This is a genomic window from Roseateles chitinivorans (assembly GCF_002761755.1).
Taxonomy (GTDB): Bacteria; Pseudomonadota; Gammaproteobacteria; order Burkholderiales; family Burkholderiaceae_C; genus Roseateles; species Roseateles chitinivorans.
The window spans coordinates 1-41,974 of record NZ_PEOG01000051.1; the positions used below are offsets into that span (position 1 = coordinate 1).

37 protein-coding genes, 1 tRNA gene and 1 pseudogene are annotated in these 41,974 nt (G+C 69.7%); 25 read left to right on the forward strand and 14 right to left on the reverse strand.

Translation table 11 applies throughout. From position 1 onward, the window contains the following. From CS062_RS17655 to CS062_RS17665, 3 genes are all read left to right on the forward strand, one after another. The coding region (locus CS062_RS17655; protein WP_143742401.1) for a redoxin domain-containing protein at positions 1-1,009 on the forward strand (1,009 nt) is incomplete at its 5' end. 162 nt (positions 1,010-1,171) lie between these two features. Then, positions 1,172-1,792, forward strand: coding sequence for a response regulator transcription factor (locus CS062_RS17660; RefSeq protein WP_233218119.1), 621 nt, complete (start codon positions 1,172-1,174; stop codon positions 1,790-1,792). Continuing rightward, complete coding sequence (locus tag CS062_RS17665; protein ID WP_099862901.1) at positions 1,792-2,190, forward strand: response regulator transcription factor; 399 nt, start codon at positions 1,792-1,794, stop codon at positions 2,188-2,190. Before CS062_RS17660 ends, CS062_RS17665 begins: the two co-directional genes overlap by 1 nt. On the opposite strand, the gene CS062_RS17670 is transcribed toward CS062_RS17665, so the two are convergent. The 5 genes from CS062_RS17670 to CS062_RS17690 all read right to left on the reverse strand — a co-directional run bounded on the left by CS062_RS17670 (position 2,120) and on the right by CS062_RS17690 (position 8,561). Next, complete coding sequence (locus CS062_RS17670) at positions 2,120-3,607, reverse strand: sodium:solute symporter family protein (RefSeq protein WP_099862902.1); 1,488 nt, start codon at positions 3,605-3,607, stop codon at positions 2,120-2,122. The genes CS062_RS17665 and CS062_RS17670 overlap by 71 nt on opposite strands. After that, complete coding sequence (locus CS062_RS17675) at positions 3,604-3,870, reverse strand: DUF3311 domain-containing protein (protein ID WP_099862903.1); 267 nt, start codon at positions 3,868-3,870, stop codon at positions 3,604-3,606. The genes CS062_RS17670 and CS062_RS17675 overlap by 4 nt, the downstream gene beginning before the upstream one ends. A 97-nt stretch (positions 3,871-3,967) precedes the next feature. Beyond that, positions 3,968-6,787: a molybdopterin-dependent oxidoreductase gene (locus CS062_RS17680; RefSeq protein WP_099862904.1), complete on the reverse strand. Its 2,820-nt coding sequence runs from the start codon at positions 6,785-6,787 to the stop codon at positions 3,968-3,970. Next, complete coding sequence (locus tag CS062_RS17685; RefSeq protein WP_099862905.1) at positions 6,771-7,628, reverse strand: FAD binding domain-containing protein; 858 nt, start codon at positions 7,626-7,628, stop codon at positions 6,771-6,773. Before CS062_RS17685 ends, CS062_RS17680 begins: the two co-directional genes overlap by 17 nt. 246 nt (positions 7,629-7,874) lie before the next feature. Continuing rightward, positions 7,875-8,561 carry a TetR/AcrR family transcriptional regulator gene (locus CS062_RS17690; RefSeq protein ID WP_099862906.1) on the reverse strand — a complete coding sequence of 229 codons (687 nt, stop codon included), beginning with the start codon at positions 8,559-8,561 and terminating at the stop codon, positions 7,875-7,877. Between the two features lie 231 nt (positions 8,562-8,792). Between CS062_RS17690 and CS062_RS17695 the strand changes: the two genes are divergently transcribed. The 3 genes from CS062_RS17695 (at position 8,793) to CS062_RS17705 (ending at position 11,158) form a co-directional block, all read left to right on the forward strand. Next, the gene (locus tag CS062_RS17695) at positions 8,793-9,623 is read left to right on the forward strand and encodes an alpha/beta fold hydrolase (protein WP_099862907.1); all 831 of its coding nucleotides are present in this window, start codon (positions 8,793-8,795) and stop codon (positions 9,621-9,623) included. 20 nt (positions 9,624-9,643) lie between these two features. Beyond that, on the forward strand, positions 9,644-10,669 hold the full coding sequence (locus CS062_RS17700; RefSeq protein ID WP_099862908.1) for an alpha/beta fold hydrolase: 1,026 nt from the start codon (positions 9,644-9,646) through the stop codon (positions 10,667-10,669). A 66-nt stretch (positions 10,670-10,735) separates the two neighbouring features. Next, on the forward strand, positions 10,736-11,158 hold the full coding sequence (locus CS062_RS17705) for an organic hydroperoxide resistance protein (protein WP_099862909.1): 423 nt from the start codon (positions 10,736-10,738) through the stop codon (positions 11,156-11,158). A 43-nt stretch (positions 11,159-11,201) separates the two neighbouring features. Here CS062_RS17705 and CS062_RS17710 read toward each other — a convergent pair whose 3' ends face one another. Further along, the gene (locus CS062_RS17710) at positions 11,202-11,843 is read right to left on the reverse strand and encodes a response regulator (protein ID WP_438270484.1); all 642 of its coding nucleotides are present in this window, start codon (positions 11,841-11,843) and stop codon (positions 11,202-11,204) included. Between the two features lie 205 nt (positions 11,844-12,048). On the opposite strand from CS062_RS17710, the gene CS062_RS17715 reads away from it, so the two are divergent. Further along, positions 12,049-15,153 (forward strand): sensor histidine kinase, encoded by a 3,105-nt coding sequence (locus CS062_RS17715; protein ID WP_158238820.1) that lies wholly within the window; start codon positions 12,049-12,051, stop codon positions 15,151-15,153. A gap of 65 nt (positions 15,154-15,218) precedes the next feature. On the opposite strand, the gene CS062_RS17720 is transcribed toward CS062_RS17715, so the two are convergent. Beyond that, positions 15,219-16,223 (reverse strand): winged helix-turn-helix domain-containing protein, encoded by a 1,005-nt coding sequence (locus tag CS062_RS17720; RefSeq protein ID WP_158238821.1) that lies wholly within the window; start codon positions 16,221-16,223, stop codon positions 15,219-15,221. 185 nt (positions 16,224-16,408) lie between these two features. Here CS062_RS17720 and CS062_RS17725 point away from each other — a divergent pair, with 185 nt between their 5' ends. The 3 genes from CS062_RS17725 (at position 16,409) to CS062_RS17735 (ending at position 20,272) form a co-directional block, all read left to right on the forward strand. Continuing rightward, the gene (locus tag CS062_RS17725) at positions 16,409-17,230 is read left to right on the forward strand and encodes a hypothetical protein (protein WP_158238822.1); all 822 of its coding nucleotides are present in this window, start codon (positions 16,409-16,411) and stop codon (positions 17,228-17,230) included. A gap of 301 nt (positions 17,231-17,531) precedes the next feature. Continuing rightward, positions 17,532-19,382: a GDSL-type esterase/lipase family protein gene (locus tag CS062_RS17730; protein ID WP_158238823.1), complete on the forward strand. Its 1,851-nt coding sequence runs from the start codon at positions 17,532-17,534 to the stop codon at positions 19,380-19,382. 143 nt (positions 19,383-19,525) lie between these two features. After that, complete coding sequence (locus CS062_RS17735; protein ID WP_233218118.1) at positions 19,526-20,272, forward strand: hypothetical protein; 747 nt, start codon at positions 19,526-19,528, stop codon at positions 20,270-20,272. Positions 20,273-20,398: 126 nt separating this feature from the next. Here CS062_RS17735 and CS062_RS17740 read toward each other — a convergent pair whose 3' ends face one another. Next, positions 20,399-21,313 carry a LysR family transcriptional regulator gene (locus CS062_RS17740; protein WP_099862916.1) on the reverse strand — a complete coding sequence of 305 codons (915 nt, stop codon included), beginning with the start codon at positions 21,311-21,313 and terminating at the stop codon, positions 20,399-20,401. Between the two features lie 190 nt (positions 21,314-21,503). Here CS062_RS17740 and CS062_RS17745 point away from each other — a divergent pair, with 190 nt between their 5' ends. The 4 genes from CS062_RS17745 to CS062_RS17760 all read left to right on the forward strand — a co-directional run bounded on the left by CS062_RS17745 (position 21,504) and on the right by CS062_RS17760 (position 26,194). Continuing rightward, positions 21,504-22,427, forward strand: coding sequence for a dihydrodipicolinate synthase family protein (locus CS062_RS17745; protein ID WP_099862917.1), 924 nt, complete (start codon positions 21,504-21,506; stop codon positions 22,425-22,427). 166 nt (positions 22,428-22,593) lie between these two features. After that, a complete protein-coding gene (locus CS062_RS17750) occupies positions 22,594-23,697 on the forward strand; it encodes a porin (RefSeq protein WP_099862918.1) in 1,104 nt (367 codons plus the stop codon). Between the two features lie 23 nt (positions 23,698-23,720). Beyond that, positions 23,721-25,181, forward strand: coding sequence for an MFS transporter (locus tag CS062_RS17755; protein ID WP_099862919.1), 1,461 nt, complete (start codon positions 23,721-23,723; stop codon positions 25,179-25,181). A 41-nt stretch (positions 25,182-25,222) separates the two neighbouring features. Further along, a complete protein-coding gene (locus CS062_RS17760) occupies positions 25,223-26,194 on the forward strand; it encodes a Bug family tripartite tricarboxylate transporter substrate binding protein (protein ID WP_438270485.1) in 972 nt (323 codons plus the stop codon). Positions 26,195-26,413: 219 nt separating this feature from the next. On the opposite strand, the pseudogene CS062_RS27390 reads toward CS062_RS17760, so the two are convergent. Next, positions 26,414-26,557: pseudogene (locus CS062_RS27390) on the reverse strand (DNA mismatch repair protein MutT); the annotation flags it as partial. 15 nt (positions 26,558-26,572) lie between these two features. Here CS062_RS27390 and ybiA point away from each other — a divergent pair. From ybiA to CS062_RS17780, 4 genes are all read left to right on the forward strand, one after another. Further along, complete coding sequence (gene ybiA, locus CS062_RS26985) at positions 26,573-26,827, forward strand: riboflavin biosynthesis intermediates N-glycosidase (RefSeq protein ID WP_438270486.1); 255 nt, start codon at positions 26,573-26,575, stop codon at positions 26,825-26,827. 140 nt (positions 26,828-26,967) lie between these two features. Next, positions 26,968-27,318: a GntR family transcriptional regulator gene (locus CS062_RS17770; protein ID WP_099862933.1), complete on the forward strand. Its 351-nt coding sequence runs from the start codon at positions 26,968-26,970 to the stop codon at positions 27,316-27,318. Then, entirely contained in the window at positions 27,315-28,196 is an 882-nt protein-coding gene (locus CS062_RS17775) for an ABC transporter ATP-binding protein (protein ID WP_158238824.1), read from the forward strand. Before CS062_RS17770 ends, CS062_RS17775 begins: the two co-directional genes overlap by 4 nt. Positions 28,197-28,224: 28 nt before the next feature. Next, positions 28,225-29,124, forward strand: a complete 900-nt coding sequence (locus CS062_RS17780; RefSeq protein WP_099862923.1) for a hypothetical protein — start codon at positions 28,225-28,227, stop codon at positions 29,122-29,124. Positions 29,125-29,176: 52 nt separating this feature from the next. Here CS062_RS17780 and CS062_RS17785 read toward each other — a convergent pair whose 3' ends face one another. From CS062_RS17785 to CS062_RS17795, 4 genes are all read right to left on the reverse strand, one after another. Further along, entirely contained in the window at positions 29,177-29,755 is a 579-nt protein-coding gene (locus CS062_RS17785; protein ID WP_099862924.1) for an NnrU family protein, read from the reverse strand. Positions 29,756-29,822: 67 nt separating this feature from the next. Next, positions 29,823-30,056, reverse strand: coding sequence for a hypothetical protein (locus CS062_RS17790; protein ID WP_199174274.1), 234 nt, complete (start codon positions 30,054-30,056; stop codon positions 29,823-29,825). Positions 30,057-30,087: 31 nt separating this feature from the next. Continuing rightward, positions 30,088-30,222: a hypothetical protein gene (locus CS062_RS27205; RefSeq protein ID WP_259373114.1), complete on the reverse strand. Its 135-nt coding sequence runs from the start codon at positions 30,220-30,222 to the stop codon at positions 30,088-30,090. Positions 30,223-30,409: 187 nt separating this feature from the next. Then, on the reverse strand, positions 30,410-30,892 hold the full coding sequence (locus tag CS062_RS17795; protein WP_099862925.1) for an Lrp/AsnC family transcriptional regulator: 483 nt from the start codon (positions 30,890-30,892) through the stop codon (positions 30,410-30,412). Positions 30,893-31,077: 185 nt separating this feature from the next. On the opposite strand from CS062_RS17795, the gene CS062_RS17800 reads away from it, so the two are divergent. The 6 genes from CS062_RS17800 (at position 31,078) to CS062_RS17825 (ending at position 37,581) form a co-directional block, all read left to right on the forward strand. Next, entirely contained in the window at positions 31,078-32,172 is a 1,095-nt protein-coding gene (locus CS062_RS17800; RefSeq protein ID WP_099862926.1) for a saccharopine dehydrogenase family protein, read from the forward strand. Positions 32,173-32,186: 14 nt separating this feature from the next. Beyond that, entirely contained in the window at positions 32,187-33,692 is a 1,506-nt protein-coding gene (gene amaB / locus CS062_RS17805; protein WP_099862927.1) for an L-piperidine-6-carboxylate dehydrogenase, read from the forward strand. Beyond that, positions 33,685-34,788, forward strand: a complete 1,104-nt coding sequence (locus CS062_RS17810) for a 2-oxoadipate dioxygenase/decarboxylase family protein (protein ID WP_099862928.1) — start codon at positions 33,685-33,687, stop codon at positions 34,786-34,788. Before amaB ends, CS062_RS17810 begins: the two co-directional genes overlap by 8 nt. Then, a complete protein-coding gene (locus CS062_RS17815) occupies positions 34,782-36,236 on the forward strand; it encodes an FAD-binding oxidoreductase (RefSeq protein ID WP_143742403.1) in 1,455 nt (484 codons plus the stop codon). The genes CS062_RS17810 and CS062_RS17815 overlap by 7 nt, the downstream gene beginning before the upstream one ends. A 79-nt stretch (positions 36,237-36,315) precedes the next feature. Continuing rightward, positions 36,316-36,400, forward strand: a tRNA-Leu gene (locus CS062_RS17820). A 113-nt stretch (positions 36,401-36,513) separates the two neighbouring features. After that, on the forward strand, positions 36,514-37,581 hold the full coding sequence (locus CS062_RS17825) for a LacI family DNA-binding transcriptional regulator (RefSeq protein WP_099862930.1): 1,068 nt from the start codon (positions 36,514-36,516) through the stop codon (positions 37,579-37,581). Between the two features lie 25 nt (positions 37,582-37,606). Here the strand turns inward: CS062_RS17825 and CS062_RS17830 are convergent, their stop codons facing one another. Beyond that, positions 37,607-39,160, reverse strand: coding sequence for a tryptophan halogenase family protein (locus tag CS062_RS17830; protein ID WP_099862931.1), 1,554 nt, complete (start codon positions 39,158-39,160; stop codon positions 37,607-37,609). Positions 39,161-39,388: 228 nt separating this feature from the next. Here CS062_RS17830 and CS062_RS17835 point away from each other — a divergent pair, with 228 nt between their 5' ends. Then, positions 39,389-41,833 (forward strand): TonB-dependent receptor, encoded by a 2,445-nt coding sequence (locus tag CS062_RS17835; protein WP_099862932.1) that lies wholly within the window; start codon positions 39,389-39,391, stop codon positions 41,831-41,833. The last annotated feature ends 141 nt before the right edge of the window (positions 41,834-41,974 follow it).

Genomic DNA, 41,974 nt, shown 5'->3' on the forward strand with positions numbered 1-41,974 from the left:
CGTCGAGGGCGTCGCCCCCGGCTTCACCGGCGCGACCGGCTGGCTCAACTCGCCGCCGCTGGCGCTCGAGGCATTGCGCGGCAAGGTGGTCGTCGTCAGCTTCTGGACCTACTCCTGCATCAACTGCCTGCGCACGCTGCCCCATGTCCGCGCCTGGGCGCAGCGCTATGCCGGGCAGGGGGTGGTGGTGGTCGGCGTGCATTCGCCGGAATTCGCCTTCGAGAAGGACCCGGCCAACGTGGCACGCGCGGCCAAGGACCTGAAGCTCGACTACCCGATCGCGCTGGACGACGGCTACAAGATCTGGCGCGCCTATCGCAACCGCTTCTGGCCGGCGATCTACCTGGTCGATGCGCAAGGGCGCCTGCGCCATCACCAGTTCGGCGAGGAAGGCGCGGAGACCACCGAGCAGGTGATCCAGGCGCTGCTGCGCGAGGCCAAGGGCGCCGCGCCGATGCCGCCCCGGGCGGCCGCGCCCGTCGCGACCGACTTGAGCGGCGTCGGCATGCCGGCGGACCTCGACAACCTGCGCTCGCCGGAGAGCTACCTCGGTTATGCGCAGGCCAATGCGATGGCCTCGCCGGAGCCGCTGCTGCGCGACCAGCCGCGGCGCTACTCGGCGGGCCGCCTCGGCCTGAACGAATGGGCGCTGTCGGGGCTGTGGACCGTCGGACCGGAGTTCGCGCAACTCGGCGGCATGACGGCCGGCACCGATGGGGGCGGCGCCGGCGGGACGGGCGGCGCGGGGGCGATCGCCATCCGTTTCCATGCGCGGGACCTGCACCTGGTGATGGCCGGGCCGCCCGATGGCGCGCGCTTCGTGCTGACGATCGACGGACAGGCGCCTGGCGAGGAGCACGGCCTGGACGTGGACGCGCAGGGGCGCGGGCGTGTCGACGCCAGTCGGCTCTACCAGCTGGTGCGCCAGCGCGGAACGGTGCGCGACCGGCGAATCGAGATCCGTTTCCTGGACCCCGGCGTGCGCGCCTATGCCTTCACCTTCGGCTGATCGCCCGCTCATACATGCGTATAGGGACGCCCTCGCGGGCGTCCCTTGCGCCTTGGCTTCTGCTACCTTGCGCGCCAGCGCATCGAGGTGTCCGTCATGCAGTCCCTGATCCCATCGTCCGTCCGACCCGGCCTTCCCGCCGCGGCGCCCGCGGACGCGGCCATGCGCCGCACCGTCTACATCGTCGACGACGAGGACCTGATCCGCAGCTCGCTGGCCAGCCTGCTGCGCTCGATGGACCTGGAGGTGCGGGACTTCCCGACGACCGCCGCCTTCCTCGCCGCGCCCAAGGGGCCCGGGCCGGGCTGCCTGGTGCTGGACGTGCGGCTGCGCGGCGAGAGCGGGCTGGCCTTCCAGCAGTCGATGGCGAGCCGCGGACTCGGGCCGATGCCGGTGATCTTCATGACCGGGCATGGCGACGTGTCGATGACGGTCCGGGCGATGAAGGCCGGCGCGCGCGACTTCCTGGAGAAGCCATTCCGCGACCAGGACATGATCGACGCGGTTGTCGCCGCGCTGGACGCGGACGCGCGCCGGCTGGCCGTCGAGCGCGCGCTCGACGATGTGCGCGGCTGCTGGGCCTCGCTGACGCCGCGGGAGCGGGAGGTGCTGGGCCATGTCGCGGCCGGCCGCATGAACAAGCAGATCGCCGGCGAGATGGGCATCGCGGAGATCACCGCCAAGATCCATCGCGGGCAGGCGATGCGCAAGATGCGCTCGCGCTCGGTGGCGGAGCTGGTGCGCAAGATGCAGGCCATCGGCGTGATCCGCGAGGCCGCCTGATGCCTGGCATCGGCCACCCGACGGCGCCGCCGCGCGCGCTCGTGGCCATCGTCGACGACGATCCCTTCGTCCGCGCGGCCACCAGCAGCCTGGTCCGCGCGGTCGGTTGGGAGGCGCGCAGCTACGCGTCGGCGATCGAGTTCCTGGAGGACGGCGTGGCGCCGCGGGTCGACTGCCTGGTCTGCGACATCCACATGACCCGCCTGGACGGCATCGGCCTGCTGGCGCGGTTGCAGCGCGATGGCCTGGCCGTGCCCACCGTGTTCATCACCGCGCTGACCTCGGCGGCGGTGCGCGAGCGCGCGATGGGACAGGGCGCGCTGTGCGTCATCGAGAAGCCGGTCGACGCAGGGGAGCTCGAGGACTGGGTGCGCCGCGCGCTGGCACCAGCCGGCTGACCCCCAGCATCACCGCGAGGTTGAGCGCCAGCCCGACGATGCCGATGTTGAGGTCATGCACCCAGGCCGGCGCGGCGGGCAGCAGCGTGCGTGTCGTCGCGCCGGTGACGACGGTGAACGCGACGAAGCCCACGCCGACCAGCACGCCCGCGATCGCGCCATGCCGGCTGGCGAGCCGCGGCGCGACCAGTGCCGCCAGCAGCGCAGGGGCCAGCTGCGTGACGATGCCGAAGCCCATCAGCAGCAGCGCGACGATGCTGGCGCCGCCGCCCAGCGTCAGCAGCACCGCGATCACGGTCAGCAGCGGCGCCGCGAGCCGCGAGACCGCGGCCAGCCGCGCGTCGTCGCTGCGTGGGAACAGCGGCCGGTAGAGGTTGCGCGCCAGCAGCGTCGAGGCCGAGATCAGCATGATCGAGCCCGGCACCAGCGCGGTCAGCATGCCGGCCGCGCCGATGACGCCGACGAACCAGGGGTCGAAGGTCTTCAGCGACAGCTTCAGCAGGGCCAGGTCGATCTGGCCGCCGCTCAGCCCCGGCACCTCCAGCACCGCCGCGAAGCCGGCGAACATCGAGAACAGCATCACCAGCGCGTACAGCGGCATGACGACCGCATTCTTGCGGAAGCTGCGCTCGGACTTTGCGGTGAACACGGCGCTGAACGCATGCGGCCAGAGGTACATGCCCAGCGTCGAGAGCGCCACCGTCGACAGGAACCAGACCGGGTTGCGGCCCTCGGCGGGCAGCGCGAGGAAGCCGGGCCGGGCTGCCTCGATGCGCTCGAACATCGGGCCCAGGCCGCCATGGTGGTGATACGGCAGATAGAGCCCCAGGAACACGCAGACCAGCAGCACCAGCACGTCCTTCACCACCGCGGTCAGTGCCGAGCCGTGGATGCCGGACAGCATCACATAGACCGTCATGACGCTGGCGCCGATCCAGACGGCGGCCGCCGGCGACAGCGCGCCGTACGAGGTCAGCTCGACGATCAGGCCCAGGCCCTTCATCTGCACGACCAGGTAGGGCACCAGCGCCAGCAGCGCGACCACGGCGACCAGCAGGCCCAGCGCCGGGCTGTCGTAGAGCCGCGCGAAGACCTCGGGCTGCGTCATCGCGCCATGCCGCTTGGCGAAGCGCCAGATCGGCGGCAGCAGCCAGTACGACATCACGAAGGCCAGGCAGGTGTAGACCAGGATGTAGAGCGCGGCGCCGCCGTGGCCATAGGCGTAGCCGCTGGCGCCGAGGAAGGTGAAGGTGGTGTAGAGCTCGCCGGCCATCAGCACGAACACGAGCAGCGCGGAGAAGCCCCGCCCGCCCACGCTCCACTGGGCCAGGTCCATGGTGACGCCGCGCCGCGCGCGCAGGCCGGTCCAGAGCGCGAAGGCCAGCGCCGCCAGCAAGACGATGGTGGCGGCGTTCATGCGTCGGTCCTCGGGTCGGGGCCGTCGTCGGCGCCGTTTTCCGTGTCGCCGCGGTTGGCCGGGTCGAGGCGGTAGATCGCCGCCATCACCAGCGCGGCCAGCAGCACGCCCGCGATCGTCCAGGCCATGAAGAACGGCAGCCCGAGCACGAAGGGCTGGACGCGGTTGGCGAGGACCACGCCGGCCAGCGCGTGCAGCACCGGCAGCAGGGCCAGCCAGCGGTGGCGCCGCGACGGCGGCACGTGGGAGGCAGCGGGCGTCATCGGATCATTCCTTCGTGGAGGACGGCTTGGCCAAGGGGCACCCCAGGGCCAGGGAGGATCGACCGGCGGCTCAGCATGCGGCGGATCGCGGCGCACATCAGGACGCACCCGGTGCGCGGACCAGGCCGCGGCCGGCGGCGGCCAGCGCGCGCAGCACGACATCCGGCGTGGCCGGCGCCTCGCGGACCCGCGCGCCGGTGGCGTGGTGGATCGCGTTCAGGATCGCGGCGGCCGTCGGCACCAGCGCCGGCTCGCCGATCCCCTTGGCGCCGTAGGGGCCGATCGGCGTCGGCGCCTCGACGAACAGCACCTCGACCTCGGGCACGTCATGCACCGTCGGGATCAGGTAGTCATGCAGGTTGTTGTTGCGGCCGGGCAGGTACTGCTCCATCAGCGCCAGGCCGACGCCCTGGGCCACGGCGCCTTCGATCTGGCCCTCCAGCAGCGTCGGGTTGACGCGCCGGCCGACGTCATGCGCGGCGACGACGCGGCGCACCCGCACCCGCCCGGTCTCGAGGTCGACTTCCACCTCCGCCATCTGCGCGCCGAAGGCGTAGGTCGCGTAGGGCCGGCCCTGGCCGGCGGCGTCCAGCGATCGCGTCGGCGGATCGAAGCGCTCCTCGGCGCACAGCGCATAGCCCTGCGCATCCAGCGGCAACTCGCGCAGCGACAGGCGCGCGTCGCCCGCGCCGACCCAGCCGTCGCCGAAGTGGATCGACGCCTCCTCGGCCGCGCCGAGCAGCGCACGGATGCGCCGCCGCAGCGCCGTGCCGGCCAGGAAGGCCGCCCGCCCGGTCACGAAGGTCTGGCGCGAGGCCGAGGTGCGACCGCAGTCGGGCGTCAGGTGGGTGTCGGGCCCGACGATCTGGAGCCGGCCCACCGGTACGCCGAGCGCGTCGGCCACGATCTGCGGGATCACCGTGTTCGAGCCCTGGCCGGCGTCGACCGCGCCCTGGTGCAGCACCAGCGTCCCGTCGGGCCGCACGCCGATGCGCACCGTCGACGGATTGGGCGTGCCGGTGTTGCCGCAGCCATAGAAGAACGCGGCCAGACCGACGCCGTGCCGCAGCTGTGGCGGCGCCTCGGCATTGCGCGCGGCGAGCCGCGCCCGCGCCTCGGTCCACCGCGGCCGCAGCGCATCGAGGCACTCGATCAGGCCGACGCTCTCGTCCAGCAACTGACCGGTCGGCAGCATGTCGCCGGGCCGCAGCGCGTTGAGCGCGCGGAACTCCAGCGGATCCCAGCCGGCCTTCAGTGCCAGCTCGTCGATCAGCTGCTCCTGCGACATCGTCGTCTGCGGCACGCCGAAGCCCCGGAAGGCGCCGGCCGGCGTCACATGCGTGTGGATGGCGCGGGCCCGCGCCGCGTAATGCGGCAGCCGGTAGGGACCGCACGCATGGACCGGCACGCGGTTGGCGACGGCCGTTCCCCAGGAGGCGAAGGCGCCGGTGTTGTAGTCGCCCTCGAACTCGACGGCCCGCAGCCGGCCATCGCTGCCGGCCGCCATCGTCGAGACGATGCGGGCCGGATGGCGCTTGGTCGACGAGGCCATCGACTCCTCGCGGGTGAAGACGATCGCGACCGGCCGGTCCAGGTGCCAGGCGGCGACCGCGAGCAGCGGTTGCACCGTCATGTCCAGCTTGCCGCCGAAGCCGCCACCAACGGCGGTCGGCACGACGCGCACGCGCTGCTCCGGCACGCCCAGCACGCGGGCCAGGTCCTCGCGGTGCGGATGCGGCGCCTGCGTCGGCGAATGCAGCTCGATCGTGTCGCCGACGCGGCGCGCCCAGCCGGCTTCCGGCTCGAGGTAGGCATGCTCGACGAAGCTCGACGCGAAACGGCCGGTGACCACATGCGCGGCGTCGCGCAGCGCGGACGCGGCGTCTCCGCGCAGTACGCGGCCCTCGACCAGCAGGTTGCCGGCGCGGCTCGCATGCAGCAGCGGGGCGCCTTGGCGGGCGGCCTCGTCGACGGTGAAGACCGCCGGCAGCGGCTCCCAATCGATCGGGAAGCCGGTGAGGTCCAGTCCGGCGACGGCCTCGCGCTCGCCGACGATCAGTGCGACCGCTTCGAGGTGATGGCGGGCCTCGCCGGCGGGCAGCACCGGCTGGTCGGCATAGGCCGGCGCGATGCCATGCAGGTTGCGGCCCGGTACGTCGGCATGCGTCAGCACGCGGTGCAGGCCGGGGTGGGCGCGCAGGTAGGCGTCGAGGTCGCCGAGCACGAAGCGCGCGCGTGGAAAGGGGCAGCGCACCGCGCGCAGGTAGAGGCTGTCGGCGGGGATGCCGTCGGCGCCGAATCCTTGGCTGCCGTCGACCTTCTCGGCGCCGTCCAGCCGCGTCAGCGGGCGGCCGACCGCCGGGCCCTCGCCGGCGCCGGGCGGTGGCGTGAGCGGGCGGGGCGCAGCACCGGTGCCGACCTCGGTTACCGCGTCGACGATCTTGCGATAGCCGGTGCAGCGGCACAGCACGCCGTCGATCGCGGCGCGGGCGCCGGCGCGATCCCGCACCTCGCCGGCGTCGATCGCCGCCGAGGCCGCCATCAGCATGCCGGGGATGCAGAAGCCGCACTGCACCGCCTGGTGGGCCAGAAAGGCCTGCTGCAGCCGGGCGCCGCACCGACTGGCAGCGGCGAGGCCCTCGACCGTCGTCACGCGGCAGCCGTCGAGCTGCGCGACCGGCGTCACGCAGGCGTAGCGCGGCTGGCCGTCGACGACGATCGTGCAGCTGCCGCAATCGCCCTGGCCGCACCCGACCTTGGTGCCGCGCAGTCGCAGGTCCTCGCGCAGGAAGTCGACCGCGGTGCGGGCCAGATCGGCCGGCAGCGCCTGTCGCAGGCCGTTGACCTCGACCCATCCCGACTCGGTCGGGGCGTTCGTCGCGGCGCGAGCGTGGATCGGATCAAGCGGACGCGCCATCGCCGGCCTCCTTCATGCAGCGCGCGCAGGCGCGTTCGACGGCAATGCGTGCCAGGTGACGACGCAGGCCGGCGGAGCCGCGCACATCGTCGATCGGCGCCAGTTCGGGCAGGGGGCTCTCGCGGATCAGACGCGACAGGGCGTCCGGCCGGGCGCCTTCCAGGCCTTGCTCGAGCGCGCGAAGGCGCACCGGCACCTCGGACGCGGCGCCGACCGCCACCGCGGCCTGCGACACGACGCCGCTCTCGGACCAGCGCAGGCGGACGGCGGCCGAGACCACCGCCAGCGCGGTGCCGTCGCGGTTGGCGCACTTCAGGAAGGCGGTGCGGCCGGCCGTGGCGCTCGCGGGAAGGAGGACGGCGGTGAGCAGCTCATCGGCGGCGAGCGCCGTGCGGCGGCGGCCGAGCAGGAACTCATCAAGCCGCAGCCGGCGCATGCCGCGCAGGCTGGTCAGCTCGACCTGGGCGTCCAGCGTCAGCAGCGGCGGCACGCCGTCCGCCGCCGGCGCGGCATGGCAGAGGTTGCCGCCCAGGCTGCCCGCGACGCGGACCTGCCGCGAACCCACCTGATGCGCGGCTTCGCGCAGCGAGGCCGGCAGCAGCGCGCAGCGCTCGATCGCGTCCCAGGTCGTGGCAGCGCCGATGCGCAGGTCGCCGTCGCGCGGGGCGATGCCGTGCAGCGCGTCCAGGCGGCTGATGTCGAGCCAGCCGCCGCTGGGCGGCCGTGCGCCCGGGTCGGCATAGGCATCGGTACCGCCGCAGAGGACGCGACGCGGCGCGGGCCGCGGCTCGGCCAGCACGGCAAGCGCGTCCTCGAGCGAGGTGGGGCGGAAGTAGGTCATCGGGGCAGTCGGCCGGGGCCCGTCGCGAGGCGCGGGACACGCGCCTGGGTGGGTGAGGGGCGGTGTGCCGGGCCGGATGAATTCATCCTACAAGTCGCGGCGGACATCACGGATGGCCGATGGCCGCGATGTCCACGGGGCTGGCGACGCGCTACCTCGAACGGGGTACCGGTTCCGGGAAAACGCGGCTCCTGGCCATGCCGATGGCGCAGTGCGCTGAACCCGCGGCGCGATCGCGCCGCCGGCTCAGGCCGTGACCGGGAGCGGCGCCGCATCGGCCCGCACGACGCGCAGCACGCTGTCGGTGACGAAGCGCTCCCAGGCGGCGACCGCCTCCGGCGTCTCCAGCGATTCGCCCAGGAAGGCGGACAGCGTGTGGCGGTTGGAGGTGAAGAAGTAGGCCGTCGACACGATCAGCAGATAGACATCGCGCGGGCGCAGGTCGGCGCGGAACAGGCCCTGTGCGACGCCGGCGTCCAGGATGTCGCGGATCAGGTCGACCGCGGTGGACGAGTACTCCACCGCCTTCTCCGACTTCGCCACATGCTTGCCCTTGTGCAGGTTCTCGGTGTTGAGCAGAGTGACGAACTCCGGGTGGCGGCGGTAGTAGTCGATCTTGAAGCGGATCACCGTCTTGAGCGCCGCGACCGGGTCGGCGGTGTCCGGCGCGCAGGTGGCTTCCGCCCGGTCCATGCGGTGGTAGATGCCCTCGAGCACCGCGATGAACAGGCCCTCCTTGCTGCCGAAGTAGTAATAGATCATCCGGTCGTGCGTCTTCGCCGAACTGGAGATCTTCTCGATGCTGCCGCCGTCGTAGCCGTAGCGCGCGAACACCTTGGTCGCTGCCTTGAGGATGCTGTCGCGGGTGGCCTGCGCCGCGGCCTCGCGCACACCGGTGCCGCGCACCGCCTTGGTCTGCTTCGTCTGAGCCATGAATGTCCTGAATGCGATTTCATGTAGCGAGCACTACATGAATCGCCTCATGATACGCAGCGCCGGGGCCACCGGCAACCGGGTTGTCCTCGGGCCCCCGGGACCATACGCAGGTATGGGCCGGCGCGCCCGCAGGTTCAATTTGCCGCGCGCGGCGGCGCTGCTCTGATGGCGGACAGCGGCGGGACAGGGGTTCCGCCGACATCCACCCCGATCCAGCAGAGGCCCGCCATGTCTTCACCTTCGCCCCGTTCCTTCCTCCCGGCCGCCCTGGGCGCCGTCGCCGCGCTCGGCGTCGCGGCCGTGCTGTCGGCCGCCGGCCCGGCGCTCGCCAAGGATGCGCCCGTCGCCGCCGCCAAGCCCACCATCGTGCTGGTCCACGGCGCCTTCGCCGACGCCTCCAGCTGGAACGGCGTGGCCGGCGAGCTGCGTGGCAAGGGCTATCCCGTCGTCGCGGTCGCCAATCCGCTGCGCAGCGTCTCCGGCGACGCGCGCTACACCGCCAGCCTGCTCGACAAGATCGCCGGTCCGGTGGTGCTGGTCGGCCATTCGTACGGCGGCTCGGTGATCAGCAATGCCGCCACCGGCAATGCCCGCGTGAAGGCGCTGGTGTATGTCTCGGCCTTCGCGCCGGAGCAGGGCGAGTCGGTCGTCGAGCTGGCCGGCAAGTTCCCCGGCAGCACCCTGGGCGACGCGCTGGCCGCGCCGGTGCCGCTGCCCGAGGGCGGCGTGGACCTGTACATCGACCAGGACAAGTTCCGCAACCAGTTCGCCGCCGACGTGAAGCCGGACGCCGCGCGCCTGATGGCCGTCGGCCAGCGTCCGGTGGCCGAGGCGGCGCTGAAGGAACCCAGCCAGGGCACCGCGTGGAAGGACCACCCGGTGTACTTCGTCTACGGCGCCGCGGACAAGAACATCCCGCCGGCCGCGATGGCCTGGATGGCCGAGCGCGCGCATGCGCGCCGGACCGTCGTGATCCCCAATGCCTCGCACGTGCCGATGGTCAGCCACGCCCATGAGGTCGCCGCGCTGATCGAGACCGCCGCGAAGTCCGCCGAGTGAGTCGGCAACAGGAGACCGCCATGACCGCAGACACCCACCGCCGCGACTTCCTGTCGCTCGCCGCCGCGACCGGCGCCGGCCTGGCCCTGAGCGGGCTGACCGGCCGGGCGACCGCCGCCACCTCCGCCCCGGCCGCCGTCGGCCGCGCCGCCTTCGGCCCGGTGCGGCAGATCGACGCCGGCCCGCTGAACGTCGGCTACATCGACATCGGTCCGCGCAACGGCACGCCGGTGATGCTGTTCCACGGCTGGCCCTACGACATCCATGGCTACGAGGAGGTCGCGCCGATGCTGGCGTCGCAGGGCTTCCGCGTGATCGTGCCGCACCTGCGCGGCTACGGCACGACGCGCTTCCTCTCGGACGCCACGATGCGGTCGGCGCAGCAGACCGCGCTGGCGGCCGACGGCATCGCGCTGATGGATGCGCTGGGCATCCGCAAGGCCATCTTCGGCGGCTGCGACTGGGGCGCGCGCAACGCCTGCGTCATGGCCGCGCTGTGGCCCGAGCGCTGCCAGGCGCTGGTGTCGGTGAGCGGTTTCCTGGTGCTGGATCGGACCACCGCGCTGACGCCCCTGTCTCCGGCCGACGAGTTCACGTGGTGGTACCAGTACTACTTCGCCACCGAGCGCGGCCGCATCGGCTACGAGAAGAACCTGAAGGCCTTCGCCCGCTTCATCTGGCACCAGGCCTCGCCGAAGTGGAACTTCGACGACGCGACCTTCGATCGCAGCGCCGCGAACCTGGTGAACCCGGACCACGTCGCGCTGGTGGTGCACAACTACCGCTCGCGCATCGGCGCGGCCGAGACCGACCCGCAGTACGAGCCGCTCGAGACCCGGCTGGCGCAGGTGAAGACGGTGGCGATGCCCACGATCACGCTCGAGGGCGACGCCAACGGCGCACCGCACCCACCGGCGGCCGCTTACCGCTCGCGCTTCACCGGCAAGTACGAGCACCGCGCGCTGACCGGCGGCATCGGCCACAACCTGCCGCAGGAAGCGCCGGCCGACTTCGCCAAGGCCGTCATCGACGTCGCGCAGTGGTGAGCCTGGCGTCCGCCGCTTGCGCCTCCCCGCTTCCCGTTCCACTTTCCGACTTCGAGGGATTTCTCCATGACCCGCACGATCGACAAGGTTCTCTATACCGGTTCCACGCTGACCACCGGCGGCCGCGACGGCACCGGCAAGTCCAGCGATGGCGCGCTCGACGTCCGGCTGAGCCTGCCGGGCTCCGGCGGGCCGGGCACCAACCCCGAGCAGCTGCTGGCGGTCGGCTGGTCGGCCTGCTTCATGGGCGCGATGCGCCGCGTGAAGACCGCCGAGCCGATCCGCGTGCCCGACGACGCGTCCATCCAGGCCGACATCTCGCTCGGCACGACCACCGACGGCGGCTTCGCGCTGGCGGCGAAGCTGCACGTGGTGCTGCCCGGCCTGACCGAGGCGCAGAAGTGGGCGCTGGTGGACGGCGCGCACCAGATCTGCCCGTACTCGCTGGCGACGCGCGGGAACATTGAAGTGAGCTTCACCGTCGGCTGAGCGTTCCGGCCCCGCCACGACGGTCACGTCGAGCGGCCGAGGCTCAGAGCTCGATGATCCCGCGCTTGAGCGCGATCGTGACCGCGTGGGTGCGGTCCTTGGCGGAGAGCTTGCCGAGGATGGTCCGCATGTGGACCTTCACCGTCTCTTCGGTCAGCGACAGGCTTTCCGCCACTTCCTTGTTGGCGTGGCCCAGCGCCACCAGGCGCAGCACCTGTGTCTCGCGCAGCGAGAGCGTGCGGCTGCCGGCGTGCTCGGCGATGGCCGCCTCGATTACCGCCGGCACCATCAGCTGTCCGGCATGCACGCCGCGGATCGTCTCGATCAGCTCGGTGCGCATCAGGCCCTTGAGCAGGTAGCCGCAGGCGCCGGCCTTCATCGCGCGCACCGCCTGGAAGTCGCCCGGGAAGGTGGTCAGGATCACGATCCGCGCCTGCGGGAACTCGCGGCGGATCGCGGTCATCGCCTCGATGCCGTCCATGTCCCGCATGCGCAGGTCCATCAGCGTGACATCCGGCTGGTGCTGCCGGAAGCGCGCCACCGCCTCGAGCCCGGTCGAGGCCTCGGCGACGAGGCGCATGTCGGGCTCGGCATCGATGACGGACGCGATGCCGCTGCGCATCAGCGCATGGTCATCGACGGCCATCACGGTGATGGGCGGAGAGGTCGGGGCGGGATCGATCACGCGGACTCGGGTCGGAAGCGACAGGGCCGAAGCGTAGCCGCACCGGCCCGCGTCGGGCCTCCGCAAGTCCCCGCAGCCTCCCTCGAAAGAGTTAGCGCCGGCGGTCGGTCCGTCGGCGCGCGCGCTGATCGCCCGGCCGGCCGCGAGCGGGTGCTTCGTCGCCAAGTTCTGATAGCGTTCCGGCCCGATGACGCTTCCCCGCCCGATGCCCGTTCCGACCCGCCGTGCCGTGCGTCCGGCGCGCGCCGTGCCGGCATCGATCGCCTGGCTGCTGTCGGCGCTGCTGGCGGCGTGGTTGCTGGCCGGTGTGCGGCCGGCCTGGGCGCTGGATCGCACCCTGCACCTGCAGCAGTTCCATCACCATGCCTGGACTGCTGCCGACGGCGTGCCGATGGAGACCTGGGCGATGGCCCAGACCGCGGACGGCCTGCTCTGGATGGGCGGTCCGAACGGGCTGACCGCCTTCGATGGCGTGCGCTTCGAGCGCTTCCGGCCGAACCCGCCCGAGCTGTTCCCGTCCGCGGCGGTGGGTCGGCTGGTGGCGATGTCCAACGGCGACCTCTGGGCCGCGTTCTTCCCGCGCGGCCTGGTGCGGATCCGCGGCGGTCAGGTGTGGCGCGTCCCGGAGCAGGAAGCCGTCGCCGGAGCGCGCATCCGTTTCATCGCGGAAGGCGCGGACGGCACGGTCTGGGCGGGCAGTCCGACCGGGCTGTTCCGTTTCGACGGAACGACATGGACGCACATCGGCCCCGAGCACGGCGTGCCGACGCGCGCGATCGATGGCGTGGTGGCCGATGGCCGCGGCACGGTCTGGGTGTGCGACGACGAGCGGCTGCTGGCCCTGCCGCAGGGCGAGGCGCGCTTCCGCCCGGTCGGCGATTGCACCGGCGCACTCAGCATTCAGGTGATCCGCGGCGAGGCGTGGTTCGTCCATCCGAAGGAGATGCGCAAGGCCCCCGCCGTGTCGCAGGCGCCGCTCGCTCGCGATCCTTTGCTCGCGACGCGCCGCGGGTCGTCGACGGTGGCCGATCGGGAAGGCAACCTATGGACCGTGTACTGCCCGGCCGGGTTGTGCCGCCGTCGTCTGCCGTGGCCGCTGGAGGGGGACCGTGTGCCGCTGAGCGGCGAGCCCGAGCGCATGGCCGCGCCGCAGGGGCTGTCGGGCGACTTCGGGATGATGATCCTGGAGGATGCCGAGGGCAGTCTCTGGGTGGCGACCAAGAGCGGCCTCGACCGCTTCCGCCGATCGCCGCTGGTGCCTGCGCCGATGCCGCGCGCGACGAGCAACTACGCCTTGTCGGCCGAGGCGGACGGCGCGGTGATGGTGTCGGCGTACTCGCCGGTGGCGTCGTCGCTGTGGCGGATGTCCGGCCCGGCTGGCGACGGCCGGCGGCAGGCCGGACCGGACGGGCAGATCACCGCGATGGGACGCGACGGCGCCGGACGGCTCTGGATGGGCGGGCCAGGAGGGCTGTGGCGCCGCGAGGGCGAGCGCTGGACGGAGGTGCCGCGGCCGCCAGCGCTCGGCGAGCGCTGGATCAACGGCATCGTGCCGAACGGGGACGGCGTGCTGGTGGCCTTCCAGCGGGCGGGCGTGCAGCGCTGGCAGGGCGGCCGGTGGACGCCGCTGACGCTGCCGGGCGTGAGCGGGCCCCTCGAGGCCGCCGTCGCCGCATCGGCCGACGGGACGCTCTGGCTGGGTCTGCAGGACAACCAGGTGTGGCGCTGGCGCGAGGGCGAGGCCAGGCGCTTCGGTCCGCACGAGGGCGTCGACGTCGGGGATGTGCGGCACGTCTACGCGGGGCGCACGCGGCTGCTGATTGCCGGCGACCTCGGCGTGAGCCTGCTGCGCGGTGATCGTTTCGTGCCGCTGATCGCCGAGGGCCAGGAGACCCTGGCCGGGGTGTCGGGCATCGTCGAGACCGGGAACGGCGACCTGTGGTTCAACGCGCGCAAGGGCGCGGTGCATGTGCGCCGCGAGGCGCTGGAGCGCTTCCTCGCGGATCCGCGTCAGCCAGTGCAACTGGAGGTGCTGGACGCGCTGGACGGCTATCCCGGCAGCGCGACCTCGTTCTGGCCTCAGCCGAGCGTGGTCGAGGCCAAGGACGGCCGGTTGTGGTTCGCGGGGACGACAGGCGTCGCCTGGCTGGACCCGCTGCAGCCGCGGCGCAACACGGTGGCGCCGGTGGTGCGGATCACCGGACTGCGCGCGGGCGGCGCGGAGGTGCCGGTGGGCGCGCCGATCGTGCTGCCGCGCCGCACCGACATGATGGAGCTGCGCTTCTCGGCGGCGAGCCTGGCGGTGCCGGAGCGGGTGCGCTTCCGCTACCGGCTCGAGGGCGTGGACGCGCACTGGCGGGAATCGGGTGGGCGTCGCGAGACGGTCTACACCAGCCTGAGCCCGGGGCGTTACCGGTTCCGCGTGCTGGCGATCAACAACGACGGCCTGGCCGCTCGCGAGGAGGCGGTGCAGGAGATCGAGATCCCGGCCGCCTTCCATCAGACCCTGTGGTTCCGCGCACTCTGCGTGGCGGCCGTGGCCGCGCTCGCCTGGGCGCTGCACCGGCTGCGGCTGCGGCAGGCCGCGCGGCGCGCCCGCGAGCAGATGCGCACCCGCATGGCCGAGCGCGAGCGCATCGCCCGCGAGCTGCACGACACGCTGCTGCAAGGCGTGCAAGGGCTGATCCTGCGCGTCGAGGCCCACTCGGCGCAACTGCCCACGGCCCATCCGGTGAGAGCGGCCATCGATGCGGACCTGGTGATGGCCGACGAGGTGCTCGACGAGAGCCGTCGCCGCGTGATGGCGCTGCGCGGTGCCGGTGCGGCCGGAGGCAGCCTGACGCGTGAGCTGGAGGACATCGCCGCGCAGCTGGCGCGGGACTACGACGGCGAGTTCCATCTGGTGACGACGGGTCGGGAACGACCGCTGCGACCGGAGGTGCGGGACGAGCTGCGGCTGATCCTCGGCGAGGCGCTGCTGAACGCGTTCCGGCATGCCCATGCGGACCGGATCACGATGAGCTGGCGCTTCGGCGGATGGTGGCTGCGGGTGACGCTGCGCGACGACGGCGCAGGCATGCCGCCGGCACTGGCGGCGCAAGGGCGGCCGGGACACCTGGGACTGGCTTCGATGCGGGAGCGGGCGAAGGGCCTGGGCGCGCGGCTGCGGATCACGAGCGCGCCCGGCCGCGGCACGGTGGTCGCGCTGGCGCTGCGGGCGTCGAAGGCCTACGCGATCGAGGCGATGCCGATGCCGATGCCGGCGTCACCGGCCGACGAGGCCGAACAGGCGGGCTCCGGTCCAGGTTGAGGAGCGCGCTCGCCATTCGCCCGGCCCAAGCGGCTGGGCGGCGGCGCTCGGCGCTCGCCCGGCCCTTACCCGTGCTGCCGGCACCTCAGCGTGCCGATCAGGAAGCTCTCCTGGCTGTCGTCGACCAGGATCGTCTTCTTCGTGGTCGCAATGAAGGTGGCGCCGCGCGAGGGCGTGATGACTTCCTCGTTGGTGCTTTCCTCGCGCGAGCGGAGCACCACGTCGTCCTGCTGCCAGAAGACGTCGGCCTGCCCCGCGGGGAAGAAGTCGTAGTCGGACTTGCCCAGGAGGTCTTCGCGTGCATGACCGATGAAGCGGCAGAACGCCCGGTTGAGGAACACCCACCGGTGCGCTTGATCCTTGATGAAGATCGGATCGGGCGATTGATCGAGGGCGTGGTACAGGAAATGGCGGTCGTTGCGCGCCTCCCAGGGCGGTGCCTCGGCGGCCGTCAGTCGCATCACCTCGTTGAGATGCAGCTTGGCCAGGCATGCGGCGCCCTGACGCGCATGAAGGCGAGCCAGCACGCGATGCGCCGCGGCTTCCATCGGCACGAGCCCCGCTGCATGGGCCTGTTCCAGCAGCCGGGTGGCGAGCGTCAGTGCAGCGGCGTCGTCGGAGCGGGCCAGGGACTCCAGCCATCCCATGAGCGACCTGTCGACGGGTGGTGCGGCCTGCAAAGGCCGATTGGCGAGAAGCAGCGGGGTCGACCGGTCCGAGGTGGCGCCCGGGTCGGCGCTTTCCCGGACCTGATGCTCGTCCGGCTCGCCGATGAAGCGATAGCCTCTCCGCGGCACGGTGGCGAGCAGCCTCGGTGGTCTGCCGCTGTCGCCGATCGCGAGCCGCGCCTTCTGGATCGCCACCGAGATCACAGCCTCGCCGAGGTGCCGGTTGCGCCACACGTCGTCGAGCAGACGGGCCTTCGTGACGACCTGATGGCGATGGCGAATCAGGTAGACCAGCAGGTCGAATGGCAAGGGTTCGAGGGGCTGGAGACGGCCCTCGAGCAGGACTTGCCGCTGCGCGACGCGCACCTCGCAGCGTCCGAAGACGAAGATCTCACCGCTCACGGACGTGGCCGGATGTTGGGATGCGCGATTGTCGAACGGATCTTGTCGCGGCCCGCATGTTCTCGCCGCAGTGGACGGCCTCGTCATGAAGCGGTGAGGAATGGGTTGGGCGCCGGTGATGACGCGGTGGTCCAAGCTTTGGAGTTCCTTTCGAACACGCTGGCGGCGCTTGCGCAAACTGGGCGATGTCATCAGACATTCCTCGGTGCGGTCCATCAGAAGCCGTACCCGCGCACGTTCAACGAAACACGCCCGCCATGCACCTTGCTCGCCCCCACGCCCCGACAACCAAGCACCTTTTCCTCACGACCGTCCTTTGCGCCATCCTGGCCGCCTGCGGTGGCGGTGGCGGTGACGACGACGGCACGCCGGCAACGCCGCCTGTGCCGGCCGCGCCGGCCGGACCCACCTTGGCGGCGTGCTTCAACCTGACGCCTGGCACGGCGTACACCATGACGGACCCCGATGGGGGCAGCACGTCGGGCAAGGTCCTCGTCGTGAATGAAAGCTTCGACGGCGCCGCCCGCAACGGGAGCGTGGAATTCGCCGGAGCCACGGACATCCGGAGTGCCGCGACCTACTGGTCACCGGAGTCGGCCGGCATCCGCTTCTGGGGATTCGTCGAGTACGACGCCGCTGGCACGGCGCAGTCGAAGACTGTCCATTCCGCAGCCTTCCTGCTGCCGCTGACCCTTCAGGCCGGGCAGTCGACGGTCTTGAAGTACACCGACACCATCCAGCAGCTGACCGGTGCCCAGGCCGGGCAGACCGACACCGAAGCGATGGAGGAAACCTGGACCTTCGAGGGCTTCGAAACCCTGACGCTGGGCGGCAAGACCTTCACCGACACCTGCCGGATCAAGACCCTGCCCGCCGCGGCGGGCCAAGACGGTCCTTCGACCTTGTGGTTCGCGAAGGGCTTCGGCGTGATCCGGGTTCGGCACACCAACAGCGCCGGCCAGGTCGTCGAGGAATCGTCGCTGAACGCGGTCACCGCTCAGCCCTGATCTCGTCACCGGGGTGGCACGCGGCCCGGGAGGCTTCGACGAGCGCCGCCCGGGCGCTGCTCCGCAGTCCCGCCGGGCAGTGGCTGCAGTGTCGGTTTGGTCTGACCAAGTCGACAGTTTGGCCGCCTCTCAGGGAAATCCTGCCTCGAATACTTGCAATTGGTGATGAATTGGTCAGACCGAATTGATGAAATTTGCTGCGCGCCTTGCTAGTCTGGCCCGCAGCCGACGCCGCCATCAGAGCGCGCGGCCCTCCAGGGAGCGATTCCCAAGCCCCGGGCATTCATCAGAAAGCGGAGACATGACCCATCACCCTCATTTCGCCAGGGCGTCACTCCCTCGGCGTCTTCTTCGTCTCGCCGGCATCGGCGCGCTCGCCTGGAGCGCCGCGGCGCTGGCCGGCACCGGCAACGGCGACCTGTCCGACAGCAACATCAGCTACGTCGGGCGTTGGGACAAGAGCAACGGCGCCACCTTCCGCAGTTACTGGAACGGCTCCTACCTGTCCACCAAGTTCACCGGCACCACGGTGAAGGTGAAGCTGGCCGCGCCGACACGCTTCAAGGCCATCATCGACGGGGTCGCCTCCGACTACTGGGATGCGAGCGGCACGATCAACCTCACGCCGACGGCGCTTGCCAACGGCACGCACACGCTGAAGATCGTCGCCAAGTACGAGTACACCGAGCTGCCGTTCCAGGGCCTGGTCCTGGATGCGGGCGCCGCCACCGTCAAGCCCGACGCGTTGCCGCTGGTGGAGTTCATTGGCGACTCCATCACCTCGGGGGTGGTGACCAGCGACATGGTCTTCACCGACTATGCCTGGCTCACCGGCGAGCGGTTGGGCGCCGACCACACCCAGATCTCCTATCCCGGCATCAGCCTGGTCGACCCCACATGGGAGAAGCCCAATGTCCCGACGGGCATGGAGTCGCTCTACTTCAAGCTCCAGCAGGCCACCCATTGCTCGGACGTGGCCTGCACCGGCAACCCGGCGTGGGACTTCGCCAACTACGCGGCCAAGCTGGTCGTGGTCAACCTGGGTTCCAACGACGTCAGCAAGTCGGTGCCCGGTGCCACCTTCCAGAGCCGCTACACCACCTTCCTGCAGAACATTCGCGCCAAGTACCCCAATGCCGACATCTTTGCGCTGCGCACCTTCAACGGCTTCTATCAGGCCGAGACGCAGGCGGCGGTGAATGCGCGAGCGAGCGCGGGCGATGCCAAGGTGCATTACATCGACACCAGCGGCTGGATCGATGCCGGTGATCTGCCTGACTCGCTGCATCCCAACGATGCCGGCCACGTCAAGATCACCTACCGCCTGCTGCCCATCCTGCTGCCCTACCTGGGCGTGGTGACGCGCAACGACACCAGCTTCAGCTACGACAACACTGCCAATTGGCTCAGCGGCGCTCAGAACGGTGCCTATCTGAACGACAACCACTGGTCGAGCGTCACCAACGCTTCCTATCAACTGCCGTTCGCCGGCACCCAGGTCAAGCTGTATGGCGGGCAGGCGCCGGCCCACGGCATCGCGGCGGTGTCCGTCGATGGCGGCGCCGAGACCTTCGTCGATGCCTACTCGGCGACCCGAAAGGACGATGTGCTGCTGTGGACCAGCCCGGTGCTCTCGGCGGGCACCCACACCCTGAAGGTGCGGAACACCGGCGCCAGGAACGCCAACGCGACGGGCAACTTCGTCGTGGGCGATCGGGTCGACGTCATCGATGGCGGCTTGAACCTGCTGAGCAACGCCGGCTTCGAGAACGGGCTGGGCGGCTGGAACACAGGCGCCAATGGAGGCACGGTCTCCACCGCCACCACGCGGCCCAACTCGGGTGCCAGCCATCTGGTGCACAGCGGCACGGCACCTTACTGGGCCTACTCCGCCCAGACCCTCACCGGGCTAAGCAGCGGGCAGTACACCGTGAAGGCCTGGGTGCGAGGCACGGCCGGCCACCAGCTGTATGTGAAGAACTTCGGCGGCAGTCCCGTGTCGGTCACCTCCGTGGCTTCCGACGGCTACACGCAGCTGACCATCAGCAACATCAACGTCACCAGCGGCAGCGCCGAGATCGGCTTCTGGACCAGCGTCGGCTCCGGCACCGGCTGGCTCCACGTTGACGACGTCACCTTCTACAAGCAATAAGGTCGAAGGCGCCCGGCACTGATCGCCACCGGCCTTTGCGGTCAATGCACCTGACGCGTATCGCTTCAGGTGCATTTCACCTTTGGAGGCCGCATTCCACGAAGAGCGCAATCGGCTCGTTGACGGTTCTTCACGCCCGCTTGATGGGTCGTCGACTCGGGCTTCATCACTTCGGATTTCTTTACCCGCAGGCGACCGCATGCGCCCGCATTCCTGTCCGCCGGGCCACTGCAGAGCCCGTTGACTGGCCGTGGGGCAATCGGCCTCTCCTCTCAATGATTCGGAAAGGAATGATCGATATGAAACTCAATGCTCGACTGCTGGCGGTCTCGGCGCTGATGGCGGTGTGCACCGCGAGCTTCGCGCAGTCCACGGCCACGACCGTGCAGCGCGACGTCAACCAGCAGCGCCGGATCGAAGATGGCCTGAAGAGCGGCGAGCTGACCGTGCAGGAAGCCGGCAAGCTCGAACGCGAGGAAAGCCACATCGACAAGCTGCAATCGCGGGAGCTGAAGGATGGGCATCTGTCGGACGCTGAGCGCGCCCGCCTGCGAGCGGCGCAGAACCGGGCCAGGGCCGACATCACCCGGCTCGAGAACAACGGCCAGGTGTCCTCGCCCAACTCCCGGTCGGCCAAGCGGATGGAGGCCGACGTGCAGCACAACATCAACCAGCAACGACGGATCGAGGCGGGGCTGCAGGACGGCTCCCTGTCCCGCCGCGAGGTGGGCCAGCTCGAGCGCGGGCAAGCGGCGGTCAATCACAAGGAAGCGGTCGCGGCGCACAACGGGCATATCGCGCGTGGCGAGCAGATCGCAGTGAATCGGGCGGAGAGGCGTCAGAGCGCCCGGATCCACCACGAGCGCACGGATGGAGGCGGCGCGAACTGAGCGCGCCGACTCGACGCGGCGCGTTTCAGCCGGTTGTCGTCGTTGACCGCTGGAACGATCAAGCGCCGATCCTTCAGCAGCCCGCTGGCCGCTTCGCGTCGCGGCTGCTGAACGCGTTCCGGAAGCTCAAGGCTCCGAGAGCTGGTTCCCCCACGACTTCACAAGCGCCTGAATCGTCTGCGCCGCGACCTTGCAGGCGGGCGTCAACTTGCCGTGCCGAGGCGTCGCCAGTGTCACGTGGCGCATCAGGTCCGGTCTCACGAGTTTCGTCGCCTGCACCTTCCCGGCACGCAGATCCTCCGCGAAGGCGTAGGGCCCGAGGATGGAGTACAGCCCAGGCTGATTGGCCACCAGCGTGCGCTGCACCGTGAGCGAGTCGGCCTCGGCCACGGACTGCAGTTGGAAGCCGAGGCCTCGCGCCGCTTCATCGAGCGCGTTGCGCCAATGGCTGGGCCGTCGGGGGAGCACCAGGCGAAGTCCCTTCAGCCGAGAGAACGGAAGGGTCGGCTTCTGGGTGAGTGCGTCGCCCGGCGCGCTGACCAGGTAGGTGCTGACGCTCGACAGCAGCTTCTCATCGCGGCCGGAGGGCTTGCTGAAGCGGAACAGCACGGCAAGGTCCAGCGAACGACTGTCCAGGAGCGCATCGAGCTCGGTCCCTTGCGCCTCCACGAGGTCCAGTGAGATGCCGGGATGCTCCTTCTGCAGCCGCTCGAACAGGCGAGTGGTGAGCGGGTGCGCCGCCGTGGGAATGATGCCGAGGGTCACGCGGCCAACGATGCGGCCGGCATCGGACTTCAGTTCGAGCTCCATCTGCTCGGTCTCTTGAAGCCAGGGACGCAGCCTGGCGGCAACCCTGGCACCAAGCTCGGTGACGACAACCCCGCGCCCCGTCCGCCGGAACAGCGGCCCGCCATAGCCTGATTCGAAGTCGGTGATCTGGCGGCTGATGTGCGACTGGGCCGTCTGCCGATGCGCGGCCACTTTGCTCAGGCTGCCAGCCTCGACGACCTCGAGGAACAGGCGTACTGCCCCGATGTTCATGCGCGTCTCCGTGAGATATGCCAATTCTGGCATGGCTGATTCATCTGAAGTGTGGCTATGCGGATGGTCGACGGATTTCTACATTCACTCCAACCGACCCGTTTCCCGCAACCGGCACGACGCCGGCGACAGAGAGAAAGACGGCCAGGTTAGTCACCCACCCTCGGCACTGCGATATCAGGAGACATCCATGCAAGCCCCCGACCTCCGCGGCCTCGTGCCCGCGCCCGTCACTCCCTTCACCCGCGACGGCGGCGTCGACTACGCGGCCATCCACCGCCTCGGCAGCTGGCTGGGTAGCTTCGAAGGCGTCAAGGGTCTGACCGTCCTCGGTCATGCCGGCGAAGGCACGTTCCTGGAGCGCGACGAGCAGCTGCGCGTCATCGAAGCGTTCCGCGAATCCGTGGGCGACCGTCTGCCCATCATTGCCGGCATCACGCTGGAAGGCACGCAAGTCGCGGCCGAAGAGGCCAAGCGAGCGGTCAAGGCCGGCGCCTCGGCAGGGCTGGTCTACCCGTCACACGGCTGGCTGCGTTTCGGCTACCAGGACGGCGCGCCGCAAGACCGCTACAAGGCCATCTACGAAGCCAGCGGCCTGCCACTCATCCTGTTCCAGTACCCGGACGCGACCAAGGCCACCTACAACCTGAAGACACAGCTGGAGATCGCCGCGCTGCCCGGCGTCTTCGCGATGAAGAACGGCGTGCGCAACATGAAGCGCTGGGACACCGAGATTCCCGTCATCCGCAAGGAGCGCCCGGACCTCCAGATCCTGACCTGCCACGACGAGTACCTGCTGCACACCATGTTCGACGTGGACGGTGCACTGGTCGGCTACGGTGGCCTGACGCCTGAACCGCTGATCGAGCTGATTGCCGCCGGCAAGGCCAAGGACTACGCCAAGGCGCGTGCCATTCACGACCGCCTGCTGCCGGTGACCAAGAACGTGTACCACCGCGGCAGCCACATGGAAGGCACTGTCGCGCTGAAGCACGGCCTGGTCGCTCGCGGCATCCTGGAACACGCCACGGTCCGCAGCCCGCTGCTGCCGCTGGCGGAGGGCGCTGGCGAGGAGATCGCCGCGGCCCTGCGCTCCGCTGGCCTGACCAAGTAAGCGAGACGCTCAAGCACTGCGGGAGTGGCCCCGCCAACTCCCGCAGTGCCGTCGGCGGCTCACGACCGACACCCTGGCGCGCCGGCGCTCCGTGGCACGAAGAAGACTTCGGTCACCCGGCATCCCCTACACGTCCGGCGAGCAACGCCGGCAGAGGAGACAAGACATGGTCCGATTCCCCGTTGCCGCACTCGCGGCCGTGGCTGGGATGGTCGGCGGGCTGTGCCACGCGCAGACTTCGGTCGCGCTGTCCGGCACAGTGGACGTCGGCGTCCGCCACGTAAAGAATGGCCGGCTGGGCAGCATCGACTCCGAGGTGAGCGGCGCCAACACCACCAGCAAGCTCGTCGTCCAGGTGCGCGAGTCGCTCGGCAACGGCCTGAGCGCCGGCGTGTATCTCGACAGCACGCTCCTCGGCGACACCGGTGCGGTGAACACCCCGTTCTGGGACCGACGAGCGACCGTCAGCCTCTCGCACGACCGTTTCGGCGAGATTCGCCTGGGCCGCGACTGGGCGCCGACTCACCTCCTGTGGTCCGAGCTCGACCCATTCATCACCTTGGGCATCGCAGGCGCCAACAGCTTCCGCTCCGTCTTCGCATCGCAGGCGCTCGGCCAGGCCTTTGGTGTGAGCACCGATGCCAACCAGCTCAACCCGACGCTTCGCATCGCCAACACCGCGCAGTACTTCCTGCCGACCGGACTCGGTGGCGTGCACGGCTCGCTGCTGGTGAGTGCAGGAGAGGGGGGCTCCGCTGGCGCCGGCGCCGCGAAGACCGACGGTGGCCGTCTCGCCTGGCGGGGCGAGCGGCTGATGGTCGGCGTCGCGCAGGTCACGACGCGCAACGCCAATGCGGGCCGCGACTTCACCGACCGCGTGTGGGGGGCCTCCTATGAGTTCAAGGTCGTGAAGGTGAGCGTGGGCCAGCGCCAGTGGCGCTACGGCATGGACAAGACCACGAACACGCTCGTCGCCGCCTTGGTTCCCCTGGGCTTCGGTGACCTGAAGTTCACGCTCGTCCGAGCGGACCAGCAGGGGGCGACCGCCGCACTGAGCGCCAACGATGCGACCTTGATCGGTGCCGGCTACGTGCACCATCTGTCCAAGCGCACGGCGCTCTATGCGCATGCCTCACGCATCGCCAACAAGGGCGGAGCGTCGTTCTCCGTCGCCGGCGGTCCAGCGGTGAGCCGCGTGGCCACGGCGGTCAACTACTTCGGAGGGCAGAGGTCGACGGCCTTCGAAAGCGGCATCCGACATAACTTCTGAGGTCCGTCCCGATGGAAGAAGCGATGAATCCCCGCTCCGGCGGCGCAAGGTATGCGAGCGAAGCGGCACGCACGCCGGCGCCAACCGTCCCCGACGAGGCGCCGTCCCCCATGGCGCTCCAGGCCGCGAAGCTGCTGTTCCGCATCGAGAACGTGCCGTTCTGCCGATGGCACACGAAGACGCGTGTCGTCATGGGGACCGCCACCTTCCTCGATGCCTTCGACGCGCTCAGCCTGGCGTTCGTCCTCCCGGTGCTGGTCGGTCTCTGGCATCTCAGCCCCGGCCAAGTGGGCCTGCTCATCGCAGCCGGCTACATCGGTCAGGTCATCGGCGCCTTGCTGTTCGGTTGGCTCGGCGAGAAGTGGGGTCGCGTGCCCGCCGTCTCCACAGCGGTCGCGGTGATGTCCGCCATGAGCATCGCCTGCGCCTTCGCCGGCAGCGTGCAGATGCTGTTCCTGCTGCGCTTCCTGCAGGGCATCGGCGTGGGCGGAGAGGTGCCGGTCGCTGCCACGTACATCAACGAGATGTCGCAGTCCAAAGGCCGCGGTCGCTTCTTCGTGCTCTACGAGCTCATCTTCCCGCTGGGCCTGATGGCCGCGGCGCAGGTGGGGGCGTTCGTGGTTCCGCACTACGGCTGGGAGGTCCTGTTCATGGTGGGAGGTCTCCCCGGCCTGCTGATCCTGATGTTCATGGCCCGTCTGCCCGAGTCGCCCCGCTGGCTCGCGTCCAAGGGACGCTGGGAAGAGGCGGAACGGGTCATCCGCTCGCTCGAGGCGGCCACGCCGCGCCGGCAGATCGACGTTCACCGTGAGCAGGACAAGGTTCGAGCGCGGGAGCTCAGTCTGGCGGCCGGTCTGAAGTCCACGAGGAAGGCCAGCTGGAAGGAGCTCTTCTCGCCGCTCTACCGCCCTCGCACGCTCATCGTGTGGGTGTTGTGGGCCTCCTCCTACTTTGTCGCCAACGGCATCAACAACTGGCTTCCCACGCTCTACAAGACCGTGTACCACCTGCCGCTGCAAGACGCGCTGCGACTTGCCTCGGTCACGAACGTACTGAGCGTCTGCGCCGTCTTCGCATGCGCCATGCTGGTCGACAAGGTCGGGCGTCGTCGCTGGGCCACCGGCAGCTTCATCGCTGCCGGAACGCTGCTGCTGGGTCTGGTCGCCACTGGCGCGCAAAGCGTCTGGGCGGTCGCCCTCTTCGCTTCCGCGGCCTATGCCGTGATGGGCACCACCACCGTGCTGCTGTACCTCTACACGCCGGAGATCTATCCGACTCGCATGCGGGCCATCGGCACAGGACTGGCGACATCCTGGCTGCGGGCGGCTTCCGCTGCGGCACCCGCGATGGTCGGGATGATGCTCACCGCCCAAGGCGTGGCCAGCGTCTTCCTCATGTTCGCCGGGGCGACCGTCGTGGGCCTCTTCGCATCGAGGAAGATGATTGAGACGACCGACAAGGCGCTCGAAGAGATCTCGCCCTGAGCGGTGGCGAGTCCAGATCAGAGAAGAACATGGAGACCTCAATGAAGCTCGTCAAAGTGCTGGTCGCGCTGATGTCCAGCGCCGTGATTCCCCTGGCAGTCCATGCCCAGACTTTCCCTGAGAAGGGCAGCACGCTGCGCATCATCGTGCCGTTCGCAGCGGGTGGCGGTGTGGACAACGCGGCACGGCTGTTGGCCGAGCAGCTCCGCAAACAGCTCGGCACGCCGGTCGTCGTGGAGAACAAGGCCGGTGCCAGCGGCACGCTGGGTGGCAAGGCGGTCCAGACGGCTCCGGCTGACGGCTACACCCTGCTCTTCTCCGCGGCCACGCATGTGCTGGCCAAGCAGGTGTTGGCGACACCGCCATACGATCCGCAAACGGACTTCGTGCCTGTGGCGCGGGTCGGCGAGGCGCCGCTCATGCTGGTCATCGCTCCGGCGCTCGAGCCCCGGACGCTCGGTCAGATGATTGGCGCCGCGAAGTCCAAGCCTGATGAGTGGATGGCGGCCATCCCTGCAGCCGGCGCCCCGAGTCATCTGGCGACGCTTCTCTTCGCCAAGCAGGCCGGGCTGAAGCTCACCTACGTCCCATACAAGGGAACGCAGCCTGCCCTGGTGGATGTCGGTGGCAACCACGTGAGCCTCCTGCTCGACTCCATGGTGTCGCTCCTGCCGCTCGCGAAGTCCGGGAAAGTGCGTCCGCTGGCCATCACTGCAGAGAAGCGCAGTCCCCTGGCTCCGGAAGTGCCGACGATGCAGGAAGGCGGTCTCAAGGCTTTCAGGTACGCATCCTGGTACGGCGTGTGGGTCCCCAGGGGAACGCCGGCAGACCGTGTTGCCAAGTTGAGCGCGGCGGTCACGCAAGCGTCGTCGGAGCTGGGGCGCAACGGTGCCTATGCGGCCATCGGCATCGATGCGCTCTCGGAAGGGAGCGAGCAGTTCAAGAAGTTCATTGCAGCCGATGTCGCTCAGGGCTCCGAACTGCTGAGGAGCGCAGGTTTCAAGCCTGAATGAGGAGGCGACGAGACGCTGGCGTCCGGGTCAGGACTCCGCTCCATGCTGGTTGGGGTCATTGCAATGGAAGCTGCTGAGCGGTGACGGCATAGTGGTCGGCGGCAGCAGGTTCGAGGCAGCTCAATAGCTGCGACTGGAACTTCAGCGCTCCAAGATCGAAAAGCGGCGCCAGTGTCGGTTTGCGCCGAGCACTGGAAATCGCATTCCATGTTTATTTCCTCAGCCCCGAGGGCTGAAGGTCCTGGGAAACACGACGGGCGCACTGCGATCCGCCAGCCGATAGCCCATGGCTGGTCGGTTCGAGGTGCCCTCCACGTACCCTGCCTCGACAAGGAACTGCGCGGCCAGCATTCGCGTTCGGAAGAGGCACGTTTTGACATCGTCGTCCGCGCCAACGAAGCCAAGTTCTCGCAGAACCGGGCATTGCGGGATTACCTGCTCACCACGGGTGGCCGGGTGCTCGTCGAGGCGAGCCCCGTTGATCGCATCTGTGGGATTGGCCTTGCAGCGAACGACGAACGAGCGTTTGATCCACGCGCGTGGCGCGGCCTGAACCTGCTGGGTTTTGCTCTGATGGAAGTGCGTGCGCGATTGGCGTCCAGCTCTTGCCCCGGCACTGCCGCGCGAGACTGAGCAGGTAGCTGCGGATCGGCATCCGGTTCCCCGCTTCATCCCCCCGTTTCTGCAGTCTGTCGTCCCCCGCTGGGGCGGACCGGACTCGGTTGATATGGTGTGCTACATCAGCAACACACCGGCGCCCCGCGCCTCGCGTCATGCATAGCTGGAACGATCAAGCGCCGATCTATCAGCAGCTCGCCGACCGCCTCGCGTCGCAGCTGCTGGACGGCGATCCCCCCGAGGGCGAGGCGCTGCCGTCCGTGCGCGCGCTCGCCAGCCAGTACCTCATCAACCCCTTGACCGTCAGTCGCGCGCTGCAGTCGCTGGTGGACGAGGGCCTGGTCGAGAGCCGCCGCGGCATGGGCATGTACGTCCGTGACGGCGCCCGCATCCGGCTGCTGCGCAGCGAGCGGGAGCATTTCCTCCAGGAGGAATGGCCCCGCCTGCGGGAGAAACTTCGCCGCCTGGGCCTTCGCCCCCAGGACCTGAATTGGGAGGACGCATGAAGACGCTTATCGAGGCCAGCCACCTGAGCCTCCACTACGGTCGCAAGGCGGCCCTGCAGGACCTGACCTTCTCCATCCCCGCCGGCCGCGTTGTCGGCCTGCTGGGCCACAACGGCGCCGGCAAGACCACGCTGATGAAGACGCTGGTCGGCCTGAAGCAGCCCACCGGCCAGCTCCGCGTGCTCGGCCTGGATCCGCATGCCGACCGCGCGCAGCTGCTGACCTCGCTCTGCTACATCCCCGACGTGGCCGTGCTGCCCAGCTGGGCGCGGGTGTCGGAGCTGATCCGCCTGATGGCGGGCCTGCAGCCCCGCTTCTCGACCGAGCGCGCCCGGCAGCTGCTGCGGCGCACCTCCGTGGGCGAGAACGACAAGGTCAAGCACCTGTCCAAGGGCATGGTCACCCAGCTGCACCTCGCGTTGGTGGCAGCCATCGACGCCAAGCTCATGATCCTGGACGAGCCGACGCTCGGCCTGGACGTGATGTCGCGCAAGAGCTTCTACGAGATGCTCATCGACGAGTGGTGCGACGGCGAACGGTCGGTGCTGATCTCCACCCATCAGGTCGAGGAGGTGGAGACGCTGCTGTCGGACGTGATCATGCTGGACGAAGGGCGGCTGGTGCTGGACATCTCGCTGGCGGAAATGGACGAGCGCTTCGTCGCGCTGTCGCACGATCCGGACGCCGCCGAAGCCGTCGCGGCCAACCACCCGCTGCTGCGCTATCGGGTGCAGGGCCGACCGGCCGCGCTGTTCGACGGCGTCGCCCCGGACACGGTCGCCCACCTGGGGCAGCGCGTGCGCCCCAGCCTGGTGGACCTGTTCATGGCCCTGACCCGCAAGCCCGAGATCCAGGCGCGCACGCCGGAATCGGCCTGATCCGCGAACCCTCCTCAAGGACATCTCCATGACGCTCTTCAACACGCTGCTGCTGCGTGAGTGGCTGCAATACAAGCGCGCCTGGCTGGGCCTGGTGCTGGTGCCGATCCTGGTGCTGCTGGCGCTGGTGCCGTTCAGCCAGGTCGACGACGTCGACGTGCCCAGTCCGGAGCCGGTCGCGCTGATCGCCGGTCTGCTGACGGTCGGGCTGGTCATGACCCTCGCCATGGCCGTCTCCGGCTACCAGTTGCTCGGCCTGGCCCGGCGCGATCAGCAGGACCGCTCGATCGAGTTCTGGTCCTCGCTCCCGGGCAGCCATGCTGCGAGCCTGGGCGCGCCGATCGTCGCGCATGGCGTGCTGATGCCGGCCGTCGCGGTGCTGCTCGGCGTCGCCGGGGGCGTGGTGGTCGGCTCGGCGATGGCCTTCAAGGAATTCGGCCTGTCCGCGCTGCACCAGACGCAGTGGGCGGCGCTGTTCCAGGCCACGCTCTGGCTGAGCCTGCGGCTGGTCGTCGGCGTGGTGCTGGCGGCACTGTGGATCGCGCCTATCGCGCTGGCGCTGATGGCCGCGTCGGCCTGGCTCCGGCGCTGGGGCGCTCCGCTGCTGGTGATCGGCGTCGGCGCCTTCCTCAAGATCTACAAGGACGAGCCCGTCGCCGCAGCGCTGAAGCGACTGCTCAAGACGCAGATGGAAGGCGTCGCCAGCGCCTGGGTGCAGAGCGGCACCCGGCTGATCGTCGAGTCGAACGGCGATGGGCGGCTCGACATGCAGGACTTCTTCGACATGCTGTTCCGCTTCCCCGACTTCGCCCGGGACGGCCTGCCGCAGGTCCTGCATGCGGCGCTGCATCCGCAGTTCTTCGGCGGGTTGGCGCTGGCCGGCGCATGCTTCTGGTTGCTGGTGCTGCAGCGCAAGCGCAGCCTGTGATCCGGCGCGCCGCGCGCACTCGAGGGGCCCCGCCAGCGAGCGGGGCCTCTTTTCATCCGACGGTCGGGAACGGGCTGACGCCGATGAGGGCGCGGTGCAACCCCGCCGCGAACACGACCCAGGCCACGACGCCGACCGCCACCGCGATCGCGGTGCCCCGCGCGGTGCCCGCCGGCGGGCGCGGACCGGCCCGCCGACGCGCCGAGCGGAAGTCGAGGACCGCCCAGACGAGGAAGGCGCCGAACAGCACCAGGTCGGCGACGGTGTTGTTGGCCAGCAGGTGACCGAGGGCCCAGAGCTTCACCGCCAGCACCATCGGGTGCCCCAGCCTCGCCTTGAGGTGGTTGCGCGGCACATAGGCGGCGGCCAGCAGGATCAGCGCTAGCAGCATCAGCAGCCCCGCCAGGTGATTCATGCCGCGCGGCGTCGCCCACAGCGGATGCGGATCGAGCCGCGCCTGGCCATAGCCCCAGACGATCAGCAGCAGGCCGACGAGGGAGACGGCGGTGTAGCCGAGCTTCCAGCGGCGTTCGCCCCAGGCGGCGAGGCGGGCATCGCGCCAGCCCGGCGCGACGATGCGGACCGAATGCGGTCCGAGGAACAGGATCAGGCCGAGGATCAGTGCCCACATGGTGTTGTCGCTCCTTGTCGGCGCGGACTATGCCCGCGCCGGGAGCGGCTCACCAGTGCCGTCCGGATCAAGAGACCGTTGTCGGCGGCGGGGCGAATGTGGGCGACAGTGGCGCCGCGGGCGCGGCCCGGACCTGGCGCAGGTCGCCTTCGGCGTGGTCCAGCCAGGCCATCGCGGCCAGCAGGGCCAGCATCGCGACGGCGATGCCCAGCGCGCGCAGCAGCACGCGGCGCCAGCGGTGATCGGACACGGGAGGCGGCGCGGGGACGCGCGCGCCGCCAAGGCGGGCGGGGGCTTTCATGGCGGAACTCCAGCGAGGATCGCCGCCGGGCTCAGGGCAGCACGGCGCCCAGGCCCCACAACAGCGCCGGATAAACCGCGCCCCAGGCGACCGCGAGGAGCGCGACGGCCTTCATGCCGAGAAAGATCGGCGGGACATGCTTGGCAGTGACGGATGGCTTCGACATGGTGCGCTCCTGGAGCTGGCAGCTCATGTCGTGCAAACGGCGTGCCAACTTGCGGGGTTGACTGTCGAATGCGTCAAAAACACAGCGTTACGCCGGCTTGACGAGCCGGACATCGCCTGCCGTGATCGACGTCACGGCGGTCACTTCCGGTCACGCGCCCGCCGCCCGTCAGCCGCCGGATCGTCCGTCAGGCGCTCCGGTCCACCCGAAGCGCCAGCAGCACCGAGGTGTGCGTCTTGATCACGCCCTCGATCTCACCGATCTCGTCGAGCAGCGCATCGAGCCGCGCCGTGCTGTCGGCGCGCAGCGTGGCCATGTAGTCGAACTCGCCGCTGACCGACGCCAGCTGGCGCAACTCGGGCAGCCGCGAGAGCCGCTTGACCACCTCCCGCCCGGCGCGCGGCTGCACGGTGATGCCGACGAAGGCCTGCACACCGCGCTCGACCGCCTCGCCGCCCAGGCGCACCGTGTAGCCGGCGATCAGGCCTTCCGCTTCGAGCCGGGCCAGCCGAGCCACCACCGTGGTGCGGGCGACGCCCAACTTGCGGGCGAGGTCGGCGGTGCTTTCGCGCGCATTGGCCTGCAGCAGCGCGACCAGGTCGCGGTCGGTCTGATCACGCAGCGTCGCGGGCGCGGTGGACGGGGTATCGGTGGCTTGCTTCGCGTTCATGGGGATGGCTTCCGCCGCAGGGCGTCGGTCTCGGGATTAACCCTTGTTTTCGTCGAAATGAGCAGTGGGGCCGACGAATCGTCAGCATAGAGCTGTTTTTCGTCGAAGTCGCGCTTTCTTTCGTCAGGGGCGCTCGGGACACTGCGGCCATCGCTTTCCATTTCCAGGATCACAAGGAGCACGACATGAAAGTGGCACTGCTGGGCGCCGGACACATCGGCCAGACGATCGCGCGACTGCTGCAGGGCAGCGGCGACTACCAGGTCACCGTGATGGACAAGAACGCCGGTGCGCTCCAGTTGCTGGCGGGCCAGGGCCTCGCGACCAAGACGGTGGACACCGAGGACAAGGCCCAGTTGGCCGCCGCGCTCCGCGGCAACGACGTGGTCGTCAACGCACTGCCGTACCACCTGGCGATCACCGCCGCCCACATGGCGCTGGAGGCCGGCTGCCATTACTTCGACCTGACCGAGGACGTCGCCGCGACCAAGGAGATCAAGCGCATCGCCGCCGGCGCCAAGACCGCCTTCATGCCGCAGTGCGGCCTGGCGCCGGGCTTCATCGGCATCGTCGCGCACCACCTGGCCAAGCGCTTCGACACGCTGCAGGACGTCAAGATGCGGGTCGGCGCGCTGCCCGCGTTCCCGACCAATGCGCTGAAGTACAACCTGACCTGGTCGGTCGACGGCCTGATCAACGAGTACTGCCACCCCTGCGAGGCGATCCACGACGGCGACACCATTGCCGCGCTGCCGCTGGAAGGGCTGGAGCACTTCTCGCTGGACGGCACCGAGTACGAGGCCTTCAATACCTCCGGCGGCCTGGGCACGCTGTGCGAGACCTGGGACGGCAAGGTCCGCAACCTGGACTACAAGACGGTCCGCTATCCGGGTCACCGCGACCTGATGATGTTCCTGCTGGACGACCTGGCGCTGAAGAACGACCAGGAAAAGCTGAAGGACATCATGCGCAAGAGCATGCCCGCGACGATGCAGGACGTGGTGCTGGTGTTCGTGACGGTCTCCGGCATGAAGAACGGCGTGCTGATGCAGGAGGTCTTCGCCCGCAAGATCTTCGCCGAGCGCGATGGCGAGCAGCCGCTGTCGGCGATCCAGATCACCACCGCCGCCGGCATCTGCGCCGCCGTCGACCTGTTCCGCGAGGGCAAGCTGCCGCAGCAGGGCTTCATCCGCCAGGAAGAGGTCGCATTGCCGGACTTCCTCGCCAACCGCTTCGGCAAGGCCTATCAGCAGTCGCGCCAGGTCGAATCGATCGGCTGAAGGAGAATCCCGCGATGACTTCCACCACCACCGAATTGCTGGCCGCGCTGGGCGTGCCGGCGACCGCCTTCACCGGCGGCCAGCGGACTGTCCGCAGCCCGATCGACGGCGCCGTGATCGGCGCGGTCCATGACGCCAGCGCCGCGGACATGACCGCCGCGATCGCCAACGCCCAGCAGGCTTTCCTGGCCTGGCGCACGGTGCCGGCGCCCAAGCGCGGCGAGCTGGTCCGCCTCTTCGGCGAGGAGCTGCGCGCGAACAAGGCCGCGCTCGCCCGCCTCGTGTCGCTGGAGGCCGGCAAGGTCACCAGCGAGGGCGAAGGCGAAGTGCAGGAAATGATCGACATCTGCGACTTCGCCGTCGGCCTGTCACGCCAGCTGCACGGCCTGACGATCGCCAGCGAACGCCCGGGCCACCGGATGATGGAGCAGTACCTGCCGCTGGGCGTGGTCGGCATCATCTCGGCCTTCAACTTCCCGGTCGCGGTCTGGGCATGGAACTCGGCGCTCGCACTGGTCTGCGGCGACACCTGCGTCTGGAAGCCCAGCGAGAAGACCCCGCTGACCGCGCTCGCGACGCAGGCGCTGTTCGAGAAGGCGGTCGCGCGCTACGCCGGTGCGCCGAAGTGGCTGTCGCAGGTCGTCCTCGGCGGCGCCGCGGTCGGCGAGGCCCTGGTCGACGACGCGCGCGTGGCGCTGGTCTCGGCCACCGGTTCCACCCGCATGGGGCGCGCGGTCGGTCCGCGTGTTGCCGCGCGCTTCGGCCGCTGCCTGCTGGAGCTGGGCGGCAACAACGCGATCATCGTGACCCCGAGCGCCGACCTCGACCTGGCCGTGCGCGGCATCCTGTTCGGTGCCTACGGCACGGCCGGCCAGCGCTGCACCACGACGCGCCGCGTCATCGCCCATTCGTCCATCCATGATGAACTGGTCGCCCGCCTGGACCGCGCCCGCGCGCAGCTCAAGATCGGCAGCCCGATCGAGCCCGGCAACCTGATCGGTCCGCTGATCGACCAGGCCGCGTTCGATGCGATGCAGGCGGCCCTGCAGGCCGCGCGCGAGCAAGGCGGCGAGGTCAGCGGCGGCGAGCGCGCGCTGGCGTCGCAGTATCCGGAAGCGTTCTACGCGGTGCCCGCGCTGGTGCGCATGCCGGCGCAGACGGCCATCGTGAAGCACGAGACCTTCGCGCCCATCCTCTACACCCTCAAGTACGAGACGCTGGACGAGGCCATCGCGCTGCAGAACGACGTGCCGCAGGGCCTGTCTTCGGCGATCTTCACCAACGACATCCGCGAGGCCGAGACCTTCGTCAGCGCGAGCGGCTCCGACTGCGGCATCGCCAACGTCAACATCGGCACCTCGGGCGCGGAGATCGGCGGCGCCTTCGGCGGCGAGAAGGAGACCGGCGGCGGCCGCGAATCCGGCTCCGATGCCTGGAAGGCCTACATGCGTCGCACGACCAACACGGTCAATTACTCGCGCGAGCTGCCGCTGGCGCAGGGCGTGAAGTTCGATGTCTGAGCGGACGGCTGAACTGAAGGCGCTGACGGCGCTGAACGCCCGCGTCGCCGCGGCGGTGGGCAGCGGGCTGTTCCAGCTGCTGGGAAGCGCGCTCGGCGAGGGGGCGGCGCGCGCCGCCTTCGCCCGGGTGCAGGTCCTGCCGGCGCTGCTGCGCCCCGCTGGCGAACGCATCGCGCGCGCCGAACTGGCACAGGCGCTGAACATGGCGCTGTTCCTCGACGTGACCGAGCGGGTGCCGATGGCGGCCGCGTATGTGGCCGACCTGCAGCGGGAAGGGCAGCAACTGGTGTTCGACCACGGCGCGCTGCGCACGGTGGCGTGGCCCTGTGGCGCGCTGCCTCCGGGCGAGGCCGCGATCACCCGGGTGCTGCGTCCGCTGGGCTTCGCGATGGCCGCGACCTACCCGCTGCCGCGCCTGAAGATGACCGGCCGCGCCTGGCGCCATGTCGACTTCCCCGAGGACATCGCCCAGTTCTTCGTGTCGGAGCTGCATCCGGAGCGCTTCTCCGGCAGCTTCCAGGGCGCGGTGACGCGCGTGCTGGCAAGCTCCCGCGATCCGCTGGCGCCGGCCGATCTGGCCCTGCTGGAGCAGCTCGCGCGTGATGGCGACCTGCCGACGGCGGCCGCCGTCGCGCTGCTGCCCCGGCTGGTCGGCTGCTTCGCGCGTCAGCATGGACTGTTCGAGGCCGACGACTATCAGGCGCTGCTGGCCGAATCGGCCGAGATGGCCTGGATCGCGACCGAGGGCAATGCGTTCAACCATGCAACCGATCGTGTGGCCGACATCGAGGCCGTCGTCGCCGCGCAGCGTGCGCTGGACCGGCCGGTGAAGGACTCGATCGAAACCTCCGCGACCGGGCGGGTGCGCCAGACCGCATTCAAGGCGGCGCGGGTGATGCGCGAATTCCTCGACCGCGGCCAGCGCGTGATGCTCGAGGTGCCGGGCAGCTTCCATGAATTCATCCAGCGCGCGCCGCTGGACGAGTCCGGCGCGCTGGACCTGGCCTTCGATGCGGGCAACGCGACCGGCATCTTCAAGATGACGGCCGGCGCGGCGAAGGACGCGGACACCGCCGGCGAGGCGGCGGCGTGCTGAGCGCAACGCCAGGGGCGGAGGCCGCGGGCGCCGCCAGCCAGATGACGGGCTTCCTCGCGGAAGCCCGCGCCGTTTGCGGCGACGCCTACGTGCAGGACGGCACGGCGATCGAGCCGCGCTACCTGCAGCCGGCACGCTATGCGGCGGGGCAGGCGGCCGCGCTGGTGCGGCCGGGCCGCCGGGACGAGGCGGCGCGGGTGCTCGCGCTGGCGGCGGCCTGCGGGCTGCGGGTGGTGGTGCAGGGCGCGCATACCGGCCTGGTGCGTGCCGGCACGCCGGACGATGCGCAGGGCGAAGTGCTGCTCAGCACCGAGCGGCTGCGCGAGGTCTTCGAGCTCGACCTGCTGGACCGCACGCTGCGGGTGTCGTCGGGGTATCGGCTGTCGGAGATCAATGAGCGCCTCGAGCCCCATGGCCTCTGGTTCCCGGTGGACCTGAGCGCTGACCCCTCGATCGGCGGCATGGTCGCGCACAACACCGGCGGCACGCGCATGCTGCGCTACGGCGACGTGCGCGCGAACACGCTCGCGCTGGAGGTGGTGCTCGCGGAGCCGGCGGGGCAGGTCGTGCGCTTCGGGCAGGGCCTGCAGAAGGACAACTCGGCGCTCGCGCTGGGACAGCTGTTCATCGGGTCCTCGGGCAGCCTGGGACTGGTGAGCGAGGTCACGATCAAGCTGTCGCCGCTGCCGCGCCAGCGCGCGGTGGCGCTGGTCGCGCCGTCGTCGCTCGACGAGGTGTTCCCCCTGTATGCCGAGGTCATGCAGCGCTGGGGCGGGCTGGTGTCCGCCTTCGAAGGCATCAGTCGCGCGGCGCTCGAGGCCGGCCTGCATGGGCAAGACCTGGCGCGCTGGTTCGGCGGGCAACTGCCGGACTACGCGATGCTGATCGAGCTCAGCAGCGAACTGCCGGCCGAGCAGCTCGCGCTCGGCGAATTGCTGCAGCACTGGCTCGAGCAGGAATTCGAGACGGGGCGGGTGCGCGATGCCGTGCTCGACGCCGACGAGGCGATCTGGGGCATGCGCCATCGCATCAGCGAAGGGCTGCGGGCGCAGGGCAAGGTGATCGGCCTGGATCTCTCGCTGCCGCGGCGGCACTTCATGCGCCTGCGCGAGCGCGGGGCGGCCTGGCTGGCGGAGCGGTTCCCGCAGCTGAGACTGGCCGACTTCGGTCACCTGGGCGACGGCGGCATGCACTTCAACATGGTGTGGCCGCTGGAGGCCGGCGCATGGCATGCCGAGCAAGAGCTGGCCCTGCGCGAAGGGCTGTATGCGCTGGTGGCGGAGCTGGGCGGCTCGATCAGCGCCGAGCACGGGGTAGGACCGCAACTGCAGGCGGCGTACCGGGCGCACTGGACCCGGGTGGAGCCCGGGGTGCTGGAGTGGGCGCGGCGCGTACAGATGTTGTGGGATCCGCACGGTCGACTGGGAAAAGTGGATTGGGGCGGCTGAACTGCTTGCCAGATTCCAAAACCATGCTACAGTCCAATTCTTCGCTGCAACGCAGTTGACGCGAAGACAAATCCTGAAAGCCCAGGTGGCGGAATTGGTAGACGCACTAGTTTCAGGTACTAGCGGGTAACTCCGTGGAGGTTCGAGTCCTCTCCTGGGCACCAAATACGAAAAGCCGGCCTCGAGCCGGCTTTTCTCATTGGTTCATCCAGGAAGTGCTGCCGTCCCGCGCTGCTCGCATCGATATGGCACAGTCGGGCCAGCTTTTCCGACCGCCATGCCGCCACCCAAACCCGCCACCATCATCGACGTCGCGCGCGAAGCCGGCGTGTCCATCAAGACGGTTTCCCGGGTGCTGAACCAGGAGCCCGGCGTCCACTCCGAGACCCGGGAGGCGGTGCTGAAGGTCGTGGCCGACCTCAAGTACCGCCCCAAGCAATCCGCCCGCAGCCTGGCGGGCGGGCGCTCTTTCCTGATCGGCCTGCTGTATTACGACCCGTCGGCGGCCTTCGTCGGCGGTGTGCAGCAGGGCGCGACGCTGCGCTGCCGCGAGGCCGGCTATCACCTGGTGGTCGAGTCCCTCCACAACGACGCTCCCGACCTGGCGATGCAGGTCGACCGCATGGTCTCGGCGCTGCGGCCGGACGGGATGATCCTGACCCCGCCGCTGTGCGACAACCCGCAGGTGCTGTCCGCGCTGCGCGAGAGCCACACGCCTTGCGTGCTGATCTCGCCCGCGGCCGACGAGCCCGACCATCCCAGCGTCCGCATGGACGACGTGCATGCGGCCGAGGAGATCACCAACCTGCTCATCAGCCTCGGCCACACGCGGATCGCGATCATCAAGGGGGCGAAGGACCAGGTCGCGTCCAAGCGCCGCTACCAGGGCTACCTGGCCGCGCTGAAGGCCCACAAGATCGCCCTGGACAAGGACCTGGTGGTGCAGGGCGACTTCACCTTCGACGCCGGCGTCGAGGCCGCCTACCAGTTGCTGAGCCGGCGCCAGCGCCCGACGGCCGTGTTCGCGAGCAACGACGACATGGCGCTGGGCGTGCTGGCGGCGGCGCAGCGGCTCGGCCTGTCGGTGCCGGGCGACCTCTCGATCGCGGGCTTCGACGACACGCCGGCGGCGGCGCGCGTCTGGCCGCCGCTGACCACGGTGCGCCAGCCGATGGACGACATGGCGCGCGCCGCGGTGGACCTGCTGATCGGCGCGCCGCGCGACGCGGGTGCCGCCGCTTCGGCCAGGCCCAAGCACCGGGTGCTGCCGCATGAACTGGTCGTGCGCGACTCCACCGCGGTGCTGGGCGCCAAGGCGGCGCCGCGCGCCAAGAAGGCCGGCTGAGCGGACGGAGGAACCGCGCCGCCGATCAGGCGGCTCGCCGATCCGAGCGCGCGAGGATCTGCTCGATCAAGGTCCGATGCGGCGGCAGGTCCCTCAGCGCGTGGGCACCCAGCTGCGCGATCGTCGCGAACTCCCGACGCGCCTCCTCGCCGCGGTTCAGCGGCGCCATCCAGGCGCCGGGTTCGGTCTTGAATTCCATCCCGTACAGCACGTATTGCCAACTCGCGGGCAGGTACATCTCGACGTCGGTGATGAAGTCCAGCCGCTGCGGTGGCCGGCAGCGCCACATCGCCAGCTTCTCCTTCAGCGATTCGGTGAACGACGCCGGATCGGCGTTGTCACGCCAGAAGGCGGTATCGGTGCGCTGCGTCAGGCCGTAGTGCAGCTTGATGAAGTCGACGATGCGCGCGTAGCGCTCCTTCATGAACGCGTTGAAATGGCGCGCGACCGGCGCGGTGTCGCCGTTGAACGGGAACAGCTGGCCGATCAGGTAGGCGGCGGTCTCGATCAGTCCGATGCCTGACGACTCCAGCGGTTCCAGGAACCCGCCCGCCAGTCCCACTGCGACGCAGTTCTTCACCCATTGCGTCTCGCGATAGCCGATGTCCAGCGTGAGCCGGCGTGGCGAGAGATCGTCGGCGGCCGGACCGATGTAGCGGCGCAGCGCCCGTTCGGCGTCGCTGTCGTCGCAGTGGCGGCTGCTGTAGACATGCCCGATGCCGCGGCGCTCCTGCAGGCCGATGTCCCAGATCCAGCCGCTCTCCTGCGCGCTGGCGATCGTGTACGAGGCGATCGGCGCGTCGGGCCGCGCATACGGCACCTGCATCGCGAGCGCACGGTCGACGAAGAGCACGTCTCGCATCGAGCTGAATGGCGAGCCCAGCGCCTCGCCGATCAGCCGGGCGCGGAAGCCGCTGCAATCGATGTAGAGCCCGGCCGTCAGCGTGCCCGCTTCGCGGGTGTGCACGGCGGCGATCGCCCCCTGCTCGTCGAGGTCGACGCGATCCACCGTCGCGATGACGCGTCGAACGCCCAGGGCCTGGCCATGCGTGGCGAGCAAGGTCGCGAAGCGGCCCGCGTCGAAGTGATACGCGTAGTTCAGCGGTCCGAGGTAGTCGCCATCGCCGACCCGCTTCGGTCCGTGCCGCGCGTCCGCCACCGCCTTCTGCAGCGTGACCGCCTCGGCGAACGCACGCGTCGGCCCGGCCTCGCCGCCGAGCCAGTAGGGCAGCAGCTCCGGCGCGCCGGGGCGCTGGCTGGGCTGGCTGAACGGATGGAAGTAGTGATCCGCGCCGGGCGTGCCGGGCGGCCGGACCCAGTGGTCGAAGCGGATGCCCTGCTTGTAGGTGGCGGAGCAGGCCTGCAGGAACTCCGCCTCGCCGATGCCGATCGCCGACAGCGTCCCGCGGATCGACGGGAAGGTCCCCTCGCCGACGCCGATGATGCCGATGTCGCTCGACTCGACCAGCGTGATGCGCACGCCGCCTTGGGCAGTGCCGAGCTGCCGCGCGAGGAAGGCGGCGGTCAGCCAGCCGGCCGTGCCGCCGCCGACGATGAGGATGTCCTGGATCGGGGTCATGACTGTCTCCGGGTCGTTGTGGTGCGCTGACGACATCCCCGTATCCATCGGGGTCCTGGGCGTCGCGGGTGTTCGTAGGCGGACTACGGGTAAATGATAGGGTCCAAAATGACAACGGTGTCAATCGAGGCGTTGACAACGTTGTCATGGGGCTCCTACGATGTACTCAAACTACAAGAACAACCCCGGATCAGAGCTTCACCTCGAGAGCCCACTGGAGACAACAACATGACCGACCGCCTCATCCGCCGGCCGCGCCTTGGCCTGGCTTCCCCCATTCAAATCGCCGTGCTCGCCCTGCTGGCCGGCGCCGCGCACGCCCAATCCACCGAGGCGCCCGCGCCGCAGGCAGAGACAGCGTCCACCGCCGCCGCGGCATCCGCCGACGGCAAGGACAGCAAGGCGCTGCCGCAGGTCGTGGTGACCGCGACCAAGCGCTCCACCTCGCTGCAGAAGACCCCGATCGCGGTGACCGCCATCAGCGCCTCCACGATCGAAGACAACCACGTCAAGAGCATGCTCGACGTGTTCAATCTCGTGCCCAGCATGCAGGGCACCGGGCAGGGCGACCACGGCATCGTCAGCATCACGCTGCGCGGCATCGGCAACGACTCGGCCAAGACCGAGTACGCCGACCCCGAGGTGGCGCTGTTCGTCGACGGCGTCTTCGCGCCGCGCCCCGAAGGCGCCGCCACGATGCTGTTCGACCTCGACGGCATCGAGGTCCTGCGCGGTCCGCAGGGCACGCTGTGGGGACGCAACTCCACTGTCGGCACCATCAACATGAAGACGGCCAAGCCGGTGCTGAAGGACAACTCCGGCTACCTGGAAGTCGGCACCGGCAGCTACAACCGCCTGGGCGCCAAGGGCGCCGTCAACATCCCGTTGACCGACACGCTCGCGGCGCGGGTGGCCTTTATCCATGAGCAGCACGACGGCTACGTCGACTACCAGAAACCCACGCAATACACGCTGGCGCAGCAGCAGGCCGCCTACAACGCCGGCAACACCGCCGGCACCTTCCCGGCTTTCCAGCCGATCAACTACAACCTGTTCGTCACCGGCGGCCCGAAGTACAACGCCCAGGACCAGACCGCCGCGCGCCTGAGCTTCCTCTGGCAGCCGGTCAAGACCTTCCGCTGGGACCTGTCGCTGGAGCAGTTCGCCGACCGCGGCACGCCGGCGATGAGCCTGATGCAGACGCCGCGCGCCGGCCAGAAGCTCTGGTCCGCGCTGATCGACACCGCGCCCTCGCTCAAGCGGGACTCCACCTCGATCCGCAGCCGCATGGAATACGACATGGGCGGCATGGCGCTGGCCTACGTCGCGGGCTACACCAGCTTCAAGGGCTCGGGCACCTACGACCAGGACTTCGGCGTGAACATGCCGACCAGCTTCACCACCGGCGCGACGCACCAGGAAGACAACACCGTCTGGACGCGCTATCGCAGCCAGAGCCATGAGCTGACCCTGCAGAGCACGCAGAAGCAGACCGTCGACTGGGTGCTGGGCCTGTACTACGCGGCCGAGGACAACGGCATCCGCTTCGACATCCCGATCATGAACGGCACCCAGCAGGGCACCGTGAACTGGCAGGGCTCGTTCATCCAGCCCAAGGAAACCGTCGACTCCAAGGCCGCCTTCGGCCAGGCGACCTGGAACCTGACCGATGCGCTGCACCTCACCGGCGGCCTTCGCTACACCCACGACGACCGCAAGAACATCGGCGGCCGCGGCTGGTTCTGGGCCGGCAATCCGGCCGCACCGCAGATCCCGCTGAACCCGACGATCGATCCGACCGATCCGGCCAACGGCTACAGCGCCGGCAACATCAACGACGCCCACTACAAGGGCAGCAAGACCACCTGGCTGGCGCGCGCGACCTACGACCTGAGCAAGGAGTCGATGGCCTACGCCAGCGTGTCCACCGGCTACAAGTCGGGCGGCACCGGCGACGGCGGCCTGCCCTACGGGCCGGAGACGCTGACCAACTACGAGGTCGGCTACAAGACCTCGCTGCTGGACGGTCGCATGACCTTCAACATCAGCGCGTACCACATGAAGTTCAAGGACTTCCAGTTCAGCGCGCCGGTGATCGTCAACGGCAACCGCCAGTTCGCCTACTCCAACGCCGAGGGCGCCAAGGTGTCCGGCCTGGAGATCGAGACCGCCTGGATGATCACCAACGACGACAAGCTGCAGCTGTCGGCGTCCTACACCAAGACCAAGCTCGGCCAGCTGGTGGCGGCGTCCAACGATTACCAGCTGCCGACCTGCTTCGACACGACGCTGGGTGGCAACTGCCTGAACGTCACCGGCAACGACCTGCCGCATGCGCCCAAGGTCGCGATCCAGCTGATGTACGAGCATGTGTTCCCGCTCGCCAATGGCGACCAGGTCGCGCCGCGCATCAGCTACCACTACCAGTCGGCGAACTGGCTGTCGGTCTTCAACCTGGGAGAGGGCGATCGCCAGAAGGCCTACTCGACCGCCGACATCGCGGTGCGCTACTCGTCGAAGAAGAACTGGTACGTCGACGCCTTCGTCCGCAACGTCTCGGACGAGAAGATCAAGACCAGCGCCGGCAGTTCGGGCAGCTTCGCGAATCCGATCTGGACCGCGCAGTACGCCGCGCCGCGCACCTTCGGCCTGAACGCGGGCTACAACTTCTGAGCCCTCGGGCCCGGTGGTTTCCCGCCCTGTCCGCCCCGCGCCGGTCCCGCCGATGGTCGCCCCCGATGCCACCGACGACGGCCGCGCGAGGGCACCGGCACCGGCGGGCGCATTGACCCGGCGATCGGCGGCGGGCGCGCT

Coding starts and splice junctions, on each gene's coding strand:
- CS062_RS17830 (WP_099862931.1), bottom strand. CDS start 39,160: ATGACCCCGATCCAGGACATCCTCATCGTCGGCGGCGGCACGGCCGGC.
- CS062_RS17685 (WP_099862905.1), bottom strand. CDS start 7,628: ATGACCTACTTCCGCCCCACCTCGCTCGAGGACGCGCTTGCCGTGCTG.
- CS062_RS17795 (WP_099862925.1), bottom strand. CDS start 30,892: ATGAACGCGAAGCAAGCCACCGATACCCCGTCCACCGCGCCCGCGACG.
- CS062_RS17675 (WP_099862903.1), bottom strand. CDS start 3,870: ATGACGCCCGCTGCCTCCCACGTGCCGCCGTCGCGGCGCCACCGCTGG.
- CS062_RS17690 (WP_099862906.1), bottom strand. CDS start 8,561: ATGGCTCAGACGAAGCAGACCAAGGCGGTGCGCGGCACCGGTGTGCGC.
- CS062_RS17785 (WP_099862924.1), bottom strand. CDS start 29,755: ATGTGGGCACTGATCCTCGGCCTGATCCTGTTCCTCGGACCGCATTCG.
- CS062_RS17755 (WP_099862919.1), top strand. CDS start 23,721: ATGAATCCCCGCTCCGGCGGCGCAAGGTATGCGAGCGAAGCGGCACGC.
- CS062_RS17750 (WP_099862918.1), top strand. CDS start 22,594: ATGGTCCGATTCCCCGTTGCCGCACTCGCGGCCGTGGCTGGGATGGTC.
- CS062_RS27205 (WP_259373114.1), bottom strand. CDS start 30,222: ATGTCGAAGCCATCCGTCACTGCCAAGCATGTCCCGCCGATCTTTCTC.
- CS062_RS17735 (WP_233218118.1), top strand. CDS start 19,526: ATGGGTCGTCGACTCGGGCTTCATCACTTCGGATTTCTTTACCCGCAG.
- amaB (WP_099862927.1), top strand. CDS start 32,187: ATGACTTCCACCACCACCGAATTGCTGGCCGCGCTGGGCGTGCCGGCG.
- CS062_RS17700 (WP_099862908.1), top strand. CDS start 9,644: ATGACCGCAGACACCCACCGCCGCGACTTCCTGTCGCTCGCCGCCGCG.
- CS062_RS17780 (WP_099862923.1), top strand. CDS start 28,225: ATGACGCTCTTCAACACGCTGCTGCTGCGTGAGTGGCTGCAATACAAG.
- CS062_RS17775 (WP_158238824.1), top strand. CDS start 27,315: ATGAAGACGCTTATCGAGGCCAGCCACCTGAGCCTCCACTACGGTCGC.
- CS062_RS17730 (WP_158238823.1), top strand. CDS start 17,532: ATGACCCATCACCCTCATTTCGCCAGGGCGTCACTCCCTCGGCGTCTT.
- CS062_RS17760 (WP_438270485.1), top strand. CDS start 25,223: ATGAAGCTCGTCAAAGTGCTGGTCGCGCTGATGTCCAGCGCCGTGATT.
- CS062_RS17800 (WP_099862926.1), top strand. CDS start 31,078: ATGAAAGTGGCACTGCTGGGCGCCGGACACATCGGCCAGACGATCGCG.
- CS062_RS17665 (WP_099862901.1), top strand. CDS start 1,792: ATGCCTGGCATCGGCCACCCGACGGCGCCGCCGCGCGCGCTCGTGGCC.
- CS062_RS17670 (WP_099862902.1), bottom strand. CDS start 3,607: ATGAACGCCGCCACCATCGTCTTGCTGGCGGCGCTGGCCTTCGCGCTC.
- CS062_RS17680 (WP_099862904.1), bottom strand. CDS start 6,787: ATGGCGCGTCCGCTTGATCCGATCCACGCTCGCGCCGCGACGAACGCC.
- CS062_RS17740 (WP_099862916.1), bottom strand. CDS start 21,313: ATGAACATCGGGGCAGTACGCCTGTTCCTCGAGGTCGTCGAGGCTGGC.
- CS062_RS17715 (WP_158238820.1), top strand. CDS start 12,049: ATGCCCGTTCCGACCCGCCGTGCCGTGCGTCCGGCGCGCGCCGTGCCG.
- CS062_RS17745 (WP_099862917.1), top strand. CDS start 21,504: ATGCAAGCCCCCGACCTCCGCGGCCTCGTGCCCGCGCCCGTCACTCCC.
- CS062_RS17695 (WP_099862907.1), top strand. CDS start 8,793: ATGTCTTCACCTTCGCCCCGTTCCTTCCTCCCGGCCGCCCTGGGCGCC.
- CS062_RS17660 (WP_233218119.1), top strand. CDS start 1,172: ATGCGCCGCACCGTCTACATCGTCGACGACGAGGACCTGATCCGCAGC.
- CS062_RS17790 (WP_199174274.1), bottom strand. CDS start 30,056: ATGAAAGCCCCCGCCCGCCTTGGCGGCGCGCGCGTCCCCGCGCCGCCT.
- CS062_RS17810 (WP_099862928.1), top strand. CDS start 33,685: ATGTCTGAGCGGACGGCTGAACTGAAGGCGCTGACGGCGCTGAACGCC.
- CS062_RS17825 (WP_099862930.1), top strand. CDS start 36,514: ATGCCGCCACCCAAACCCGCCACCATCATCGACGTCGCGCGCGAAGCC.
- CS062_RS17725 (WP_158238822.1), top strand. CDS start 16,409: ATGTCATCAGACATTCCTCGGTGCGGTCCATCAGAAGCCGTACCCGCG.
- CS062_RS17705 (WP_099862909.1), top strand. CDS start 10,736: ATGACCCGCACGATCGACAAGGTTCTCTATACCGGTTCCACGCTGACC.
- CS062_RS17770 (WP_099862933.1), top strand. CDS start 26,968: ATGCATAGCTGGAACGATCAAGCGCCGATCTATCAGCAGCTCGCCGAC.
- CS062_RS17835 (WP_099862932.1), top strand. CDS start 39,389: ATGACCGACCGCCTCATCCGCCGGCCGCGCCTTGGCCTGGCTTCCCCC.